The organism is Enterobacter cloacae complex sp. SYL003 (genome assembly GCF_049236925.1).
GTDB classification, from domain to species: Bacteria; Pseudomonadota; Gammaproteobacteria; order Enterobacterales; family Enterobacteriaceae; genus Enterobacter; species Enterobacter intestinihominis.
Genome location: NZ_JBMKJK010000002.1, coordinates 56,726 through 114,396, shown reverse-complemented (window position 1 = coordinate 114,396; position 57,671 = coordinate 56,726). Strand labels below are relative to the sequence as shown.

The window sequence follows — 57,671 nt, the reverse complement described above, 5'->3', positions numbered from 1 at the left end:
ACACCCGCCAGTTCCAGGCCGATGACGGCAACGATTGCCCCCATTGCCGCAGGCGGGAACATCACGTCCAGCCAGCCGGTACCCGCTTTCTTCACGATGAAGGAGACCAGGCAGAACAGCACGCCGCACATGATAAAGCCGCCCAGCGCGACCTCGTAACCCAGCGGCAGCAACAGCAGTACCGGGGAGATAAACGCGAAGCTCGACCCGAGATAGGCCGGGATTTTGCCTTTACAGATGAAGAGGTAAAGCAGCGTACCGATGCCGTTAAACAGCAGCACGGTAGCCGGGTTAATGTGAAACAGGATTGGCACCAGCACGGTTGCGCCAAACATGGCGAACAGGTGCTGCAAACTAAGCGGGATTGTCTGTAAAAGCGGCGGTCTTTCACTCACCCCGATAGCACGGCGCGTCATAGTGTTTTCCTCTGAGTATCATTGTTGGTTTTTATTCAAAAAAAAGCCGACTATCAAAGTCGGCTTCTTTATCGTTATTCGATTATTTAGTCCCAAAAATCTTATCGCCGGCATCGCCGAGCCCCGGGATGATGTACCCGTGCTCGTTCAGTCCCTGGTCGACAGACGCGGTATAGAGTTCAACGTCCGGGTGCGCTTTTTCCAGCGCCGCGATACCTTCCGGCGCCGCGACCAGCACCAGCACTTTGATGCTGCTGCAGCCTGCTTGTTTCAGCAGGTCAATGGTGGCGATCATCGAACCACCGGTCGCCAGCATCGGGTCAACTACCAGCGCCATACGCTCATCAATGTTAGAGACCAGCTTCTGGAAGTATGGGACCGGCTCAAGCGTCTCTTCGTTACGGTAGATACCTACCACGCTGATACGCGCGCTTGGGACGTGCTCCAGCACGCCTTCCATCATGCCCAGACCCGCACGCAGGATTGGCACCACGGTAATTTTTTTACCTTTGATCTGCTCAACCTGTACCGGGCCGTTCCAGCCTTCGATGGTCACTTTTTCCGTTTCCAGATCAGAGGTCGCTTCGTAGGTCAGCAGGCTACCCACTTCAGAAGCCAGTTCGCGAAAACGCTTCGTGCTGATGTCATGCTCACGCATCAGGCCCAACTTGTGTTTAACGAGTGGGTGTTTCACTTCCACAATCTTCATTCTCTTTCTCCTCTGAGGTGGCATCCGCAAAAAAATCGCGGGATTATACCGCTTTTTTCGGATTGCGCCATACCCATGTTGCTTGATGTACATCAATCAAAAACAAAAAAGCCGGAGGCTGGGCTCCGGTTTGGGTGCGGGGTCTTGCCCGGTGGCGCTGCGCTTACGCGGGCCTACGTGTAGTGTAGGTCGGGTAAGTATAAGCGCCACCCGACAATTACAGGTTATCGCCGTTGCTCGCAATCACCTGCTTATACCAGTCGAACGATTTCTTCTTGCTGCGGTTCAGCGTGCCGTTACCTTCGTTATCTTTATCGACAAAGATAAAGCCGTAGCGTTTCTTCATCTCGCCAGTGCCGGCAGAGACCAGGTCGATACAGCCCCACGGGGTATAGCCCATCAGATCCACGCCGTCTTCCACCACCGCTTTTTTCATCTCGCGGATGTGGGCGGAAAGGTAGTCGATGCGGTACTGGTCGTTCACCGTGCCGTCGCTCTCCTGCACGTCGATCGCGCCAAAGCCGTTTTCCACAATAAACAGCGGCAGCTGATAGTGATCCCAGAACCAGTTCAGAGAGTAGCGCAGCCCGACAGGATCGATCTGCCAGCCCCAGTCCGATTTCTGCACGTACGGGTTAGAAACCAGGCTCTTGCTCTCGTCATAATCCAGCGTCGGATTATCCGCCGTCGCTTTGGTGGCGAACGACATGTAGTAGCTGAACCCGATGTAATCCACGCAGCCCTGCGTCAGCGCCACTTTATCTTCTTCGGTGATATCCAGCGCGAAGCCGCGACGTTCAAAGTAGTTGAACAGATGCTGCGGATACTTGCCGCGCACGTGAACGTCGGTAAACCAGTAGCGGCGATGCATGGCGTTCATCGCCATCATCATGTCGTCCGGGGCACAGGTCAGCGGATAGATGGGGCACATGGCAATCATGCAGCCGATATGCAGTGACGGGTTGATATCACGCCCCGCTTTCACCGCCAGGGCGCTGGCCACCAGCTCATAGTGCGCCGCCTGGAACATCACCGGCTCGCGATCTTCTCCCGGCGCATATTTCAGCCCGGAGTTGGTAAACGGCGCAAAGTCTTCATGAAAGTTGGCCTGGTTATTGATCTCGTTAAAGGTCATCCAGTACTTCACTTTATGCTGATAGCGCTCAAAAACGACCTTCGCGAAGCGGACAAAGAAGTCGATCAGCTTACGGTTACGCCAGCCGCCGTATTCCGTTACGAGGTGGAAAGGCATCTCGAAGTGGGAAAGCGTGATCACCGGCTCGATGCCGTGCTTCAGGCACTCGTCGAAAAGATCGTCATAGAATTTGAGTCCCGCTTCGTTCGGCTCCAGCTCGTCGCCTTTCGGGAAGATACGCGTCCAGGCAATGGAGGTGCGGAAGCATTTGAACCCCATCTCGGCAAAGAGTTTGATGTCTTCTTTATAGCGGTGGTAAAAGTCGATGGCTTCGTGGTTTGGGTAATTTTTCCCCTCCAGCACGCCGTTGGTGATTTCACGCGGTACCCCGTGGGCGCCTGCCGTCATGACATCGGCAACGCTCACGCCCTTGCCGCCCTCTTTCCAGCCGCCTTCAAGCTGGTGCGCCGCAACGGCCCCACCCCACAGAAAACCTGCTTTAAATCCTGACATTCGCTTTCCCTCATTCTGCGTTATTTTCTGCAAAAACAGTTACAGAAACCGGTTTCATTTTGATGATGTGCAAAGGGGATAGCCGTTGCAAGCAGATCGCCGAAACCGGTTTCATTTTCGTGAACGGAATCAAGTTTGTTGCCCTGGACAGTCCGCACAGAAAAAAAGATCCCCGCGCGGAGAATAGGCTCGCAAACGTTTGCCTGGACTGTTAGAATTGCGCCGATTTTTCTTACTAGCTATGCAATCGCGTGGGGATTTAAGCCGTGACCAACAAAACTTCTCTCAGCTACAAAGATGCCGGTGTTGATATTGACGCAGGTAATGCGCTGGTTGACCGAATCAAAGGTGTGGTGAAAAAAACCCGCCGCCCGGAAGTGATGGGTGGCCTGGGTGGATTCGGCGCACTGTGCGCGCTGCCGCAAAAATATCGTGAACCTGTGCTGGTCTCGGGTACGGATGGTGTCGGTACAAAACTGCGCCTGGCGATGGATCTTAAGCGTCACGATACGATTGGTATTGATCTGGTGGCGATGTGCGTCAACGACCTGGTGGTACAGGGCGCTGAGCCGCTGTTCTTCCTGGATTACTACGCGACCGGCAAGCTGGATGTGGATACCGCAGCCAGCGTCATTAACGGTATCGCCGAAGGCTGTCTGCAATCCGGCTGTGCGCTGGTCGGCGGTGAAACCGCTGAAATGCCAGGCATGTATCACGGTGAAGATTATGACGTCGCAGGCTTCTGCGTCGGTGTGGTAGAAAAATCAGAAATTATCGACGGCAGCAAAGTGGCTGACGGCGATGTGCTGGTTGCGCTGGCCTCCAGCGGTCCGCACTCCAACGGCTACTCTCTGGTGCGTAAGATCCTCGAAGTGAGCGGTTGCGACCCGCTGACCACCGAGCTGGACGGCAAACCGCTGGCCGATCACCTGCTGGCCCCGACCCGTATCTACGTCAAAAACGTGCTGGAGCTGATTGAGAACGTTGAGGTGCACGCCATCGCTCACCTTACCGGCGGCGGCTTCTGGGAAAACATTCCGCGCGTGCTGCCGGACAATACCCAGGCGGTGATCGACGCCTCCTCATGGCAGTGGCCGCCCGTCTTCAACTGGCTGCAATCCGCAGGCAACGTGAGCGAGCATGAAATGTATCGCACCTTTAACTGCGGCGTGGGCATGGTTATCGCCCTGCCAGCCAGCGAAGCGGATAAAGCGGTTAAACTGCTGACAGAAAAAGGTGAAAACGCGTGGAAAATCGGTACGATTAAAGCTTCCGATTCCGAACAGCGTGTGGTCATTGAATGAAAAACATCGTGGTGCTCATTTCCGGCAACGGAAGCAATTTGCAGGCAATTATAGACGCCTGCAAACAGAAGAAAATCAATGGCACCATTCGGGCAGTATTCAGCAACAAGGCCGATGCGTTCGGCCTTGAGCGCGCGCGGGAAGCGAACATTCCTGCGCACGCGCTGGAAGCCAGCCAGTTCGCCGGGCGTGAAGCCTTTGACCGTGAGCTGGTGCAGGAGATTGACGCCTACGCGCCTGACGTGGTGGTGCTGGCGGGCTACATGCGTATCCTGAGCCCGGCCTTCGTCGCGCATTACAACGGACGTTTGCTGAATATCCACCCTTCTCTTCTGCCGAAATATCCTGGCCTGCATACCCATCGTCAGGTGCTGGAGAACGGCGATGAGGAGCATGGTACCTCCGTGCATTTCGTTACCGACGAGCTGGACGGCGGTCCGGTCATTTTGCAGGCAAAAGTACCGGTCTTTGACGGTGACAACGAAGACGACGTGACGGAACGTGTACAGGCTCAGGAACACGCCATTTATCCGCTGGTGGTAAGCTGGTTTGTTGACGGCCGTCTTGAGATGCGCGACGGTGCCGCCTGGCTGGACGGCGTGAAGTTGCCCCCGCAGGGTCATGCGGCTGAAGAGTAGTTTGTTCTGTCGGGTGGCGCTGCGCTTACCCGACCTACATATTGCATTACCCGATATTCCCTTCTCCAACCCCCTAAAATCCCCAACAAAAAAAATAACTGTCATACTTTTCTGGCACTGTTGGACATATCGTGGAAATGCTCGCCATAATAAGGACGAGACGGATTTACCACGTCCTGTGATTGAACTGGAGTGTGAGCTGTAATGGGTCAGGAAAAGTTATATATCGAGAAAGAGCTAAGCTGGTTAGCATTCAACGAACGTGTACTTCAGGAAGCGGCCGATAAAAGCAACCCGCTGATTGAGCGTATGCGTTTTTTAGGCATCTATTCCAACAATCTGGATGAGTTCTACAAGGTTCGCTTCGCCGAACTAAAACGCCGAATCATCATCAGCGAAGAACAGGGCTTAAACTCCCACTCGCGGCATCTGCTTGGAAAAATCCAGTCTCGCGTCATGAAAGCCGATCAGGAATTTGATGGCCTCTATAACGAGCTGCTGCTGGAAATGGCACGCAACCAAATCTTCCTGATCAACGAACGCCAGCTCTCCGCGAATCAGCAAAACTGGCTGCGCCACTATTTCAAACACTATCTGCGCCAGCATATCACCCCGATTCTGATCAACCGTGAAACCGATCTGGTGCAGTTCCTGAAAGATGATTACACCTATCTGGCGGTAGAAATCATTCGTGGTGAGACCATTAACTACGCACTGCTGGAAATACCGTCTGATAAAGTCCCGCGCTTTGTAAATCTGCCGCCGGAAACCCCGCGCCGACGTAAGCCGATGATCCTGCTGGATAACATTCTGCGCTACTGTCTGGACGATATCTTCAAAGGTTTCTTCGATTACGACGCGCTCAACGCCTACTCGATGAAGATGACCCGTGACGCCGAGTACGATCTGGTGCATGAGATGGAGGCCAGCCTGATGGAGCTGATGTCTTCCAGCCTCAAGCAGCGCCTGACGGCAGAGCCGGTGCGTTTTGTCTATCAGCGCGATATGCCGGACGCGATGGTGGAGATGCTGCGCGATAAGCTGACCATCTCCCGCTACGACTCCATAATCCCCGGTGGGCGTTACCACAACTTTAAAGATTTCATTGGCTTCCCGAACGTCGGCAAAGCCAATCTGGTAAACAAACCGCTGCCACGCCTGCGCCATATCTGGTTCGATAAATTCCGCAACGGGTTCGATGCCATCCGCGAGCGGGATGTGCTGCTCTACTATCCGTATCACACCTTTGAACACGTGCTGGAATTGCTGCGTCAGGCCTCGTTCGATCCGAACGTGCTGGCGATTAAGATCAACATTTATCGCGTGGCGAAAGATTCCCGCATCATCGATGCGATGATCCACGCAGCGCACAACGGCAAGAAAGTGACCGTGGTGGTTGAGCTCCAGGCTCGCTTCGACGAAGAGGCCAACATCCACTGGGCGCGCCGACTGACGGAAGCGGGCGTGCACGTCATCTTCTCCGCGCCGGGGCTGAAAATTCACGCCAAGTTGTTCCTGATCTCCCGTAAAGAGGGCGACGATGTGGTGCGCTACGCCCATATCGGTACCGGGAACTTTAACGAGAAAACCGCGCGTATTTACACCGACTATTCGCTGCTGACTGCCGATGCCCGCATCACCAACGAAGTGCGTCGGGTGTTCAACTTCATTGAGAACCCGTACCGCCCGGTGAGCTTCGATTATCTGCTGGTGTCACCGCAGAACTCACGGCGCCTGCTGTACGATATGATCGACAAAGAGATTGCCAATGCGCAGAACGGCTTGTCGTCCGGCATCACGCTGAAGCTCAACAATCTGGTGGACAAAGGCCTGGTGGATCGCCTGTATGCGGCCTCCAGCTCCGGCGTTCCGGTAAATCTGCTCATTCGCGGCATGTGCTCGCTCATTCCGGAACTGGAAGGCATCAGCGACAACATCCGCGTGATCAGCATTGTGGATCGCTATCTTGAACACGATCGCGTCTATATTTTCGATAACGCCGGTGATAAGCGCGTATACCTCTCGTCCGCCGACTGGATGACGCGTAACATTGATTACCGTATTGAAGTGGCGGCACCGCTGCTGGATCCTCGCCTGAAGCAGCGTATCCTGGACATTATCGAGATCCTGTTCAGCGATACGGTGAAAGCACGTTATATCGACAAAGAACTCAGTAATCGCTATGTACCGCGCGGCAATCGCCGTAAAGTGCGGTCGCAGCTGGCGATTTACGATTACATCAAATCACTTGAGCAACCCGATTAACCTATGCCAATAAACGATAATACCCCACGCCCGCAGGAGTTCGCTGCGGTCGATCTTGGCTCAAACAGTTTCCATATGGTCATCGCCCGCGAGGTGGATGGCGCGATGCAGATCATCGGTCGTCTGAAGCAGCGCGTGCATCTGGCCGATGGGCTCGACGCGCGTAACATGCTGAGCGAAGAGGCAATGGAGCGCGGGCTTAACTGCCTGTCGCTGTTCGCAGAACGTCTGCAAGGCTTTTCGCCGTCCAGCGTCTGCATCGTCGGGACGCATACGCTACGCCAGGCGCTGAACGCGCCGGAATTTCTTAAGCGCGCGGAAAAGGTTATCCCCTACCCGATTGAGATCATCTCTGGTAACGAAGAAGCGCGCCTGATTTTTATGGGCGTGGAGCATACGCAGCCGGAAAAAGGCCGCAAGCTGGTGATTGATATCGGCGGAGGCTCAACCGAACTGGTGATTGGCGAAGATTTCGAGCCGCGTCTGGTTGAAAGCCGCCGTATGGGCTGCGTCAGCTTCGCGCAAATGTATTTTCCGGGCGGCGTCATCACCCGCGAAAACTTCCAGCGCGCGCGCATGGCCGCCGTGCAAAAACTGGAAAATCTGGCCTGGCAGTATCGTATTCAGGGCTGGAACGTGGCGCTGGGCGCATCGGGGTCGATTAAAGCGGCCCATGAAGTGCTGCTGGCGATGGGTGAAAAGGACGGGTTTATTACGCCTGAGCGCCTGGTGAAACTCACCGAAGAGGTGCTTAAGCACAAGAGCTTCGACGCCCTGAGTCTGCCGGGCTTGTCCGACGAGCGTAAAGCGGTGTTCGTACCGGGGCTGGCGATCCTCTGCGGCGTGTTTGACGCGCTGGCGATCAAAGAGCTGCGCCTCTCTGACGGCGCCCTGCGCGAAGGTGTGCTGTATGAGATGGAAGGCCGTTTCCGTCATCAGGATATTCGCAGCCGCACCGCGCAGAGCCTTGCCAACCAGTACAATATCGACCGCGAACAGGCGAAACGGGTGCTGGAAACCACGGTTCAGATGTACGAGCAGTGGGAGGAGCAGAATCCAAAGCTGGCGCATCCGCAGCTGGCCGCGCTGTTAAAATGGGCCGCGATGCTGCATGAGGTGGGGCTGAACATTAACCACAGCGGAATGCATCGCCATTCAGCCTATATTCTGCAAAATAGCGATCTGCCTGGCTTCAACCAGGAGCAGCAAACCATGATGGCGACGCTGGTGCGCTATCACCGCAAAGCCATCAAGCTCGACGATCTGCCGCGCTTTACGCTATTTAAGAAAAAGCAGTTCCTGCCACTCATTCAGCTTCTGCGCCTGGGCGTGCTGCTCAATAATCAGCGGCAGGCGACCACCACACCGCCTACACTGAAGCTCAAAACGGATGACTATCACTGGACGCTGAGCTTCCCGCACGACTGGTTTAGCCAGAACGCGCTGGTGCTGCTGGATCTGGAAAAAGAGCAGCAGTACTGGGAAGCGGTCACCGGCTGGCTGTTGAAGATTGAAGAAGAGAGTTCTGAGGCGGCAGCGTAACGGCTAAGGCGTTCTCCTGAGAAGGCTGTGTTTCGAGCAACGTATCAAGCTCAACTGGCAACCCAATTAAGTAGCCCTGCACATAATCGATACCTAGCGCGTGCACCGCGCTACGTATCTCTTCTGTTTCCACACATTCCGCCACCACCAGCATTTTCTTCATCCGGGCCAGATGGCAAATGGATGCCACGATCTGGTAATCCAGGCTGTTGCTGACAATATTGCGAATAAAGCCGCCGTCGATTTTGAGAATGTCGGCGTCCACGCTTTTTAACCGCGCATAGCTGGCGTAGCCGGTGCCAAAATCATCAATGGCGATCCGTATTCCCATTTTTTGCAATTGCCTGAGGGTGGATGCCGCCAGATCCGCATGACCAAAGGCGCTACTTTCGGTCACTTCAAAGATCAGCTGCCATGCTTCAACGGCATATCTGGCTAACAGGCGGCTCACTTCAAGCGGGAACTGCGCCCGGTAGACGGTAGAAGGTGCGAGGTTGATGGCAAAGCGCTGGCCCGGCAAACGCTGGCGGTGCTGTGCCAGGAAACTCAACGTACGCTCCAGTACCCATAAATCGACACGCGACGATAAACCAAACTCCTGTGCTATGGGCAGGAACTGCTCGGGAAAGATCAGCGCCCCGTTATCATCACGCATTCGCAGCAGCACTTCATGGTAATGATCGCCGCGCAGGCCGCGAACAGGCTGAACTAACAGGCTAAAAGCATTCTGCTCCAGCGCTGTCTGCAAACGGCTCATCATCGCCACCTTATCTTTCAGGCTACGCTGCAAGTGAACAGCCCCGCGCTGCTGAAGATTTTCCGGGTGATTCGTTGAGAGGGAGAGGTCAGCCACGATGCCCAGTTCCCCCAGCACCAGATAGAGGTGATTGACGGGTGAGCGTACATAGCAGTAGCTCACGCCAACCTGAGGCTGCACCGGCATACCATCCCAGATAAAAACAAACTGCTTAATATGCTCGTCCAGCGTCTCAATGCGCTGTTGATGCGACTCCGCCTCCAGACGCACCGCCATGTCATATCCGGTGAGGTGATAGACTTGCTCTTTTGGCTGAAGGGTGCCATTTATCCATTGCGCCAGCTGCTGTTTATACTGGATCCGCAGCATCACGCCGTAATTGCGTCCCAGTACTTCCAGCTCGGGCACGCGCAGTAAACAGAGCGCCGACCACGGATGACTGGCCAGCTCTCGCGACAGCGCCCGCAGGTTGGGCATATGCACCACCGGATCGAGAAAAGCCTGACTGCGGGAGCGAATATTGATGGTCCGCTGGCGTGTCGCCAGCATCGACATGTACGTCACAACGAAGGAAAAGACCAGATAGCTGGATGAGGTGATCGCCAGCTGAATGCCATAACCCCCCTGCACCGGAATGTAGTGATAAAAAAAGTGAATCGACACCAGCAGGACCGGCGTCCAGATGATTGACATCAGCTTGTAGCCAAAGCGCATCGCCCCCCAGAGCATCACGGGCATCAGCAGTGACAAAGTGTAGTTGGTGCTGAAAATGGAACTGTTTTCATTCATGGGCAGCAGCAGCATAGCCAGCAACCCACCCAGAGCTAAAAACCACACCACAAACTCAACGGCCGTCACCTTTTTGTCTATTTGCGTGCGGAGCTGGGACATCAGTCCCTTGAAATAGCGCGGATGACGTATCAGGCGGATCAGCAGGTAGCTTAGCGGCACACCCGTCAGCCCGCTCACCAGCAGCCCCTGATAGTTAATAAGGGTCCGAATATTGAGGGGATTCAATCCTGCAAGGCTCTGGCGGCTCTCATAGACCCCGAGATAAACCGCAAACTGAAATAGCACCAGAAAAAGCGTTGCCGGGCAAAACACCTGCCAGAAGATACGTTGCCCCATCAGGCGTATGTCACCGTAAGCGGTCATATTGCGTCGGGGCGCAAACACGCGGTAACCGCCCCAGCTGAGCACCAGGGGGACGATAAAATGCAAAATGCCGGTCACGGTTTCAAACAACCCAACGGACGGGTAATAACGTAAAAACAGCGACACCACCACTCCGGGAAGGGCTTCCAGGCCAAAGAACAACATCAGCGTCAGCAGAAAGGAGAGCGGGAGATAATAGAGCGCAACGATACCGTCGCCCAGCTGCGTTAAGGTATTAGCCACACTAAGCACCGGGAGTAACACGACGGGTAATATAAGAGGAAGTGCCCACCAGCGGTCTTTATTTTGCTTCAGGATGTGGTGAATATTCATAGATGCTCGTTTACAACCCTTGCGCTCCAGAGGGTAAATGAAGACAGGCATCCAACCTGACGTACACGATGCCCGGAAAATTCCTGGCAAGCACAGTGGAGGTGGGATTTTAAATATCAACGACGAGACGCCGTTGACCTAAATCAAATTAATTTATCTGAATAAACATTTCTTACGTTTTATTTGAATATTTTTCCTGTAATTATCAATACGATAAATAAAAGCGTTGTTTTTAATAACATAAATTAATGTAAGCATTGACGGTATTTTACATTTCGCTGAATTGACCCCGACTTGCGGCTGTGCCTTAATAGCCGTATCGCCCAAAAGGGTATACTCAGGAAAAGAAAGTGAGTCAGGCTACGCGTATGCGAAAACGACATCGATTTAACACCCGGATGACCCGCATCATACTGCTCATCAGTTTCCTGTTTTTCTTTGGCCGCTTTGTTTATTCCTCCATTGGCGCCTGGTATCACCATCAGGACAAAATTCAGTCGCAGCAATCAGGTCTTGTAGTGGATTCGCCCGAGCGCTAAAGCGTGTTCGCTCCAGGCAGACAAACTGTATCGCACTGTATCCCGAGCGCTACGCTGACAAACCGGTACAAAACGCCCGCAAAAGCAAACATCCCCGATACATAAAAATGGTCTTCTGTGTCCCTCGCCATAATAAACTGATGAGGAGAGACACCGATGATTCGTCGATATTTCCTGCTTCCTGTATTTGCGCTGACGTCCTTTGCTGGCGCACTGGCCGCACCGTTGGATGGCCTGAGCGCCGCTGATGTTAATGGCCCGGCCGCCGTAGCGCCGCAGGAAAAACCCCAGCCGCCAGCAAAACTGATCGTCGACCCACCGCTGGCGGGACCGCTGAGTAAAAGTGCGGTCTTTATTCAGTACCGCGTCGAAAACCTGCGCATTGAACCTGTATTTGGACCCGACGCGCTGAAAGTCACTCCGCGTATCGGCCATATTCACGTAGTGGTGGATGACGCGCCCTGGCACTGGGCTGATACCAGCGGCGAGCCGGTGATCCTGGTCGGGCTGCCCGCCGGGAAACACAAGGTAACCATCATCGTTGCCGACCCGACGCATAAGCCCATCGACCATAAAACCGTTGAATTCACCGTACCGCCCCACGCGGCGGTTCATCACTTTTAAGGAGCCTGTTATGAAAGCATTGTCTGTATTAACAGCGGCGCTGCTGGCGGTTTCCACCAGCGCGCTGGCAGAGACGAAAGCCAGCGTGGTGCTGGTGCACGGGGCGTTTGCCGACGGGAGCAGCTGGAATAAGGTGATCACCCGGCTGCAAAAACACCATACCGAGGTCATTGCGGTACAACTTCCGCTCACGTCTCTGAAAGATGATGTCGCCGCCACGCAGCGTGCTATTGCCCGGGCTCATGGGGATGTGGTGCTGGTCGGTCACTCCTGGGGCGGGACGGTAATCAGCGAGGCGGGAAACAATGCCCGCTGAAGTCACTGGTTTACGTTGCCGCTTTTGCGCCGGATTCCGGCCAGTCGACGGCAGAACTGGCAAATAGCTTCCCTGATCCGCCAGGGAGCGCCAGCCTCCTTAAAACGGCAGAGGGGTATTTATATCTGCCGACAAAAGCGGTCAGCGAGAATTTTGCCCCTGACGTGAAGGACGTTGAGCGCAGCGTGATTGCCGCGACGCAGAGCCCCATTAAGGCCAATGCGTTTGGGGAGAAAGTCGCGCATGCCGCCTGGCATGACAAACCGAGCTGGTATGTGGTCAGCAAACATGACCGGATGATCAATCCTGAGCTTGAGCGCGCAATGGCGAAGAAAATCAACGCCAACACCACGGAGGTTGCGGCAAGCCATGTATCGATGGTCAGCCAGCCGGACGTTGTTACCCGTACGATTGAACAGGCGTTATCGGGTCAACAGTGATAAAAAAAGCCCGCATGATGAACGGTCCGACTTCGGGCCACGCCATCCTACGGGCTTTATGTACTTCCGGCTCCTGTAACGGGGTTATGTGCGGTTTTGTCACAAACGCGCCTTCGCCCTCACTGAACCATCAGAAGCTATACGTCACCTTCAAACTTCCCACAGGAGACGTTTTTCGCTGAACAATGGGGCTATCGCCCGCCTCTCCCGTCAGCTGCGTAACGCCAGCTGCGGCAAGCAGGCTCCAGCGGGAGGTGAGCTTATGGGTCCAGTCCAGGTTCAGCGAATAGGCGTATATGCCCGATCCGGCATCATGTCGGGCAAATCCCGATGCGGCCGACTGGGCGGCGCTGACCCCGTAGTACGTTTGCATGTACTTGCTGGATCCCCAACTGCCGGTCAGCGCCAGCGTCACCGAGTTTTCAGGAGAGGTGTAGAGCGGGCTGGCAATGCCAAAGTGCACAGCCTCACCGTTGTCTCTTTCCGAAACCGGGACCTCAGCCTGCAGCTGCACGTTAAGCCAGTCAGTTATCCTGTACCCCAGCCCCGGCACAACGACGGCCGAGCCTTTGATGTCACCCATCCCCCGCAGGTAGTCGCTGCCGGAGGCGATTGAATCGCTGCTTACGTCGCGCTCCTTACGTCCTGCGCGATAGCTCAGCGCAGCGCTGTAATCCAGGTTGCCAACGCGGTTGCCGTAGCCGAGCCCGCGGGTGGTACTGATAAAGAGTCCATTTGCCATCGCGTAATCAACCACCTGAGCCGCAGTAACGCGGCTCTTATCCGAACCGGAATAGCGTGGCGCAACATCCACGCCGCCCCCCAGGGTTAAAACGTTGCCCTGGCGCTGCCCGGCCGCCAGCGCCGGGGTAGCCAGTAACGCCAGGACGGCCCCCGACAGGATGCTTTTCACGCTGCGACCGATGAGTGAACGGGGGAACCTGTGACGCAGTTTGCAGTTTCTCATTAAAGAAGCCCTTTTGGATTCAGATGGTTACGATTCAGGCGGTGTTAAACGCCAGCGCGCTCATTCTGAATACCCTCCCTAAGGTTCTTATGAGCCGAAAATGAAGAAACGCTGAAGCACGTGCTGGTTCTGTAAAGCTGAATGATTTCCTGATACCGTTTTTTTCTTAAGCTGTTCTTCATCCACTGCTGATACCGTTACCTTTGTGAAAATTCTACTAATTGAAGACGACCTGGATCTCGGCAACGGCGTACGTTTCGCCCTTGCAGATCAAGGATTTGATGTCATATGGGTACGCCGGAAAGAGGATGCGCTGCATCAGCTTGAGCTCTGCGTGCCGGAGCTTATCCTGCTCGACCTGGGGCTGCCCGATGGCGATGGCATGAGCCTGATGACGCGCCTGCGTCAGCAGCTCCGGGGGATCCCCGTCATTATCCTGACGGCGCGAGGCACGCTGCAGGACCGCCTGTGCGGGCTGGACGCGGGCGCGGACGACTATCTGGTCAAACCTTTTGTTCTCGCCGAGCTGCTGGCACGCGTGAGAGCCCTTGCGCGACGCAGTTACGGTTTTGAAAATGAGGCAATAGAAATTCGCGGTTTGTCGCTTCATATTCCGACGCGTCGCGTAACGGTGAGCGCACGCCACGTTGAGCTGACGGCAAGCGAATATGCGCTGCTTGAAACGTTAATGCTGCGCGCCGATCGCGTGCTTACGCGGCGGTATCTGGAAGAGAGGATATTCGGCACGAAAGAAAATCTCAGCAACGCGCTCGACGTGCATATGGGTAACCTGCGGCGAAAAATTGGCGATGGCTTTGTGCGAACGGTGCGGGGCGTAGGGTACGTCATTGATACCGTACCGGTTCAGAAGGCGGCAGGTTGATGCATAATTTTTGGTACCGCCTCAGGCTCCCTACGCTGGTCAGGCGAATGCTGGTCGCCCAGATGCTGCTGCTTACGTTGCTCTGGTGTTTCTTTTTAACCTTCATTTTGCTGGAGGACCTGCGCAGCCCTCCAATACTCACGGGCAGTGAGACTTACGAAACCCTCTTTTCCCTGGTTGAGAGCATGGAGGATAGGCCGCAGGCGCGTAATGAGGTGCTGGCCGCGTTCAGCAAGGCGCTGCGGGAGGGGTATGGCGGCGGTGAAGATCCGGAACTCGCTATCAACCTGATCGTTCGCAAGCATAATGAGATTATTTTTTCTTCGCGTGGCGCGCCAACGGAGGTGAAAAATAGCCGCCTGGGGGAAATGCAGCGCGTCCGGACTGGAGACCACACCTGGACGAGCCGCACGCTCAAATCCGCGCGCTCCGACGTTGAAGTCACCCTTTTCACCCCGGCTGGCAGCTGGAATTTCTTTATCTACCTGAACTCGCGCGGCTATTACGTCATGCCGCTGCTGGTATGCATCCCTTTTCTTCTGTTTCCCGCGTGGCTGTCAATCCGCATCGCGATGCGCCCCTGGAACAGGGTAGTGAATGAAATTTCATTGCGCACGCCAGACGATCTCTCTCCCTTAAAAGCCGTTCCCAGGCACAGGGAGATGCGCCAGACGGTGGACGCGATTAATGACTTTCTCGCCAGGGTGCGGGAAAGCGCCGAAAGGGAAAGGGTGTTTATTGCCGATGCCGCGCACGAGCTGCGTACGCCGCTGGCCGCGATGCGAATCAACGTCGAGGCGCTGCAGTCCTGGGTCATCAGCGAAAGCCAGCAGGAGCTGCTTGCAGGCATTGTTCGCAGCAATAGCCGTGCTGCTCGTCTCGTCAATCAGCTTCTGCTGATGAAGCACAGCGAAGCGCACATCGACACGGTAATGGAGCCTGTGCCGCTGACAACGCTTATTCAGGAGCGAATGGCCGCACTGGAGCCGCTGGCATCGGCACGCGGGATTGAGTTTGAATTCTTCGCCGACGATGAAATCCATGTCGCAGGCATTCGGGAACGTCTGGTGTCGCTGATCGACAATTTAATTGAGAATGCCGTGAAGTATAGCCCTGAGGGTGGACGCATTGAGGTACAACTGCAATCGCGTGATAAGTCCGCTCAGCTGCGCGTCTCAGACGCGGGCCCCGGTATCCCGGTTGAACTGCGGGAGCGCGTGTTCGACAGATTTTTCCGCGATCCTAATCAGACCCAAAGCGGGAGTGGACTGGGGCTTGCCATCGTCAAAGCCGTTACGCAGCAACACAACGGCAGGGTCAATCTGAATACGTCAGCCGAAGGTGGTCTTATGGTGACCGTTGATTTCCCGAATCCGGCGTTCGCATGAACGTAAACCCGGCGCTACACGTCCTGACATGTGTCAGCGCAGCGTTACTTCACGTATGCCGCAGATTGCTTCAATAAAATTACCGTATTTGTTATATTGTTACTTACTGATTATTCACCTCTGCGGTGCCAAAAAGAACAAGATTCACCGCAACCCAGGACAGAAAAATGTTAGATTACCGCTTCCCGACAGCTTTGCAGATGGTTCTCAGCGTAGCGATGGCGGAGCAATCGGGTGAACGTTCGACGAGTGCAATCCTGGCTTACGGCCTGGAAGCGAATCCGAGCTTTATCCGCAAATTAATGGTTCCTCTCGCCCGCGACGGCATTATCGTCTCCACGCTTGGCCGCAACGGCTCTATTCACCTTGGCCGCCCGGCTGAAGAGATCACCCTGCGTGATATCTACCTTTCCGTCACTGAAGATAAAAAGCTGTGGGCGTCCCGTCCTGACGTCCCGGCCCGCTGTGTGGTCAGCGCCAACGCCTGTTGGTACTTCAAATCAATCGCTGATGAAGCGGAGCAGGCTTCGTTAGCGGTTTTAGCGCGCCATACCGTCGCCAGCGCGCTGGAAGAGGTGAAAAAAGCCGATACCAGCGGGTGCGATCCGGTGCCGGAACTCTGTACGCAGCATAAAAAAGCGCCTTAATCCTGACGGATTGCGAAAAAAAAGCCGCCTTCACAATGAAGGCGGCTTTTTGTTATCTGCTACGTCCTACGCAGGCAACACCTCTCTTTCCGCTTTGCCGCGCGTCACGAATTTACGCAGCGTCACGTAAAAGACCGGCGTCAGGAACAGACCAAACAGCGTCACGCCCAGCATCCCGGAGAAGACGGTGATCCCGGTGACGCCGCGGACTTCTGCCCCTGCCTCGTGACCTAGGATCAGTGGAATGGTCCCGGCAATAAAGGCGATAGAGGTCATTACAATCGGGCGTAAACGCAGGCGGCACGCCTCCAGCGCAGCCTCCATGATGCCTTTGCCCTGAATTTCCAGCTCGCGGGCAAACTCCACGATAAGTATCGCGTTTTTACAGGCCAGCCCCATCAGCACGACCAGCCCCACCTGCACGAAGACGTTGTTATCGCCCCCGGTCAGCCAGACGCCGAACAGCGCGGAGAGCATCGTCATCGGCACGATAAGGATCACCGCCAGCGGCAGCGTCCAGCTTTCATACAGCGCCGCCAGCACCAGGAACGCCAGCAGCACCGCGACCGGGAAGACGATCAGCGCCGTATTGCCCTGGGTGGCCTGCTGGAAACTCAGGTCCGTCCATTCAATATTCATCCCGTTCGGCAGGATCTGCTTAGACATGGCGTCCAGCTGCGTCATCGCCTGCGCGGAAGAGAGCACGCGCGGGTCAGCATCACCAATAAGATCCGCCGCCGGGTAACCATTGTAGCGGATCACCGGGTCCGGCCCGTAGGTGGTCGTGATTTTCACCATACTGCCAATCGGCACCATTTCGCCCTGGTTATTGCGTGTGCGTAAATTCGCGATATCTTCCACGCTGTCGCGGAACTGCCCGTCGGCCTGTGCCATTACGCGCCAGGTCCGTCCAAACTGGTTAAAGTCGTTTACATATGACGAGCCCAGATAGGTTTGCAGCGTGCCGAAAAGATCGGTAAGCGATACGCCCTGCGCTTTCGCTTTATCACGGTCAACCTGCACATCCAGCTGCGGAACGTTAGCCTGGTAGGTTGAGATGGGGAAATGCATCCCCGGCGTCTGCATAATCGCCCCGGACATGGTGTTCACCGCGTTTTGCAGCGCGCCATAGCCCAGACCAGCACGATCCTGAATGTACAGCGAATAACCCGACCCTTGACCCAGCCCTAAAATCGGCGGCGGCAGAATCGAGAAGCCAAAGCCCTGCTGGATTTGAGCGATTTTCGCATTGATCTCCGCGTTAATTTCCGTCGCAGTATGTTTACGCTGGTCGAACGGCTTCAGGCCAAAGAAGACCGTCCCGGTGTTCGGCGTATTGGTGAACTGGAGCGCGTTCAGGCCAGGAAACGCGACCGCATAATCCACACCTTCGGTATTCATCCCGATTTCGCTCATTTTGCGGATCACCGCATCGGTGCGCGCCAGCGACGAGCCTTCCGGCATTTTCACGCCGCCGATCAGGTACAGCTTATCCTGCGTCGGAATAAACCCGCCGGGTACGACTTTAAACATCACACCCGCGGCACAAAGCAGCAGCAAATAAACCGCAAACACTGCACCGCGTCGGCCAAGCGTTTTCCCTACCAGTCCCTGATAGCCGGTCGAGCTGCGATGGAAAAAGCGGTTAAACGGACGGAAAATCCAGCCGAACAGACGATCGATAATCCGGGTCGGGAAATCTTTCGGGGCACCATGCGGCTTCAACAGCAGCGCGGCCAGCGCCGGAGAAAGCGTCAGCGAGTTGATCGCGGAGATCACCGTGGAAATAGCTATCGTTACCGCAAACTGTTTGTAGAACTGGCCGGTCACGCCAGAGAGGAACGCCATCGGCACAAACACTGCACACAGCACCAGCGCAATGGCGATAATCGGCCCGGACACTTCACGCATCGCCTGATGCGCCGCCGCAAGCGGGGCGAGCCCCTCTTCGATATTTCGCTCGACGTTCTCCACCACCACGATGGCATCATCCACCACGATACCGATGGCCAGCACCAGCCCGAACAGGCTCAGGGTATTCAGCGAGAAGCCCAGCAGGTAAAGAATGCTGAAGGTACCCACCACCGATACCGGCACCGCGATCAGCGGGATGATCGACGCGCGCCAGGTTTGCAGGAACAGGATCACCACCAGCACGACCAGCACCACCGCTTCCAGCAGCGTTTGTACAACCGCACGGATCGAGTCGCGCACAAATACCGTTGGGTCGTAAGGTGCCGCCCACTTCATATCGTCCGGGAATCGCGTGGACAGTTCGTCCATTTTGGCGCGCACCGCGTTAGACAGATCGATGGCGTTTGCCCCCGGCGACTGGAAGATACCAATCCCGACCGCGTCTTTATTGTTCAGCTGGGAGCGCAGCGCATAGCTGCCGGAACCCATCTCGATACGCGCCACGTCGCGCAGGCGGACGACCGTACCGTCCTGCGTTGTTTTCAGGACAATATTGCCAAACTCTTCTTCGGTATGCAGACGGCCCTGGGCGTTAATGGAGATCAGGAAATCGCTCTCTTTCGGCAGCGGCTCGGCGCCAAGCTGCCCGGCGGAGACCTGTACGTTTTGCTCCTGCATCGCCGTCACCACGTCCGAGGCCGTCAGTCCGCGCGCCGCCACCTTGTTTGGATCCAGCCAGACGCGCATCGCGTATTCACCCGAGCCGAAAATCTGGATCTGACCCACGCCGGGCAGACGCGCCAGCTCGTCCTTCACCTTCAGCGTGGCGTAGTTACGCATATACAGTGAATCGTACTTACCGCCAGGCGAAAAGAGATGCACCACCAGCGTCAGCGTTGGCGACTGTTTCTGAGTCGTGATGCCCAGACGCCGAACGTCTTCCGGCAGACGCGCCTCGGCCTGTGCAACGCGGTTTTGCACCTGTACCTGCGCCTGATCCGGGTCGGTACCCGGACGGAAGGTGACGGTAGTCACCAGCACGCCGTCGGAGCCCGCGACGGATTTCATGTACATCATGTTTTCAACGCCGTTGATCGCCTCTTCCAGCGGCGTCGCCACGGTTTCGGCAATCACTTTCGGGTTGGCGCCCGGGTACTCGGCGCGCACCTGCACGCTTGGCGGCACGACATCAGGATATTCGCTCACCGGCAGCAGCGGGATGGCGATTAATCCTGTGATAAAAATCAGAATCGACAGTACGGCGGCAAAAATCGGCCTGTCGATGAAAAAACGGGAAAAGTCCATGGATTGGATTCTCAGGTAAGGGATCAGTTGAGGGCGGCGCTGGCGGTCATGGCAACGGTTTTCGCGTTAACCGGCATACCCGGCATAAACACTTTTTGTAAACCATCGACGATGACTTTATCCCCGGGTTTCAGCCCCTGCTGTACGATACGTAAACCGTCGGCCAGACGCCCCGGCGTAATATCGCGGCGCTGCGCTTTCCCGTCTTTATCTACGACATAAACATACTTACGATCCTGATCGGTCAGCACCGCCTTATCGTCAACAAGCGTGGCTTTAAATTCCGCACTGCCCGGCAGGCGCACGCGTGCGAAGAGTCCCGGCGTGAACTGACGCTGTGAGTTATCCAGCAGCGCACGCATGCGGATTGTACCGGTACTCGGCGTGAGCTGGTTATCCAGGAAATCCACTTTGCCCTGATGGGGATAGCCCTCCTCACCCGTCAGACCAATCTCCACCGGCAGCGCCGTGTGGTGACTGGACGCCCCCTGCCCGCTGCGGGCCAGGTTCTGATAGTGAAGATAGGTGGACTCGTCCACGTCGAAGTAGACGTAAACCGTCTTCTGTGAGACCAGGGTGGTGAGCACGCTGGCGCTGTCACCCGCAGTCACCAGGTTACCGCTGGTGATCAGCGCCCGGCTGGCGCGACCGTCGATAGGCGCGGTCACTTTGGTGAAGTCGAGGTTGAGCTGCGCGGCATCAACCGCCGCCTGCGCCGCGCGAATATCGGCCTGTGCCTGGGTAGCAGCGGAACGGCGCTGCTCCCACTCTTCACGGGATACCACGTTGGTATTGACTAATTTATCGGTACGGTTAGCCTCGCTTCGCGCCAGGCTGGCCTGCGTTTTGGCTCTCGCCAGGTTCGCCTGCGCCTGTTCCAGCGCCGCGCGATAGGTTCGGTCATCAATCGTGAACAGCACCTCGCCCTTTTTCACCTCCTGGCCGTCGGTGTAATTCACTTTATCAATGTAGCCGGAGACGCGTGGGCGCAGCTGAACGCTTTCCACCGCTTCAATGCGACCGTTAAAGCTGTCCCACTGGCTAATGGATTTCACCACCACGTCAGCTGCGCTGACGACGGGCGCTTGCGGTGCGGCATTTTGCGCGACGCTGTCATCGCACCCGACGAGAAGCGCGGAGAGTAAAACCACCCCCGTCGCGCTCAGATGAAAGTAACCCCAGGTTTTTTGCAGGCTCATTATTTTTATTCCGGTTATTGTAGCCGCCGGGCAAGACGCAGCGGGAGGCGCCGCGCCACTTCCTTTGTCCGGTCTGGCTTAAGGCCATTTGTGTCGTTCATCGCCACAAAACTGTAACAGTTGCGAATACACTATCGCGGCGATTGTAGGAAGGCGCTTAATTAAGTGCAAGAATAATTGTTGCACTTTATGTGCTATTTGCGGCGAAGGTAAATCACGGGTTTTGAGAAGGGATTTAAATGTAACAATAAAACTTGCAATTAATATCAAAACGGGCCACCTTTAAGTGCAACAAACAAAGATGCTTTTAATGCGTGGCGTAGGGGGAAGCAAGATGAACACGAGTGCATTCATTCACGATTTGCTCGACTGGATCGACAACAACCTTGATAGCCGCCTGGACATTGAAACCGTCTCCAGGCGAGCCGGCTATTCGAAATGGCATCTCCAGCGGATCTTCAAAGAACATACCGGCTCCCCTCTCGCTGAATATATTCGCGCGCAAAAGCTGCAAAAATCAGTTGAGCGCTTAGCCCAAAGCGATGAACCGATTCTGAACGTGGCGATCGCGCTGGGCTTTGACTCTCAGCAGTCCTTCAACCGCAGCTTTAAGCGTCAGTATGGTCAGGCGCCAGGGGCATGGCGACGCAGTATCGGCTGCCGTGGATCCCGACAGATGAGCCAATAATTCACGTCCCGTTCGGATATCAGTTACAAAAGAAAAACCCTCTGTAAAAGGGGGGTTATCAGTCTTAACTGCTTATGACGTGCAGAAAGGTTTACGGGCTTATTCCCACTCAATCATATCAGCTCAGTCCTTGCATTTTGGCTTTACGCTATTCTCGATAATCGGCTTTCTTATATATTGTCCTTAATCTCGTTGCGTCGAGGTTCCGAGCACAACTGTAGGGATGATTTTTGTCGGGATTATCTGTGGAACTTCACTTTATATTTTTATGAACACATCCCTTAAAACGATCTACTATCGGGTGTAGCTGTAAAATTGATATAGATCTACTTTCCAAAGGCAAGCCAACCTTTTTTAGAGTAAAATAATTAAATGCGCACTTTATGTATAGTTTATTTTAAAAACACACGCACTATATGCAGATAATTTTCATAAGCATCTATAAAGAAAAGAGAGATACATGACTTTGCATGGAAAGTTTATTATAAATGATGCTGATTACTCACCACTTGAATTTGATGGTGTTGGAGTCTTTATGGCTTTTTCTGGTAACGGTGCATACAGAAACAAAGGAGCATGTGGCATCATTCCTAACGTTGGACCGCTACCAAAAGGTAAATATTATATAGTAGACAGGCCTAAAGGAAGTATGGCTAACAGATTTAGAGCCTGGGGAGTCGATACATATAAAAGCACTTTTAGTTATCATGTTGATCATTCTGAATGGTTTGCTTTATTTCGCGACGATGGGAATATAGATGATTCTACATTTTACAAAAGCGTAGCCAGAGGTGGATTTAGGCTACATCCCGGTCAGGTATCAGAAGGGTGTATAACTTTACCAAGCCAATCAGATTACAATAGATTAAGAAACGCACTATTAAGAACAAAGAAAGCAAAGGTTAAAGGTCTTGATTTAGAATCCTATGGAACAATTGAGGTCATTATTGGTGGTTATCAGAAAACTTGTCCTTAGTTCTGTTAGAATGGTTCTTTTCATCGGCATATTCGCTATTGTTTCATGGTTAGATGTTTGCTACTTAACTGAACATCCATTAATAAGTCACGAAACAGCTATTAGAATTTCCTATTTAATTAGCAACAACCCAACACCCGAAGATATCTATTATAGTTATGATTATGTATTAATTTCATTCAACACTCTTACCTCTATCTTTTTCTACATCATAACAATGAAGTTAATTAAACTAATAAGGAGTAAATAAAATGCCTATCCCTCCCTATCTTTGGCTAAAAGATGATGGTGGTGCAGATATCAAAGGCTCTGTAGATGTTCAGGATCGTGAGGGCTCTATCGAGGTAATCAGTATGGGTCATGGTGTTAACCTTCCCGTCGATACTGCCAATGGAAAGATCACCGGAACACGCCAACATTCATCATTTAATTTTGAAAAAGAAGTCGACAGTTCCAGTCCCTATCTCTACAAAGCAGCAGCTACAGGGCAAACATTAAAAAGTGCAGAAGTAAAATTTTATCATATCAATGATGCGGGCCAGGAGGTGTGTTATTACACCGTATTAATGGAAAATGTAAAAATAACGGGTGTTAATTGTGGTGTGCCCAATGTTAAATTATCAGGCAATGATAAGTTAAATCATATGGAATCCGTCTCTATGCAATATGAAAAAATCACATGGCGTATTGTAGATGGGAATATCCAATTCTCTGATTCATGGTACGAGAGGCCAACAGCATAAATTTCTGTTACTTTCTGCGCCACAGTGCGTTCTGAAATTATGCTCTTCGTTGCTAACGCTGCCAGAAAGTGCCAGACATAAAAAACAAAAAAGCCCGCAGTTACGCGGGCTTAGAGATACTTTACTGCATTTAACTACAGGCTGTAGCCAGACGCGAAATCATTCCCACTCGATCGTCGCCGGTGGCTTGCCGCTGATGTCATACACCACGCGGGAAATGCCGTTCACTTCGTTGATGATGCGGTTAGACACGCGGCCTAAGAAGTCATACGGCAGGTGCGCCCAGTGCGCGGTCATGAAGTCGATGGTTTCAACCGCACGCAGGGAAACAACCCAGTCGTACTTGCGGCCATCGCCCATCACGCCGACGGAGCGAACCGGCAGGAACACGGTGAACGCCTGGCTAACCTTGTTGTACAGGTCAGCCTTGTGCAGCTCTTCAATGAAGATCGCGTCCGCGCGACGCAGCAGGTCGCAGTACTCTTTCTTCACTTCGCCCAGCACGCGTACGCCGAGGCCCGGGCCCGGGAACGGGTGACGGTAGAGCATGTCGTACGGCAGACCCAGTTCCAGACCAATCTTGCGCACTTCGTCTTTGAACAGCTCGCGCAGCGGCTCAACCAGGCCCATCTTCATCTCTTTCGGCAGGCCGCCCACGTTGTGGTGAGATTTGATGACGTGTGCTTTACCGGTTGCGGAGGCGGCGGATTCGATCACGTCAGGGTAGATAGTGCCCTGCGCCAGCCATTTCACGTCTTCCAGCTTCAGCGCTTCTTCGTCGAACACTTCCACGAATACGCGGCCGATGATTTTACGTTTCGCTTCCGGATCGTTCTCGCCTTTCAGCGCGTCCAGGAAGCGCTGTTCGCCTTCCACGTGAACGATGTTCAGACCGAAGTGGTCGCCGAACATGTCCATGACCTGCTGGGCTTCGTTCAGACGCAGCAGGCCGTTGTCCACGAAGACGCAGGTCAGGTTTTTGCCGATGGCGCGGTGCAGCAGCATCGCGGTCACGGAGGAATCCACGCCGCCGGAGAGGCCGAGGATCACTTTGTCATCACCAACCTGCTGGCGGATACGCTCCACGGCGTCGTCGATGATTTTTGCCGGGGTCCACAGGGCTTCACACTGGCAGATATCACGCACGAAGCGCTCCAGCATGCGCATACCCTGACGGGTGTGAGTCACTTCCGGGTGGAACTGCACGCCGTAGAAGCGTTTTTCTTCGTTCGCCATAATCGCGAACGGGCAGCTTTCGGTGCTGGCTACGGTCACGAAGTCCGACGGGATAGCGGTGACTTTGTCGCCGTGGCTCATCCATACGTCCAGCAGCGGTTTGCCGTCTGCGGTCAGGGAGTCTTCGATACCGCGCACCAGCGCGCTGTCGGTGACGACTTCTACCTGCGCGTAGCCGAACTCACGCTCGTTAGAGCCTTCTACGTGGCCGCCCAGCTGCATCGCCATAGTCTGCATGCCGTAGCACACGCCGAACACCGGTACGCCCGCTTCGAATACGTACTGTGGCGCGCGCGGGCTGTTCTCTTCGGTGGTGCTCTCCGGGCCGCCGGACAGGATGATGCCGCTTGGATTGAACTCGCGAATCTGTGCTTCCGTAACATCCCACGCCCACAGTTCACAGTAAACGCCCAGCTCACGCACGCGACGCGCCACCAGTTGAGTGTACTGAGAACCAAAATCGAGGATGAGGATGCGATGTTTATGAATGTTTTCCGTCATTGACGCTAATTCCGAGGCAAGTGAAACAGATTAAATAAATCGCCCGACACGAGGTCGGGCGAAGAAAATCATGATCCCAGACGGTAGTTCGGGGACTCTTTGGTGATCGTCACGTCGTGCACGTGGCTCTCCTGGATACCCGCACCGCTGATGCGTACGAATTCCGCTTTGGTACGCAGCAGGTCAATGGTACCACAGCCGGTCAGTCCCATACAGGAACGCAGGCCGCCCATCTGCTGGTGGATGATCTCTTTCAGACGGCCTTTATAGGCCACGCGGCCTTCGATGCCTTCCGGTACCAGTTTGTCAGCGGCGTTATCGGTCTGGAAGTAACGGTCGGAGGAACCTTTGGACATCGCGCCCAGGGAGCCCATACCGCGGTAGGATTTGTAAGAACGGCCCTGGTAGAGTTCGATTTCGCCCGGGGATTCTTCGGTACCGGCCAGCATGGAGCCCACCATCACGGCTGCGGCACCTGCGGCGATCGCTTTGGCGATGTCGCCAGAGAAGCGGATACCGCCGTCCGCGATAACCGGAATACCGGTGCCTTCCAGCGCTTCAACCGCGTCAGACACCGCGGTGATCTGCGGAACGCCCACGCCGGTGACGATACGGGTAGTACAGATAGAGCCAGGGCCGATACCCACTTTCACCGCGCTGCAACCGGCTTCCGCCAGCGCGCGAGCACCTGCGCCCGTAGCCACGTTACCGCCGATGATCTGGAGATCCGGGTATTTAGCACGGGTTTCACGAATACGTTGTAGAACGCCTTCGGAGTGGCCATGTGAGGAGTCAATCAGCAGCACGTCAACGCCCGCGGCAACCAGCGCGTCAACGCGCTCTTCGTTACCTGCGCCCGCGCCAACCGCAGCGCCGACGCGCAGACGGCCATGCTCGTCTTTACAGGCGTTCGGTTTACGTTCTGCTTTCTGGAAATCTTTAACGGTGATCATGCCACGCAGGTGGAAGTTCGCATCCACAACCAGCGCTTTCTCAACACGTTTTTCGTGCATTTTCGCCAGCACCACGTCGCGGGTTTCGCCTTCGCGAACGGTCACCAGGCGCTCTTTTGGCGTCATATAGACGCTGACAGGCTGGTTCAGGTCAGTCACGAAACGCACATCACGACCGGTGATGATGCCCACCAGCTCGTTGTCTTCGGTCACAACCGGGTAACCTGCAAAGCCGTTACGCTCGGTTAGCGCTTTCACTTCGTGCAGGGTGGTGGTTGGCAGAACGGTCTGAGGATCGGACACGATACCGGATTCATGTTTCTTCACGCGGCGAACTTCTTCCGCCTGACGCTCTATAGACATGTTTTTGTGGATAAAGCCAATGCCGCCTTCCTGTGCCAAAGCGATAGCCAGACGCGCTTCAGTCACGGTGTCCATTGCTGCGGAGAGCATAGGAATGTTCAGACGAATGGTTTTCGTCAACTGCGTGCTGAGGTCGGCAGTATTCGGCAGAACGGTGGAATGAGCGGGAACGAGGAGGACGTCGTCAAACGTCAGTGCTTCTTTAGCGATACGTAGCATGGGCAATATCTCTGACCTGGGTGGTTAAATATTGCCGTGGCATTATACAGAGCGTAACCGATTGCATCTACACTTTTTTGAAAAAAATGCTTGCGATCGCCTCTCAGCAGGTTACTATCGACTGAATAACTTGCTGATTTAGAATTTGATCCCGCTCACATGTTATCCTCTCAATCCCCCTCAATTTATACTGTCAGCCGCCTTAATCAGACGGTGCGTTTGCTGCTTGAGCAGGAAATGGGACAGGTCTGGATCAGCGGTGAAATCTCTAACTTCACGCAGCCTGCTTCCGGTCACTGGTACTTTACGCTAAAAGACGACACCGCTCAGGTGCGCTGCGCGATGTTCCGCAACAGCAATCGTCGCGTGACGTTCCGCCCTCAGCATGGCCAGCAGGTTCTGGTTCGCGCCAACATTACCCTGTATGAGCCGCGCGGCGATTATCAGATTATCGTCGAGAGCATGCAGCCCGCTGGTGAAGGCTTGTTGCAGCAGAAGTACGAGCAGTTAAAAGCCATGCTTTCGGCTGAGGGATTGTTTGACCAGCAGTTTAAAAAGCCCCTGCCCTCACCTGCCCACTGTGTTGGAGTTATCACCTCGAAAACCGGCGCGGCGCTGCACGATATTTTGCACGTCCTGAAGCGCCGTGACCCTTCCCTGCCCGTCATTATCTACCCGACCGCCGTTCAGGGTGACGATGCGCCAGGGCAGATCGTGCGCGCGATTGAGCTGGCGAATGCGCGTCAGGAGTGCGATGTCCTGATCGTCGGGCGCGGCGGCGGCTCGCTGGAAGACCTGTGGAGCTTTAACGACGAGCGCGTGGCGCGGGCAATCTTTGCCAGCCTTATCCCTGTGGTGAGCGCCGTCGGCCATGAAACGGATGTGACGATAGCCGATTTTGTCGCGGATTTACGCGCGCCCACGCCGTCCGCGGCGGCAGAGGTGGTCAGCCGTAATCAGCAGGAGCTGCTGCGCCAGATCCAGAACGGGCAGCAGCGCCTGGAGATGGCGATGGACTACTTCCTCGCCAACCGTACCCGCCGCTTTACCCAGCTTCATCATCGTCTGCAACAGCAGCATCCGCAATTGCGTCTGGCGCGTCAGCAAACCGTACTGGAGCGTCTGCGTCAGCGGATGAACTTCGCGCTGGATAACCAGCTTAAGAGAGCGATATCGCGCCAGCAGCGCACGACTCAGCGTCTGAACCAGCAGAATCCGCAGCCAAAGATTTATCGCGCACAAACGCGTATCCAGCAGCTTGAGTTCCGCCTCGCGGAAAATATCCGCTCACGCCTGAGCGCCACCCGCGAGCGTTTTGGCAATGCGGTCACCCATCTGGAAGCCGTCAGCCCACTCTCCACGCTGGCCCGCGGCTATAGCGTGACCACCGCGACGGACGGCAAAGTGCTGAAGCAGACGAAGCAGGTTAAAGCAGGGGATGTGCTCACCACCCGGCTTTCTGACGGCTGGGTCGAGAGTGAAGTGAAAGAGATCAAACCGGTGAAAAAAACGCGTCAGCGTAAAAGCGGATAAATCTTCGCCGGTTACAAACTATACTGCTGCTATTGCCTTTTTTAATAAGGAGAGCAGCATGCCCCATCTACATAGCGTCATCCCTCCGTATATTCTTCGCCGTATTATCGAAAGCGGTTCTGAGCCGCAGCAGCGCTGCGCCCGTCAGACCTTAACCCACGTCCAGACGCTGATGGCCCATATGCCGGGCAAACCCGCCGCGCCGCATGTGAATAAAGCCGGTCAGCTTGAGCGTGACATCTACGATGCGAAACAGACCCAGGAGCTGCCGGGTACCCAGGTACGCTATGAAGGCCAGCCCTCCAACGGAGATGTGGCGGTGGATGAAGCGTACGATTATCTGGGTATTACCCATGATTTCTTCTGGAAGGAATATCAGCGCGATTCGCTCGATAACAAAGGGCTGATCCTCACCGGCACCGTGCACTATGGCCGTGAGTATCAAAACGCCTTCTGGAACGGCCAGCAGATGGTCTTTGGCGATGGCGACGGGGAAATCTTCAACCGCTTTACCATTGCCATCGACGTGGTAGCGCATGAGCTTAGCCACGGTGTGACGGAGACCGAAGCCGGACTCATCTACTTTGAACAATCGGGCGCGCTGAACGAGTCGTTATCCGACGTGTTCGGTTCGCTGGTGAAGCAATACCATCTTAAGCAAACCGCCGATAAAGCAGACTGGCTGATTGGTGAAGGGCTGCTGGCGGAGGGCATCAACGGGAAAGGGCTTCGCTCCATGTCTGAACCCGGCACGGCCTATAACGATCCGCTGCTCGGTAAAGATCCGCAGCCCGGGCATATGAAAGATTTCATCAAAACGCGCGAGGATAACGGCGGCGTACACCTTAACTCCGGTATCCCCAACCGCGCGTTTTACCTGGCCGCAACGGCGATCGGTGGCTACGCCTGGGAAAAAGCGGGTTATGCCTGGTACGACACGGTTTGCGATCGCAACCTGGCGCAGGATGCGGATTTTGATGCCTTTGCAAAACTGACGATAGCGCACGGCGAGAAACGCTCTGGTAGCGACGTTGGGGCGGCTATAAAACAAGCCTGGGAACAGGTAGGAGTGCTGTAAATGCAGGTTCCGGAACTGACGGATGACGCCGTGGTTGAGCTGGCCCGGGAAGGCGGCGTCGCTTTTATCCCTAAGCTGAGCGGCCAGCGCACCATTGCGCTCTCCTCGCTTAATGAGGCCCAGCGCCAGCGCCTGGTGAGCATTCTGGAGCAGGCTTTCCCGCGCGGCCAGCCGCCCGGGCAAGCCTCTTCCCCCGGCAGAGGTGACCAGCGCTATTTCCGCATCCAGATTATCTGGACCGGCCAAAATCAGGCGCACTACGCCGATATCATCGTGCTGGTACCCGAGCAGGAAGCTCCCGAGTCGCTGGTGGAACTGTGGCAGAAAGGTGAAGGCTGCGTGTGCGATTAACCTTCAGCCCGAACAAACTCCACGCGTTTTTTAGAGATAAGACCGTGGCCGTTCTGGCAAAAGTAATCCACCGCACCGCAGGCCTTGAGTACCTGAAGCGGTTGATGGCAATCAGGGCAGCGCGCTTCGAGGGGAATATCGTTATTGCAGCTGTCGCAGTGCGCGATACCGTTTTGCGGCTCGAGCGCTGCGTGGCAATCCGGACAGGTTATCGACATGCTCTCTCCTGTTGAGGTGGGCCGGGGCTGGATAACTGCCCCGGCAGGCTGAATAGTATCAGGCTTCGGTAGCCGGTTTTGTCTGCACATTTTCCAGCATGCGACGCACCGGAACAATGAGGACGATCAGCACCGCAGCACAAATCAACAGCGCGATGGAGCAACGGGCAAAGAGGTCCGGCAGCATATCCAGCTGGTCGGCCTTCACGTGACCACCAATCAGGCCCGCAGCCAGGTTACCCAGCGCACTGGCGCAGAACCACAGGCCCATCATCTGACCGCGCATTCTTTCCGGCGCCAGCAGGGTCATGGTTGCCAGACCAATCGGACTCAGGCACAGTTCCCCGAGCGTCAGCATCAGGATACTGCCTACCAGCCAGAACGGAGAAACCCCTGCTCCACCGTTGCTCAGCACGTTCTGTGCCGCCAGCATCATCAGGCCGAAGCCCGCCGCCGCGCACAAAATACCGATCACGAACTTGGTGATACTGCTCGGGCGAATATTATTGCTCGCCAGCTTCGGCCATGCCCAGCTAAATACCGGTGCCAGCAGAATGATGAACAGGGCATTAATCGACTGGAACCACACCGCCGGGATCTCAAAATCACCGATCATGCGGTTAGTGTAGTCGTTGGCGAACAGGTTGAAAGAGGTTGGCTTCTGCTCGAACGCGGACCAGAAGAACGCGGCGGAGACCAGCAGAATAAAGCATACCAGCAGCCTTGCGCGCTCTTTGCGATTCAGCCCGGCGAAGATGAACAGGTAGATGAAGTAGAGCGCGACGGAGGCGGCAATCACATATACCAGCACGCTGGCCACCGCGACCGGATTAATCACAATCACGCCCTGGGCAATCAACGTGACGATGATTGCAACACCCACAGCCAGCGCCAGCAGCCAGGCACCCACGCCGTTACGTTTCACTACTGGACTGTTCCAGGTGGAGTCCAGACCGACTTCGCTGTCGTAGCGCTTCATGGCCGGAACGGCAAACACGCGGAAGATAATCAGGGCGACCAGCATCCCGATACCGCCGATACCAAAGCCCCAGTGCCAGCCGTGGGTTTTAATCAGCCAGCCGGAAATCAGAGGAGCAATGAACGAGCCCATGTTGATGCCCATATAGAACAGCGAGAAACCGCCGTCACGACGCGCATCGCCCTTTTTGTAGAGGGTACCGACCATGACCGAGATACAGGTCTTGAACAGGCCGGAGCCGAGCACGATGAACATCAGGCCGATGAAGAACAGGTTGTCGCCCATAATGGCCGACAGGGCAATCGACAGGTGCCCAAGCGCAATCAAAATCGAACCGTACCAGACGGCCCGCTGCTGGCCGAGCCAGTTATCCGCCAGCCAGCCGCCCGGCAGTGCGGCGAGGTACATGGTGCCCGCGAAGATGCCGACAATCGCCGAGGCGTTTTCACGCGCCAGGCCCATCCCCCCGTCGTACACGGTGGCGGCCATAAACAGGATCAATAGCGGGCGAATACCGTAAAACGAGAAACGCTCCCACATCTCGGTGAAGAACAGCGAACCGAGCGGATAAGGATGGCCGAAGAAGGTTCGGCTCTCTTTTTGATTAACAGAGGATTGCATAATTCTCCCGAAAAGGTATGTGTCGTGCTTGTAAACACCAGCATGTACGCCGAACGGTTACGTATCCGATCGATTTTTTACATGCGGCGAAATATTGGTTAACCATTTGATAACCAGGCGCTAGTTTTGTCTAGTACCGAACCCTGGACTTTAAGATGAAAATTCGACGATTGTCTACTTTCTTAGATATAAACATGGTTAAAAGCGAATAGTGATTGACATCACAAAGGGAAGGCAGGCCTTTTGAATGAGCGAAAAAAACCCGCGACAGGCGCGGGTTTTAGTGAGTTCGGTAAGAATTATTTGCTTTTCTTAATGTGCTTAATCAAACGCTTACGCTTACGCATCTGGTTCGGCGTCAGGGTATTACGTTTATTCGCAAACGGGTTTTCCCCTTCCTTGAACTGAATACGGATAGGCGTACCCATCACGTCCAGCGACTTACGGAAGTAGTTCATCAGGTAGCGTTTGTAGGAGTCCGGCAGGTCTTTCACCTGGTTACCGTGGATCACCACGATAGGCGGGTTATACCCCCCGGCGTGGGCATATTTCAGCTTCACGCGACGACCGCGCACCAGCGGCGGCTGGTGATCTTCTGCTGCCATGTTCATGATACGGGTCAGCATCGCCGTGCTCTGGCGGCGGGTAGAGCTGTCATAGGCTTCACGAACGGATTCGAACAGGTTGCCTACGCCGCTGCCGTGCAGGGCAGAGATGAAGTGAACGCGGGCAAAGTCGATAAAGCCCAGACGGAAGTCCAGCGTCTCTTTCACCTGTTCGCGTACTTCATTGCTCAGGCCATCCCACTTGTTGACGACGATAACCAGTGAGCGCCCGCTATTAAGAATAAAGCCGAGCAGAGAGAGATCCTGATCGGAGATACCTTCACGTGCGTCAATAACCAGCAGCACCACGTTGGCGTCTTCAATCGCCTGAAGTGTTTTGATCACCGAGAATTTTTCCACTACATCGGTGATTTTCCCGCGCTTACGCACCCCTGCAGTGTCGATAAGTACGTACTCACGTTCATCGCGCTGCATTGGAATGTAAATGCTGTCACGCGTTGTGCCTGGCATGTCGTAAACCACCACGCGCTCTTCGCCTAGAATACGGTTAGTAAGCGTAGACTTACCTACGTTTGGGCGACCAACGATAGCCAGCTTAATCGGCAGATCCTGCGGGTTGAAGTCATCTTCCGGCTCTTCCTCGCCTTCCTCTCCGGCTTCAAACTGTGCCCAGTATTCGGCGTCTTCGTCCACCTCTTCCGGCGGGTTTACTTCATCAACCCACGGCAGCAGAACGGTTTCCAGCAGGCTGGTGACGCCACGGCCATGCGAGGCCGCGATAGGATAAATATCACCCAGACCTAAAGACCAGAAATCCGCAACGGCCTGATCGGCATCGATACCGTCAGTTTTGTTCGCCACCAGGAAGGTTGGCTTTTCGCGTGAACGCAGATGTTTAGCGATAGCGGAGTCCGCGGGCATCAGGCCAGCGCGCGCATCCACCATAAACAGAACCACATCCGCTTCTTCGATAGCCAGCAGAGATTGCTCTGCCATGCGGGTTTCTACGCCGTCTTCCGTACCGTCAATACCCCCGGTATCGATACAGATGAACTCGCGTCCTTCCACCTCTGCACGACCGTACTTACGGTCACGCGTCAGCCCCGGGAAATCCGCAACCAGCGCATCACGGGTGCGTGTTAAACGGTTAAAAAGAGTGGATTTTCCAACGTTAGGGCGCCCGACAAGCGCGACCACAGGTACCATGTTTGAAGCCTCATAAAATTCAAAATAACGTCGCTTTCGCAGCGTTTTTAAAAATGTCAAAACGGCTCCTGAGTGAACAGGAGCCGTTTAGTATACTACAACCGCCGTGTAATTAACGCGTGATCGCGTACAGCGTGCCGTCTTTTGCCTGAATCAGCAGTTTGCCGTCAGCCACAACCGGGTCGGTCAGGAAGCCTGAGCCGTCCACTTTCTGCTGCGCCACGAAGCGGCCATTCTCTGGATCGATCCAGTGCATATAGCCTTCGCTGTCGCCCACCACCAGGCTGCCGTTATACAGTGCCGGTGCGGTCAGCAGACGGTGCAGCAGATCGCTCTGCGTCCACAGCGTCACGCCACCTTCGGTGCTCAGCGCCAGCAGACGGTCGTTCTGATCCACCATATAAATACGGTTGCCGTCGACAATGAAATCGTTCACGGAACCCAGCTCACGTTTCCACATGATCTGGCCGCTACGCAGGTCCAGCGCCGTCAGGTTGCCGTTATACGCCAGCGCGTAAACCACACCGTCAACGATGACCGGCGTGGTGTCCACGTCACTCAGACGGTCGATTTCAGTTGAACCGGTCGCCTGGGAAATACGCTGCTGCCAGATCATCTGACCCTGCTGCATCAGTACTGCGCTGACACGACCGTTGTCACCACCCACAATGGCGGCGCCAAATGCAGTCGCCGGAGCAGATTCACCACGCAGAGACAGCGCTGGCATATCCAGGTTAACCGTCCATTTTACCAGACCATCTGCTTCGTTCAGCGCCTGCAACTGGCCGTTGCTGGTATGGATCAACACCAGGCCGTCGCTGACAACCGGACGTGACAAGGATTCACCGGCAACGCTGGTCTGCCATGCAACCGAACCGTCGCTGGCATTCAGCGCGTAAACCTGCGCTTTTTCGCTGCCCACATACACGTGACCGCCGGCAACGGTCAGGCCGCCAGAAAGCAGCGCAGGTTTACGGGAGAACCAGCCGTCTTTTTCCGCCAGGTTAATGGACCACACTTCTTTTCCGTCATCAGCGTTCAGCGCTTTAACGGTGCCTTTGCGATCGGCCGCATAGACCACGCCGTCAGCAAATGCCGGGTGCAGGTTGGAATAAAAATCGCCAATACCATCACCCACGGAGGTGTCCCAGGCGGTGGACGGAGTGAACTGGTTTTCAACCGTCGGCAGCGGGGACATTTTGACAACGTCTTCTTCGCCACTGAACAGTGAACAACCACTCAATAACGTAACAGAAAGCAGTCCTGGCAGAAGTAATTTACGCAATTGCATTGGGTCCCTCTCAGACGGACAAATTATTTATTTTCATCTGCATCATTTCGCTCAGCGCAGGTGAAGCTTTACTATCCACGCCAGCTTGCCACGCTTTACGCGCGCCCGCTTTATCACCCTTACTCAGCAGTGCTTCACCGCGAAGATCGGCGACAATAGCGGCAAAGCCATCACCTTTGATGGTATCAAGCGTTTTCAGCGCGTCGTCGGCTTTTTTCTGCTGAACCTGAATACGTGCCAGGCGCAGATTGATCACCGCTTTCAGATTTTCGTCACTGGCAGCAGCAAGCCCCTGAGACAGTTGCGCAGCGGCTTTGTCCAGTTCGTTTTTATCAACATACTGCTGAGCCACTTCCAGCGCAGCCAGCGCACCGTAGGTGTTTTTGTTGTCAGCGGCAAATTTCTCCGCAGCCGTCAGCGTTTGCGGCTGATCGGCACGGATTGCGCTAACGGTGTTTTCGTAGTTCAGGGATGAACCGCGAGCAGAGTCAGCCTGATGATTGTTCCAGTAACGCCAGCCAACCAGCGCACCAACACCTAAAATAACCCCTACAACCAGTGCCTTGCCGTTTTCAGCAAAGAAGCGTTTAACCGCATCAACCTGGTCGTGTTCGTTCTCGTACATTTCCACGCAGTCCTTCTCCTTAGCCCAATAGAGTGCGCAAGTGCGCCGCAACGCCATCCTGCGTTACCGTAGTTTGCTCACCAGAGCGCAGGTCTTTAACCACCACTTCGCCGTTGGCCACTTCGGACTCACCCAGCACCAGTGCAATACTTGCGCCCCACTTATCGGCACGAGCAAACTGTTTTTTAAAGTTGCCGCCGCCGTGGTTGGTCATCAGCTTTACGTCCGGCAGCGCATCGCGCACGCGTTCGGCAAGCTGCATCGCCGCAGACTGCGTATCCGCACCTGAGGCCACCAGGTATATATCGACAACAGGATCGGCTTTAAATTCCGGATTAACTGCCTGAACCAGCAAAACAAGTCGCTCAAGGCCCATCGCGAAGCCTACAGCCGGTGCTGCGCGACCACCCAGTTGCTCGACCAGTCCGTCATAACGACCGCCAGCACAGACGGTGCCCTGCGAACCGAGGCTGGTGGTGACCCACTCAAATACGGTGCGGTTGTAGTAGTCCAGACCGCGCACCAGACGCTGGTTAACGGTATAAGCAATGCCCGCCGCTTCAAGCAGCTTGCATAGGCCAGCAAAGTGTTCGCGGGAATCCTCATCCAGGTAGTCACCCAGCGCTGGCGCATCGTTCAGCAGCGCCTGTACGTCAGGATTTTTGGAATCGAGTACGCGCAGCGGGTTGCTGTACATACGACGTTTACAGTCTTCGTCGAGCTTCTCTTTGTGTTGTTCCAGGAACGCCACCAGCGCATCGCGATAGTTCGCACGCGCTTCCAGAGAACCGATAGAGTTCAGCTCCAGGGAAACGTGCTCAGAAATACCGAGCGCACGCCACCAGCGGGCAGTCAGCATAATCAGTTCGGCATCGATATCTGGTCCTTGCAGACCAAACACTTCCACGCCAAGCTGGTTGAACTGACGGTAGCGGCCTTTTTGCGGACGTTCGTGGCGGAACATCGGGCCGATATACCACAGGCGCTGCTCCTGATTGTACAGGAGACCATGTTCGATGCCGGCGCGTACGCAACCCGCCGTCCCCTCAGGACGCAGGGTCAGGCTGTCGCCGTTGCGGTCCTCAAAGGTATACATCTCTTTTTCAACCACGTCGGTTACTTCGCCGATCGCGCGTTTGAATAACGGGGTCTGCTCTACAATCGGCAAACGAATTTCGCTGTAACCGTAGCTGCCGAGCACCTGCTTCAGTGTGCCTTCAATGCGCTGCCAGATGGCGGTTTCGCCAGGCAGATAATCGTTCATGCCGCGGATGGCTTGAATGTTTTTTGCCACGTTTATTCTCTTTCTATATACAAAAAAGAACCCAAAGAATGGGTTCAATCATACATGGGAAGCAGCCTGCTTCCCATCACGTTATTTTTCAACCTGCTGAACGCTGATGCGCTGCGCTTCGTCCATCATCGTCGCTTTTGCGCGAATGCGGGCTTCAAGCTGGTCGATCATATCACTATTATCCAGACGATCTTTACGAACGCCATCTTCATAGAGACCACTTTTCTTGTTACCGCCGGTAACGCCCAGCGTGGACACCAGCGCTTCACCCGGACCGTTCACCACGCAGCCGATGATGGAAACGTCCATCGGGGTGATGATGTCTTCCAGACGCTGCTCCAGGGCATTCACGGTGCCGATCACGTCAAACTCCTGACGTGAACAGGTTGGGCAGGCAATGAAGTTGATCCCCCGCGCGCGGATACGCAGTGATTTCAGGATGTCGAAACCGACTTTGATCTCTTCCACCGGATCGGCGGCCAGGGAGACGCGTAACGTGTCACCGATGCCTTCAGAGAGCAGCAGGCCGAGACCAATTGCCGATTTTACTGAGCCGCTGCGCAGACCGCCCGCCTCGGTGATGCCAAGGTGCAGCGGCTGATCGATCTGTTTTGCCAGCAGACGATACGATTCAACGGCCAGGAAAACGTCAGACGCTTTCACGCTCACTTTGAACTGATCGAAGTTAAGGCGATCCAGATGATCGACGTGACGCATGGCGGATTCGAGCAGCGCCTGCGGCGTCGGCTCACCGTACTTTTCCTGGAGATCTTTTTCCAGAGAGCCAGCGTTTACGCCGATACGGATTGGAATGTTTTTGTCGCGGGCGCAGTCAACCACCATGCGAATGCGCTCTTCGTTGCCGATGTTGCCTGGGTTAATACGCAGACAATCGACACCGTATTCAGCGACTTTCAGCGCGATACGGTAATCGAAGTGAATATCGGCAACCAGCGGAACGCTCACCTGCTGCTTGATCAGTTTGAACGCCTCAGCGGCGTCCATGGTCGGCACTGAGACGCGAACAATGTCCGCGCCGACGCGTTCTAATGCTTTGATTTGATTAACCGTCGCTTCTACATCCGTAGTACGCGTATTGGTCATCGACTGGACGGCGATAGGCGCCCCATCGCCGATTGGCACGTTCCCAACGTAAATCCGTTTCGATTTTCTACGTTGAATAGGAGCCTGGTTATGCATGTAAAATCTCCCGCATTGCCCGTCTGTTACTGTGCTGCTGATTGTTCGGCATTAACGGTAAGACGCGCAACCTGGTTAGTTCTGATAAAGCGGCTCAGATCGACAGGTTTTCCTTGATACTGGATCTGTACCGCTGCCGGTGCGCCGATTTTAAGCTTGTATGGTGCCTGGCCCGTTAGATTTAACGTGCCATCTTTACGTTGCAGGCCGCTGAACAGCTTTTTACCTGTCGCGTCAGTCACTTCCAGCCAGCAATCAGCCGTGAAATTCATCACCAGCGCATTCGGGTCAACGGCAGGTGCCGCCGTACCCGCCGGGTCAGTTGGCAGTGACGCCGCGGTGTTATCTGCCGGTGCCGTTGCCGCAGGGGCGGTATCAACATTGGCCTGAGAAGGTGATACGACCGCGTTCTGATCCTGGGCCTGGGTGGCTGGTGCGGTATTCGCCGTCGCTTCTGGCGTCGCCGCTGGCTCGGTTGCAGGCGTGCTGGTTGCTGCCGCCTGAGGTTCGCTGGAGGTCGCAGCCCCTTCGGTGCTCAACGGCACGCTTTGCGCGCCGTTAGTACCAGACTGATTAAGCTCAGCGGAGGACTGATCGGCCATGGTGGTGATCTCTTCCTGTTGCGCTTTGTGGTTTTGCCACCACCATGCGCCCGTCAGCCCGACAACCACGAACAGGACCAGCCAGGTAAAGCTCATCAGCCAGCCATCGCGTTTTTTACGACGTTTACCCAAAGAGAAGCTTTGCATCGGCGCAACTTTTGCCGCACGCACAGGCGCCTGCTTCTCCATCATCGGCAGTAATTCGTCTTCAGGAATATGAACCAGTTTGGCGTAAGAACGGATATAACCGCGCAGAAACGTTGAAGCCAGATCGGCGGGTGCCTTATCTTCTTCAATGTCGCGAACGGTGGAAACCTTCAGGCACAGGCGTTCTGCAACGGCTTGCTGGCTGAGTCCGAGTTGTTCACGGGCGTTGCGAAGACGAACGCCAGTGGAGAGTGCTGCATTTTGATCGTGAGTGGCTTCAGTATTCATTCGCTACAACTACTGGTACGTGAAAATAAGGGTTCAGGTGCCGGTGAGTCACAATGCCACCCGCACCGCGAAACTTTAGGTCAGTTAACCTGGAACAAACAGTATAAGACTGTCGGGCCGCAGATGACAGCGCTGGCAGGCCTTCACGCTAAACTGTTGTTACGTCGTTACATACTGCCCGAAAGTCGTATGAAACGCACCGTAATTATTAATCAGTCGTGATGATTGTGGCTGGTTATTCAGTAAATTAATGCTTCACGGCGCAAAAAATGCGCCGTGTCTGCATAATAATCAAACGGTTTTAACCGCGATTGACTCACCCTGCATACGCTTACGCAGCGTACGTTTGGTACGGTCAATAACGTCACCCGCCAGCTGACCACAGGCTGCGTCGATATCGTCGCCACGCGTTTTACGTACGATGGTGGTGAAACCATACTCCATCAGCACTTTTGAGAAGCGATCGATACGGCTGTTCGAGCTACGGCCATACGGCGCGCCCGGGAACGGGTTCCATGGGATCAGGTTGATCTTACATGGCGTATCTTTCAGCAGTTCAGCCAGCTCATGTGCATGCTCGGTACCGTCGTTAACATGATCCAGCATCACGTATTCAATGGTCACGCGGCCCTGGTTAGCATTGGATTTCTCCAGGTAACGGCGCACGCCAGCCAGGAAAGTTTCGATATTGTACTTTTTGTTGATCGGCACAATTTCGTCACGGATGGCGTCGTTTGGCGCGTGAAGGGAGATGGCCAGCGCAACGTCAATCATGTCACCCAGTTTGTCCAGCGCAGGCACAACGCCGGAAGTAGAGAGCGTAACGCGGCGCTTGGACAGACCAAAACCGAAATCGTCGAGCATGATTTCCATCGCCGGAACGACGTTGGTCAGGTTGAGCAGAGGTTCACCCATCCCCATCATCACCACGTTGGTGATTGGACGTGTACCGGTGACTTTCGCTGCACCCACGATTTTCGCGGCACGCCAGACCTGGCCGATAATTTCCGATACGCGCAGGTTACGGTTAAAGCCCTGCTGCGCCGTAGAGCAGAATTTGCACTCCAGCGCACAGCCCACCTGAGAAGAGACGCACAGCGTGGCGCGATCGTCTTCCGGGATATACACGGTTTCAACACGCTGATCGCCAACGGCAATGGCCCACTTGATAGTGCCATCTGAAGAGCGCTGCTCTTCCACCACTTCCGGTGCGCGGATTTCCGCCACTTCTTTAAGCTTATTGCGCAGCACTTTGTTGATGTCCGTCATGTCATCAAAGTTGTCGCTGCAATAGTGGTACATCCATTTCATGACCTGATCGGCACGAAACGGCTTCTCGCCCATCTCTTTAAAGAACTCGCGCATCTGCTGACGGTTCAGGTCCAGCAGGTTAATTTTTCCATTTTTATTGGGAACCGCAGGAATGGCGACTTCGGAGGTATTCACTAATTCAGACATAATTTTTTCCGGCCTCGTTGTTACACGTTGTGGCCCTTGGTGGGTTGAAAAGAAACGCCCCGGTAAGCAGTCTGCTCGTCCGGGGCGTTGCATTGTACAAAGTCTGGCGCAGGGATGCCACGTTTGCACGCGGCATTTACGAAATTATTAGCGAGTGCGCGGGCACACTTCGCCTTCTGCAAAGAAGAACGCGATTTCGCGAGCAGCAGATTCAACAGAGTCGGAACCGTGGGTGCCGTTCTCGGTGAAGCTGTCTGCGTAGTCAGCGCGCAGAGTACCTGCCAGCGCGTTGTCCGGGTTGGTTGCACCCAGCAGATCGCGGTGACGCTGTACCGCGTTTTCGCCTTCCAGTACGGATACCACGATTGGGCCAGAAGTCATGAACTCGACCAGACCGTCAAAGAATGGGCGACCTTCGTGCTCAGCGTAGAAACCGCGAGCCTGTTCAACGGTCAGGTGCAGCATTTTGGTGCCAACGATCTTAAACCCTGCTGATTCAAAGCGAGCGAAGATGCTGCCAATAACGTTTTTTGCCACCGCGTTTGGTTTGATGATGGAAAAAGTACGTTCAATAGCCATTGATAACCTCTGTAAAATGTTCTGTTGTTTTTGCATACCTGAGTATGGTGTGGCGCGGATTATAAAGAGCAATAGCGCCATTGCCTATGGTTATGCATAACATTTTTTTAAAATGAGACGAAGATTAGCAACAGCTCGTATTTCGCATGCCGTACTGATGGTGAAAACAGAGCGGACACTGCTTTTCATCAGAACTAAATGACCAGAAATGGCGGTGGCACGTCAAACAAACGGCTTCATATGCCGGTATGGTCACGCTTTTCGCTGTCCCGTCTGTTTGCGTCACGTTTATCGCCGCATGCTGGCATACCGCTTCGCAGCCGCCACACCCCGTACAGCGTCCGGTTTCCACGACCAGTTCAGCGTTCTCAAACCGAATCGCGTTTTCCGTACAACTCCGCCAGCACGCGCCGCAGAGTACGCAGGATTCGGTATCGAGAGTTATCTCTGCCTCGCTAAACGCAGAAAACGCCCTGCGCAGCTCACGCTGACCGGGCACGACGCAACAGACCCGGACATCCTCACGGGGAACGTGCATCAGCGCACGCCGGGCGGTATTTACCTCGTTGACGGGTATATGTTTAAACGCCCACGCTGCTTCACCACGTCGACGAAGCGCCAGATTCAGCCGGGCAATCGCCAGCAACCAGTCAGGATTCTGCTCCGCGTCGATACTGATAAAACGAACGTGGTGCTGCGCGTGCCACAGCAGAAGCTCATTCACCCCTGGCGCACGGTCAGTAAAAGGCCCAACAAGCGTATCGCCACACAGAAAACGTTTTCGCGGCGTGATGCCGGTGATGGCTTCAGCGGGGCAGACAAACAGGCAGTCACCGCATTCAATACAGCGGCTGTCATCAACCGAGACGCCGGTGTCGTTAAAAGAAAAAGCCTGCACGGGACAGACGTCCGCGCAGGCGCAGCAGGAAGAGTGGCGAAAACGGCGACGGACGCACGCATGCGTCACGTCCATCGCCGGGGCAAAGGTTAATCCGCCCATCAGCCAATACTGAAGAAAACAAAGCGCAGCATTAGCTCACCCACAATCAGCAAGGCGCTGCCCAACAGCATTGTGCCTCGCGCCGCTTTTAAGCCGCCCGCAGCAAAGCACAGCATACCCGCAACGGAAACGCACCAGCTCAGCAGATGCACGGTTCGCAGTTGCTCCAGCATTTGTAACGGTGCGTGTGGGAACGTCACAACGGTGTTGTCCATAGCCGTAATATCTGCCAGCCAGACGGGCTGCATCACCAGACGTGCAATCACCAGCAGCGTGATAATGACAATCGCCGTTCGCACGCGAGTCTGGGAACGTGCCCCAACGGCCATGCAGGCTGAACCGATAATTCCCACCGAACCAATAAACAGCAACAGGGTATTAATGTGATGCCACGTCACCACGGATGCATGCATGTAGATCTGCGCCATGCAGAACACATCCACCAGCCCGACAAGACCTGCCACAACCAACAGCGGCTTCCAGCCTGGTTTTTTGACAAACATCAGCAGCGTTGCGAGGCCAAGTGCCGCAAGATAAAGACTGGCAAAGATAATCTCACGGCTCAGCCAGGAGCTGGATACGTGACGCAGCGCGTTGAACGCATTAAGTGGATAGCCCATGTGCAACGCGGAGGCGAGCAGACCGAGGCTGGCCAACACAAACGCTCCGGCAGCCGGCAGCAGCACGCTGCGTTGCGTGCTTCCGAAGGCCAGCCACAGCGTAACGCCAACCGATCCTTGCAGGAACAGCGTAAAAATCAGCAGCGGTAACTCATGCATGACGTTTCCCCTCTTTCTCTGCGCCCTGATGCGCTTTGATCACCAGGTTCGGTTTGGTGATGGAGGAATCAGGCAAGCCTTTCACATCACAGACCGCACCATACTTCGCCCGCAGTTCATCAATCGGCCCGAATTTAATCGCTTCGAGAGGACAGGTTGCCACACAGACAGGCTGTTCCCCCTTCGCCTGTAGATCCACGCAGAAATCACATTTGGACATCTGCCCGGTCTGCTCGTTGAGCTGTGGCGCGCCGTAAGGGCATGACCACGCGCAGTAGCCGCAGCCGACGCACTTATCAGTATCTACGCGCACAATACCGTCCCCCGGACGCTTATGCATCGCAGTGGTCGGACAGTTTTTGGTGCAGATTGGGTCGGCACAGTGGTTACAGGAGATAGAGAGCGTGTAGGCAAAAACGTTATTGCTGACGCCACCCTGCCCGGTCGGGATAAAGCTCCCGCCATTAACTTCGTACACGCGACGGAAACGACGTCCGACCTCAAGGTTGTTTTTATCTTTGCACGCTACCTGACATGCTTTGCAGCCCGAGCAGCGAGAAGAGTCGATATAAAAACCCAGCTGTTTGTCGCTTACCGGTGCGTAATGTTTAAACTGACTCATGCTTTAGCTACCTCCACCAGCATGGTTTGATGGGAATTCCCTTTCGCAAGCGCGGTAATACGTGCGGAACTGAGCACGTTCGCGCAGCCGCCCTTATCAATACCCTGCTCGTCCGGCTGCCACCAGGCACCTGCCTGCATGGCCACAACGCCTGGAATGATGCGCGGCGTGACCTCCGCCGGGATCTCGCAAATGCCGCGCGCGTTATGAATACGCACGGTATCTCCCTGCGCAATGCCGCGATTTTGCGCATCCTGCGGGTTGATCCACAGCTTTTGCTGCTGCGCCTCAATTAACCACGGGTTGGCGTACTGGGTGGAGTTAGCGCGGTTTTTTCCTTTCCAGGTAATCAGCTGGAGCGGGAAGCGTTTCGCCAGCGCGTCTTCCGGCCCTTCATGGGCAGGCACGTAGTGCGACAGCGCCGGAATTTCCGGGTGATGCATGTCGTACAGACGCTTCGAGAAGATCTCAATTTTTCCGGACGGCGTCGGGAACGGATGATTCAGCGGATCGCGAATGTTGTCTTCAAAGGCGACGAACGGCGCGCTTTTGAAAAGGTGCTGACGCGTCTTCTGTAGCGTCGCGAAGTCCGGCAGGTTTTCGTCAGGCATGGAAAGACGCGTCTGCTCCCAGATGTGCTCAATCCACGCTTTTTCGTCACGCCCTTCACTGAACGCGGGTTCGACGCCAAGCTTAGCGGCGACCTCCCGCAGCCAGTCGTAGTCTGAACGGCGTTCAAATTCAGGTTCAATGAGCTTTTCTGACAGGATCAGATAGCTTGCCGTGCCCCAGGTTTCGCCGATATTCCAGCGTTCCATAAAGCTGGTTTCCGGCAAAAGAAGGTCGGCGTATCGGGCGCTCGGCGTCATAAACAGATCGCTTGCGACGATAAACTCAATTTTCGACTCGTCTTCCAGGACACGGGTTGCCTGATGAAGATCCGGGTTCTGGTTAGCCAGATAATTTCCCGCCAGCGAGAACAGGATGCGGATATTGCTGTCCAGCTTTTCGGCATCCTTCAGGCCGACGTCCGCGGTGACCTGAGAGGCATCGTCGGCGGCCTGCACCCAGTTCATCACCGATATTTTGGCTTTGACCGGGTTGTCCGGCATTTCTGGTCCGGCGGCAAATTTCCGGTTTGCGCAGCCGCCATAGCCCGCTGCCCAACCGCCTTTCACCCCGACGTTACCCGTGAGCGTAGCCAGCAACGTCGAGCCGCGCGCGGTGCGCTCGCCGCAGTTATGACGCTGCGGTCCCCAGCCCTGGATCAGCGCAGCGGGTTTGGTGGTTGCGTAGTCGCGCGCCAGTTGCCGAATTGTTTGTGCAGGCACGTGGGTGATTTTCTCTGCCCACTCGGGCGTTTTCGCCACGCCATCTTTTGCGCCGCTAAGGTAAGCCATCAGGGATTCATTGGCCGGAACGCCTTCTGGCATAGTGTCTTCGTCAAAGCCCAGGGTGTAGCGCTGAATAAAGTCGCGATCGTGCAGGTTCTCCGTGACGATCACATACATCATAGCGTCCATCAGGGCGTTGTCCGTGGTGGGAAGCAGCGGGATCCACTGATCGGCCAGGGAGGAAACCGTATCGGAATAGCGAGGGTCGACAACAATAAAGCGAGTGCCGTTTTGCTTCATCTTCTGGTAGAAGTGGTTGCTGTGACCAAAGATCGTTTCCGTCGGGTTATGTCCCCAGAGGATGACCAGTTTGGTGTCCAGCAGCGTGTCCAGAGAACTGCCGCTGGCAGCGGTGCCATAGGTATACGGCGTTGCTGCCGCCGTGTTACCCATACTGACAGAGTGATAGCTTTCGAGATAGCCGCCGGTTAAGTTGAGCAGACGACGAACCATTTTATCGCCGGAAAAAGTCCCGCCGGACACAGCGGTGCCCACATGAACATAGCGTGAAGCCGCACCGTATTTTTGCGTAATAGTTTTTAATTGATTCGCAATAAGGGTGGTGGCTTCATCCCAGGTAATACGCTCGAATTTTCCTTCGCCACGTTTCCCTACACGTTTCATTGGGTATTTCAGTCGATCGGGATGGTAAACAAATTTCCGATAAGCCCGGCCACGCACGCAGGCGCGCATTACGGGCATTTGCGGATCCAACGCGTTATCCGGACGCGTAGAAATTCGGGTCACAACGCCCTCACTGACGTGAGCACGAATATCACACTTGCCGCCGCAGTCAAACGTACTACAGGTTTGCACCACTTTTTCTTCAGGCGTAGTGTCTGAAACCGCCGCGCCCTGTGCCTGTACTTTGCCGGTTTTGACGACAAAAGGCAGAGCGGCGAGCGCCGATCCTGCCTGAATAAACTGACGCCGGGATATGGCGGGAATAGTCCCCTCTCCCTGATGTTTATTTTTTTCCATTGCTCGTTCCTTAAAATAAAAACGCATTCTCGTTTTTTTTCAGGAACGGATATTGATAATTATCAAGCTAACTCTTGAGGAGTAACACTTAGCGATCTAACTCAAAATTGACCGTCGCCGTTTGTCCTGTTTCATCTAATACAACTAACTGATATTTACCCGGTAAATATAATTGCAGTGAATAATTCTTCTGATGTCCGTCCAGCGGTTCTCCATTCAAAAACCACCATCGTTGCCCCTCCCCGCCGCTGGTTGAAACGAACAGGGTCATGTTTTTCTCACCCGGAAGACGTTTAATTACCGCCCCTTCTCTGACGCCTGACAACATCAGCGGCGCCGCATTATGATTATCCAGCGGAGGGCAAACCGCTGAACGGGCGGGGAGACGAGCGGCCCGTTTTTCGGCAGCAGGCAGCCAGGGCTCCAGCGGCAGCGGCCAGACATCCAGCACTTTTTCTGTCGCATCAGGACAATCCGCTGCGACGCGTTTGCCTTCTTTATCCAGCCAGACCGGGAAACGGATCCCGCGAATACCTTCCTGTTCCGGCAGCAGCAGCGTAGGCGGTTCACTGCCTTCCAGCAGCCAGGTTGACAGCCGACGCCGACAGTTTTCGTTCCCTTCAGGCAGGGACTGGCCCCCCGGCCAGCAAATCACGCCCCGTCCTACGCTTGCAGGACGCGGATCGCGCGGCAGACGGGCTTCATCCACCATCGAGCGGGACTGAAGCATGTTATTGACCTGATTCAGGAGCGGAACTGCGCTGGCGAAACCAAACTGCCCGGCAACGGGCGTGCCGTCCGGACGTCCGGTCCAGATTCCAATGACATACCGGGCGTTCAGCCCGATGGCCCAGGCATCCCGGTAGCCGTAACTGGTGCCCGTTTTCCACGCCAGCGGCGCAACCTGGGGCAGCGCACTGTCCGGCAGGGGCTGTGCTTCACTGGCGAGAATGCGACGAATGATCCACGCCGCCCCCTGCGACAGCAGCGGACGTTCGATCAGCGGATCGCCCGGCTGTAAACGCAACCGGCCCGCCTGCCCCTGCCGCGCAAAGGCACTGTAGGCGGCAGCGATATCAGCCAGGCGTGCCCCAGCGCCACCCAGGATCAGGGAGAGGTTGGGCTGCGCACCCGCGGGGAGTATGAGCGGTAATCCCGCGTTGCTCAGCATGCCTGCAAAACGTTTTGGGCCGTACGCTTCCAGTACCTGCACCGCAGGCAGGTTGAGGGAACGCACCAGGGCTTCGCTCATGCTGACCGGCCCATGGAAACCGCTGTCAAAGTTGCCGGGGCGATAATCCCCCGTTTTTCTTGGAACATCCTGTAATAACGAAGCGGGATGGATCAGGCCATCGTCCAGCGCCATGCCATAGATGAATGGCTTGAGGACCGATCCCGGCGATCGGATCGCATTGACCATATCCACGTGACTAAAGCGACTGTCATCATTGATATCTACCGAGCCTACCCAGCCACGCACTTTCATGGATGTATGATCCACGACGATCATCGCCAGTGAACTGCGGGCAGGCAGGCGCGATTTCCAGTTCATTGCCAGCTCTTCAAGCTGTCGTTGCAAAGCTGCATCCAGCGTGGTGACTATTTTTGTGTCGCGGCTTTTACTCAACATCATGCGGGAAAAGAGCGGCGCCAGCTGCGGCATCTGCCGGGGGGCCAGCCAGACCGGCTCTTCACGGGACTCTTTCACCTGCTTCTCAGACCAGACGCCCTGAGTCAGCATGCGGTCGAGCACTTTGTTCCGCGCCGCTTCGGCACGTTCCGGCCAGCGGTCGGGGCGCAGACGGCTGGGTGCCTGTGGCAGTACAGCCAGCAGCGCCGCGTCGGAATAGCTCAGCTGAGACGGCGGTTTGCCAAGATAAGTCCAGCTTGCCGCGCCCACGCCTTGCAACGTGCCGCCAAACGGGGCACGGTTGAGATACAGCGTCAGGATTTCACGCTTGGAGAGATGCCACTCCAGCTGCATCGCCCGCCACAGCTGACGAATTTTACCGCCAAAGGTACGCGGATGCGGATCCAGAAGACGTGCCACCTGCATGGTAAGCGTGCTCCCGCCAGAAACCACTCTCCCGGCGGTGAGATCCTGCCAGGCGGCACGCAGTACAGAAAGCGGATTGACGCCAGGGTGATCCCAGAACCAGCGATCTTCATACTGGATCAGCGCCTCAAGATAGCGTGGGGAAACCTCTTCAATGGTAACCGGATAGCGCCAGATGCCTTCGCTGTCGGCAAAACGCCACAACGGAACACCCTGCTCATCCACCACCACTCGCGCAGGGTTGACCTCTTTCAGGGGCAACGGCCACACGCGGTCAGCGGCGACAATCAGCCCCCCTAAAAAGAGAAGCGCTCCCGCAAGCCACAGCCAGCGGGAGCGAATCAGGCGTGCTATCTGCATCTTACGGAACAACGATCAGCGGGCCACTGGCCGCCCCCGTTGCCCGCCACTGCGGAACATACATGGACTCGACCATAGGAACAGGCACCTGGTAGGTTCCCGGCGTAACGGCACGGGCCAGGTAAACCAGCGTGACCGGCTGACCTTCATTGACCGGCACGGCGGCCACAAAGCGATCGTCGCGGAATTCCATGTGCTGAATATCAGACTGTTGCATCTGATTCAGCAGGTTTTGCACTTCACTGCCGCTGTCCTGCAAGCTGGCGCTGCTGCTCGCCAGATTCTGGTTTTCCAGCTCCAGACCTGCCGGGAGCAGATCCACCACCAGCGCATCCGGTACGTTCTGGCTTGCCTTCACTTCCAGCCACACCAGAACCAGCTCACCGCTCTTAAGTGAAGAGAGCGACTTGCTGCTGCCGTCTGTCGACAGGATATGACGTTCAATCTGCAAGACGTGAGAAGATGGCTGGGGCGCATACTCCGGATAGCCAGTAGTGTCCAGTCGTACCCACAGCGGCGTCGTGCCGGTATTCGTCACCTGCAAGGCACCAGGCTGGTCGCCGTTCAGGTTTTCTACCTGCGCTTTATCACTGCTCTGGGTCTGTTCAGAGAGGGTGGTCGTTGCCTGCCACGCGCCTGACAAGGTTTGCAGTGAACGTCCAGCCAGGAACAGCGCATTGCTCTCCTGGGTTGACAGCCAGCGCTGGCTGAACGCGTCTTCAGATAACGCGTTCAACAGCCTGTTTTGCGCATCCGGCAGCAGCTTGTACTCTTCCAGCAGGGAGAGCATCAGGGCATTATCACGCAGCTGGCTGCCGTAATCCGCCATCCAGTTTCGGCTGTCGTTACGGGGTGTTTTGAGAGCCAGATCCAGCGCCTGCTGGCTGCGCGGTGTATCCCCCATCAGTTTGAGTGCCATGCCCAGCTGCATCAACGGAAGCCCGGAAGCGGCCTGAGCGTGACGCTCCCAGATTTCACGCAGTGCACCGAGCGGCGCTTTTTGCTGACGAGCCAGCACCAGCGAAGCATACGCCTGGACAGCAAATTTGCTGGCCTGGGTGTCGTCGCTGTAGCGGATGGACATCATCCCCGGATCCTGTAAATAGCGCAGCAGTCGGCTGTTGGCGTTATTCACCGCCTCGGCAGGCACGCTGTAACCCTGCTCCCCTGCCCGCACCAGGAAATCCGTAACATAGGCGGTCAGCCAGTACTCTTCCGGGCCGTTTTTATCCCACAAGGCAAAACCGCCATCGTCACGCTGCATTTGCAGCAGACGGGAGATGCCGATATCAATGGCCGCACGGCGTTTATCGTCGGTGTCGCCTTTAATGCCCAACGCCGTAAGCTGTGCCGCGTTGGTGTAGAGGGACGGGAACAGGCCGCTGGTGGTCTGCTCAAGACATCCGTATGGATAGGCCTGAAGTTCACGAATGTAGCGCGCCAGGTTCAAAGGTGGTTTACCGCTGAGCAATAGCTGTCCCTGTAGCGTGGCAGGCGAGAAACCGTCGATATGCTGTGCTGGCGCGCTCCAGGATTCGCCAGGGTTCAGCATCGTGCCCGTATTCACCGTTTGCGCCGGGAATGCGGGGCGTACACCAATTTTCCAGCTCTTCTGCTGCGGCGCAAACGTCTCACCAGGGAGCTGAAGCCCCGTCACCTGAGCAGTTACTTCACCATCGCCATAGCCTTCCAGCGCGCGCACCGGAATAAACAGAGTGCTACGAGCGCCAGGCGGCAGCTTAACCGGCTCTGGCTGAGCACCTTCGAGCGACACCTTACCGGTTGCGGTTAACGCAATGTTCAGCGTTTGCGGCTGGTCAGTAAGGTTGGTCAGGTCCAGCGTCAGGCGAGAGGTATCGCCACTTGCGAGGAATCGCGGCGTGTTAAGCTCGGTGATAATCGGAGCCGCCACAATGATTTTGCTTTCGCTGCTGCCGAAATCGTCTTCCGTCCAGGCCTGCGCCATCAGGCGCAGTTCGCCGTTGAAATCACCGATCGGCAGCGTGATGGTGCCTTCACCGTTGGCATCAAGCGTAACCGGCTGCGCCTGCTGAGCAATAATGGTGACATGGTTCACCGGTGGCTTACCGCCGCGTTTCAGTTCATCGCCGTCTCCGCCAAAGCGCAGTGCGGCAAGACGTCCCTGACCTTCAATCACCTGGCCGTAAACATCATAGATGTCCGCGCCATAGCGCTTCTGACCGAAGAAAGCTTCCCACGGATCCGGCGTGACGTAGTCGGTAATGTTCAGCACGCCGCTATCAACAGCCGAGACCAGCACGTTCACCTTCTGTGGCACAGCCCCCTCTTTTACGCTGGCTTTCACTTTCACAGAAAGCGTCTGGTTCGGACGCATTTTTTGTGGGTTATCAAGTGCGATGCTCAGGCGACGATTTTCGTCCCCCATTGGCAGATGCAGCAGACCAACCGCGCGTTTTGGCGTGGCGGATTTAGATTTATCGCCAGGACGAACCACCAGCGTGCTGAGGTAGAGATCGTGACGTTTCCAGGCCTTATCCACCGGAATGGCGAGATCCAGACCGTTAACCGGTACGTCGATCTCTTTCCACCACAGTGGCCCTTCGCTGGATTCGATCATTGCATAGCCCTTGCCTGCGGCCGGCGCTGCAATATGCAGGTTGATGGTATCGCCTGGCTGATAGGATGGCTTGTCCAGTTTCAGCGTCACACGATCCGGGCGTGCAGCACCCGTGCCATCGCTGTTATCCTGCCAGCTGTACCCCGCCCAGAAGCGCACGCTGCTGACCATGCTATCAGGGGCTTTCACTTCCAGACGGTATGAGCCCCACTCCACCGGGAAGGTGACTTTACCGGTTTCATCGGCCTTGAGGTTAAGTTCCTGCTCGCCCTCAACCAGATCTTTTTGATCAAACTGAGACTGCCAGCCCTCGCTCTCGGACCAGTTCCAGAAGTAGTCGCGACGCTCACGGACCAGACGCACCTGCAGACCAGATACCGCTTTTTTCGCACCGCTGGCATCGGCATAGACGATGTCAAAGCTGGCGTTGCCGTTCTCATCAACAATCGGCTGGTTGACGGTGGTATCGGTGCGGTAGTCGTACACGGCCTTGCTGGCGAACTGTGGGCGGATCCCCGGAAGTTCAGCCGCAGGCCAGATAGCCTGCTCGGCGCGTCGCGTTACCGGACGCCCGCCTGATTCCAGCAGGCTGGCCTGCAAAATCAGTTGCAGCGGCGAGTGCACCTCTTTCCACTGGCTTTCGGTGGTAACCTGTCCGCGCCCCTGTTCGTCCAGCGTAAGCTGCACTTCATCCAGGCTGCGGCTCAGGTTCTCCTCGGCAATATCACCGAACTGGAAGCCAGGCAGTGCAGGCACCGCGTCACGCAGCGGACGCAGGAAAAGCAGGCCTTGCAGAGAATTACCGTTAGCCGGCGCGCCATACAGGTAATAGCCCACAACGTTAAAGTCCACATCCTCCTGCGGGGAAACCGGCGTTTTTTGCCCGGTCAGATTCAGCGCCATACGCTCAGGCATAAAATCTTCGACGTGGAAATCCCACATGCGCTGCTGGTTATCCCCCGTATTCGCGCGAATATGCCACATGCCGGTCTGGGCGCTGCTATCAAGCGGATAGTTGAAGCGATAGAGACCGTTCTCAGGTTGCACAACGACCGTACGCGCTACCTGGCCGTCCGGACGCAGCACGTCAAGTTTTACAGGCTGCTCGGGAAGCGGTTTGCCATCGCTGTCGCGAAGCAGGCCGTTAAGGATCACCGTTTCACCCGGACGATAGAGATCGCGCGGGCCAAACATAAAGAACTGTTTGCTGTAACCCGGGTTACCGGCGATATCAAACTCCGCCAGATCCAGCGCCGGAAGTTTGAGGTCAAGAAGCGTGGTCTGGCCATCTTTACTGGCCAGGATCAGCGCGGCTTCTTTATCGGTTTCCAGTTTCGCATGACCATCGGCGTCGCTGTTCGCCTCGGCCAGGGTCTGTCCTTTATCGTTCAGAAGGGTAATGGTCACGCCTGACTGCGCCGCACCGTTTTCAAGACTCTGGGTGAAGATGTCCAGGCGGTTATGATAACGGTGAGCGGACAGCCCAATATCACTTAAGGTAAAGAGCGTCGCGGCGTTACTGTAGTTATAGTGACCAGCCTGATTCATCACGGCGATATAGACGCCAGACTGCTGGAGCGGCTTAATATCTTTGAGCGGCAGGAGCAGTTTTTCACGCGTGTTGCGCGCCGGGTTGAGGTCGAAACGGCCGGTGTAGACCAGTTCCGCCATCTTCAGCAGGTTGTCAGATTCCCAGTTGGTCAGCGAGTTACGGTACTCCCACTGGCTGACAAACGAGGCCAGCGACTCCGGCTTAACGCGGTAGAAGTTCACGTCCACATTGTTGACGTTGAGCGCCATCACCGGCAACCCTTCCACCACTTTACCCGGCAGCAGCGATCCGCGGCTGGCGAATCCGACCGTCGGTTCAACATCCCGGGTGGTGATCGCTTTTTCATAGTCAATGCCGAATGTCGCTTTGTTCAGCGCCAGCAAATTACGCTCGACGGTGACGACCAGATTACGATTCGGCTCCAGATGGCGCAGGCGCAGCTCTTTCAGATTGGGGGCCAGTTCCCAGGCGCCGTCCACTTTGCCACTTTTTTTATCCACCACATGCACCGTTTTCGCAAAATCCTGGCTGGGATCCAGCGGTACAGAGAAGGTCAGAACCAGTGTCGCAGCGCCGTCGAGTTGCACTTCAGAGGCATCCAGCAGCGTCAACGCCTTACCCTGACTCTGCGCGGCCAGCTTAGCCAGCTTTTCAGGATCCGGTTTTGCCGGGGTTTTCTGTTCTGATGTAGTAGACGCTGCGGGGGCAGCGGCCTGAGGTTTGTCATCGCTGTTATCACAGCCGACAAGCGTAAAGGTGGTGAGCAGCGCGAGAGAGATCGCAGCTAAGCGAAACGGTTTCATCCTATGTCCCTGGCCTGAGGGGCCTGTTGGTCGTCGTCCGGATAAGTATTATCCGCAAGTTTCGTTAATACAAAAAGTCCAATTTTATAATCTGGAAAGCGCCTCGCAGAATGGCATCGCGCTCGCATGCGAGGGTGGAACCGCGATCACACAGCGTAACGTAACATGTTACCTTTCGCGTCATTTGTTTTTAAAACAAGAAGATAGCTGGATAAGCTCGCATCATGCCTGCTAGTTTTATGACCATGACGCACCCCGAGTGCGCGGTTCAATAAGAGAGAAAGCCATGAAACGAGCCGTGAACGCCCTACAAAATTTCGGAAAATCACTTTACGGACCTGTACTTATCTTACCTATCGTCGGTCTGTTTATCGCCTTTGGGAATGTGCTGGGTAACGGCAATCTGGCCGAGTACCTGCCGTTTCTCGGCCATCCGCTGATCCAGAGTATCGGCCAGCTGATCGCCAAATCTGCCGTGTCGGTGCTGGTCAACCTGGCGCTGGTGTTTGCCGTCGGGATCCCCATTGGCCTGGCAACCCGAGACAAAGGCTACGCGGCGCTGATTGGGCTGGTGACTTTTATCGTGTTTATCAATGCCATGAACGTGACGTTACAGCTTCAGGGAGAACTGGCCCCTGCAGAGCAGATGAAAGCCGCCGGACAAAGCATGGTTCTGGGCGTCCAGGTGCTGGAGATGGGCGTATTCGCCGGGATCCTGACCGGGGCGCTCTCCGGTTATCTGTACAACAAATATTCCGGTGTCCAGTTTAACGGCGCGATGGCGATATACTCCGGCCACTGCTTTGTCGCGATTGTGATGTTGCCAGTCTCTATGCTGCTCGGCGTGGTCATGAGCGAACTCTGGCCGTACGCACAGCATGGAATAAGCGCCCTGGCGCTGGCGATCAAAGGGTCCGGTCCGTTTGGGGTGGCGATCTACGGTTTCCTTGAACGCATTCTGGTGCCGACGGGCCTGCATCATCTGGTCTATACGCCGTTCCTGTATACCGAACTGGGCGGTACGCAGGAGGTGTGCGGTACGGCTTACCAGGGCGCGCGCAATATCTATTTCGCCGAGATGGCCTGCCCGGACGTGAAGCAGCTCAGCAGCACCGTGGTGTGGGATGCTCGCGGCATCAGCAAGATGTTCGGCCTTCCCGCCGCCGCGCTGGCGATGTACATGACCGCGAAGCCAGAGCGTAAAGCGATTGCGAAAGCCATTCTGATCCCGGCGGCGCTGACCTCGCTGCTGGTCGGCGTAACCGAGCCGATCGAGTTCTCTTTCCTGTTTGTCGCCCCGCTGTTGTTCGTGGTGCATGCGGTGCTGACCGGCATTGGCATGATGCTGTTCACCCTGTTTGGCGTTCACGCCATCGGCGCCAACGGAATTATCGATTTTATTCTCTACAACCTGCCGCTCGGCACGGAAAAGTCCAACTGGCCCATGTACATCGTGGTCGGGCTGATCATGTTCGCCCTTTATTTCGTGGTGTTCCGCTTCCTGATTCTGCGTTTCAACATGAAAACGCCCGGTCGTGAAGATGACGATCGGGAGACGCGCCTCTACAGCAAACAGGAATACCAGGCGAAGGGAAATAACGACGGGCTGGGCGAATCGATCGTCGTCGGTCTGGGCGGTCGGGAAAACATTCAGGTGGTTGATAACTGCTACACCCGCTTACGCGTCACGGTGAAGGACGTCGCCATCATCGACGAACCGCGCCTGAAAGCGACCGGCGCGAAAGGGATTATCAAACAAGGTAACAACGTTCAGGTGGTCTACGGGCTGCATGTCAAAAAAATGCGAGAAGCCGTTGAGACGTTTCTCTGAAAGGAGCTAAAGATGTTAACACCCCCATTCATTCTGTCGATTGCCGGCGGCGGCAGCACCTACACGCCAGGTATAGTAAAAAGCCTGATGGTACGCCTGCACGATTTCCCCCTGGCAGAGATTCGCCTGTATGACATCGACGAGGCGCGCCAGAACACCATTGCGCCCGTGGTGGAAAAGGTCATTCGCGACCACAGCCAGAGCATCAAATTTACGGTCACCAGCGATCCGGAGGTGGCCTTCAGCGGCGCGCATTTTGTTTTTGCTCAGATGCGCGTCGGACAGTACAAAATGCGCGAGCAGGATGAAAAAATTCCGCTGCGCCACGGAGTGGTCGGCCAGGAAACCTGCGGACCCGGCGGGCTGGCATATGGCCTGCGTACGATCCTGCCGATGGTAGAGCTGATCGATAGGGTGGAACGCTACGCGCACGAGAAAGCGTGGATCGTGAACTACTCCAACCCGGCGGCGATCGTCGCTGAGGGCGTGCGTCGCCTGCGCCCCAACGCACGCGTGCTGAACATCTGCGATATGCCTGTCGCCGCGATGCGCAATATGGGCGCCATTCTGGGCGTGGACCGTCATAAACTGGAGGTGGACTATTTTGGCCTCAACCACTTCGGCTGGTTTACCCGCGTGCTGGTGGACGGCGAGGACAAGCTGCCGGAGCTGCGTAAACATATCGCGAAGTTTGGCCTGCTGACGGAAGACGCGGCCAAAACCGACCCGCAGCACTCGGATCCGTCATGGGTGAAAACCTGGCGCAACATCAAGCCGATTATGGATAACTTCCCGGAGTACCTGCCGAACCCGTATCTACAGTACTACCTGATGCCGAACCAGATTGTGGAGCATCAGAACCCGGACTATACCCGTGCCAACGAAGTGATGAACGGACGTGAGAAAAAGCTGTTTGCCGCCGCCGAAGAGTACCAGCGCAGCGGGATCTTACCGGACGCCTTCCACGTAGGTGTTCACGGCGAATTTATCGTCGATGTCGCCTGCTCGCTGGCATTCAACCTGCGCCAACGTCATCTGGTGATGGTGGAAAACCGCGGGGCGATTACCAATCTGCCGTACGATGCGGTGGTGGAAGTACCTGCCTATATCACCTCCGAAGGGCCGGAGCCTGTCCGCGTGGGTCAGGTGCCGTTGTTCCACCAGACGCTCCTGCAACAGCAGCTCGCTTCTGAACAGCTGCTGGTGGAGGCAACCATCGAAGGCAGCTACGAGAAAGCGTTGCAGGCGTTTACCCTGAACCGCACCGTGCCGACCATGGAGCACGCGAAAGCGATTCTGGATGAGATGATCGAAGCCAACCGCGACTACTGGCCAGCGCTGCAAAAGGCATGGCAGGACGGTGAAGCGGTGAAAAAATAGGGGCTTGCTCGCGAGTTGAACGTGGTTAACTTGTCGGTGTCAGAAAAAACACCGACAATCCTTTTTTACGGAAAAGAATGGAGGCAACCATGTCCACCTCATATTTTGTCGCCGCCGACTGGCTGATTGAGCACGGCGACGACCCGGAAGTTCAGATTATCGACGCGCGCATGGCCCCTCCGGGCCAGGAGCATCGTGACGTTCCCGCTGAATATCGCGCAGGGCACCTGCCTGGCGCGGTTTTTTTCGATATCGAAGCCCTCTCCGATCACACCTCTCCCCTGCCGCACATGCTGCCTCGTCCGGAAGCGTTTTCCGTGGCGATGCGCGAGCTCGGCATCAGCAAAGACAAACATCTTGTTGTTTATGATGAAGGTAATCTGTTTTCCGCCCCGCGGGCGTGGTGGATGCTGAAAAACTTCGGCGTGGAAAAAGTGTCGATTCTGGCGGGCGGGCTTGCGGGCTGGAAGCGCGACGAGCTGCCGCTTCAGCAGGGCGACGTGACGCTGCCGGAAGGCGAATTCGATGCCACGTTCGACGCATACGTGGTGAAACGCCTGACCGACGTGCTGGTCGTGAGCCACGAAAACACGGCCCAAATCGTCGATGCGCGTCCCGCTCCACGCTTCAACGCTGAAGCGGATGAGCCGCGTCCGGGACTGAAACGCGGACATATCCCGGGGGCGCTGAACGTGCCGTGGGGCGATCTGGTGTTTGAAGGCGAGCTGAAAACCACCGATGAATTGCGTGCCATTTTTGAACGTCAGGGCGTGGATTTGCATCGTCCGGTTATTGCCAGCTGCGGCTCCGGCGTGACGGCCTGCGTGGTGATCCTGGCGCTGGCAACCCTTGGCGCGAATGACGTGACGCTGTATGACGGCGCCTGGAGTGAATGGGGTGCACGGGACGATCTACCGGTTGAACCGGCGAAATAATGGATAACCGCCTGGCAACGCTGTTAACACGCGGGTCGTCACTGACCCGCGCTGAGTATCGCGTCCTCGCCCACCTCACTGAGCATCCGCTGCTGGTGGGCAATATCACGGTGCGCGAGCTGGCGCTGGCGACATTTGTCTCCACCGCGACGATTATGCGGCTGTGCCAGAAGCTGGGCTTCAGCGGCTTTAGCGAGTTTATCTGGCACTGCAAGCAGCTGCTTTCTGACACGCCGCGGATCACCGTACAGTCTGCGCAACATGCAGAAATGCCCGCGCTTTTTGCCCGGTTTATTGCCAACTATCAGCAGACCTTCCAGTGGGTTACCCAGGACAAACGCCAGCAGTTTGCCAGCCTGCTGCGCCAGAAAGAGAGCTTCTTTCTCTACGGCGCCGGGTTTTCATATCTTTTTGCCGAGTACCTGACCAAGAAGTTGCAGGTGCTGGGAAAAACCGCGTTCATCTCCGGACCGGGGGACAGCCGGAATATTTTTCTCAGCAACGCCGCACGCTATCAGGTATTTATTGCCGTTTCGCGCAGCGGCGAAACGGAGCAGGTGCTGGATAAAGCGCGGATCGCCAAAAACGTCGGCATGACGATCGTCGCGTTTACCCGCGCGTCGGCCAATACGCTGGCAGGTATGGCCGACGTGCATTTTGCCCTCTATGACGAAG

44 protein-coding genes and 1 pseudogene (2 of these 45 running past the window's edge) are annotated in these 57,671 nt (G+C 55.6%); 20 read left to right on the top strand and 25 right to left on the bottom strand.

The genetic code is table 11. From position 1 onward, the window contains the following. The 3 genes from uraA to ACOT1A_RS03090 all read right to left on the bottom strand — a co-directional run. A protein-coding gene (gene uraA / locus ACOT1A_RS03100) for a uracil permease (RefSeq protein WP_022648978.1) crosses the window boundary here: on the bottom strand, positions 1-416 show its 5' end (the start). It extends 874 nt beyond the left edge of the window; 416 of the gene's 1,290 nt are visible here — the first part of the coding sequence; its start codon is at positions 414-416; its stop codon lies beyond the left edge, outside the window. An 82-nt stretch (positions 417-498) separates the two neighbouring features. Next, on the bottom strand, positions 499-1,125 hold the full coding sequence (upp, locus tag ACOT1A_RS03095; protein ID WP_022648979.1) for a uracil phosphoribosyltransferase: 627 nt from the start codon (positions 1,123-1,125) through the stop codon (positions 499-501). A 217-nt stretch (positions 1,126-1,342) separates the two neighbouring features. Continuing rightward, positions 1,343-2,773 (bottom strand): 6-phospho-beta-glucosidase, encoded by a 1,431-nt coding sequence (locus ACOT1A_RS03090; RefSeq protein WP_276170119.1) that lies wholly within the window; start codon positions 2,771-2,773, stop codon positions 1,343-1,345. Between the two features lie 266 nt (positions 2,774-3,039). Between ACOT1A_RS03090 and purM the strand changes: the two genes are divergently transcribed. The 4 genes from purM to ppx all read left to right on the top strand — a co-directional run bounded on the left by purM (position 3,040) and on the right by ppx (position 8,522). Next, on the top strand, positions 3,040-4,077 hold the full coding sequence (gene purM / locus ACOT1A_RS03085; RefSeq protein WP_022648981.1) for a phosphoribosylformylglycinamidine cyclo-ligase: 1,038 nt from the start codon (positions 3,040-3,042) through the stop codon (positions 4,075-4,077). Further along, a complete protein-coding gene (purN, locus tag ACOT1A_RS03080; RefSeq protein WP_023300681.1) occupies positions 4,074-4,715 on the top strand; it encodes a phosphoribosylglycinamide formyltransferase in 642 nt (213 codons plus the stop codon). The genes purM and purN overlap by 4 nt, the downstream gene beginning before the upstream one ends. A gap of 204 nt (positions 4,716-4,919) precedes the next feature. Next, entirely contained in the window at positions 4,920-6,980 is a 2,061-nt protein-coding gene (gene ppk1 / locus ACOT1A_RS03075) for a polyphosphate kinase 1 (RefSeq protein ID WP_006811494.1), read from the top strand. A gap of 3 nt (positions 6,981-6,983) precedes the next feature. Beyond that, complete coding sequence (gene ppx, locus ACOT1A_RS03070; protein WP_003860570.1) at positions 6,984-8,522, top strand: exopolyphosphatase; 1,539 nt, start codon at positions 6,984-6,986, stop codon at positions 8,520-8,522. On the opposite strand, the gene ACOT1A_RS03065 is transcribed toward ppx, so the two are convergent. Then, positions 8,470-10,767, bottom strand: coding sequence for an EAL domain-containing protein (locus ACOT1A_RS03065; RefSeq protein WP_023300683.1), 2,298 nt, complete (start codon positions 10,765-10,767; stop codon positions 8,470-8,472). The two genes, ppx and ACOT1A_RS03065, sit on opposite strands and share 53 nt — an antisense overlap. Positions 10,768-11,135: 368 nt before the next feature. Here ACOT1A_RS03065 and ACOT1A_RS03060 point away from each other — a divergent pair, with 368 nt between their 5' ends. The 3 genes and pseudogenes from ACOT1A_RS03060 (at position 11,136) to ACOT1A_RS03050 (ending at position 12,686) form a co-directional block, all read left to right on the top strand. Continuing rightward, positions 11,136-11,306 (top strand): YfgG family protein, encoded by a 171-nt coding sequence (locus ACOT1A_RS03060; protein ID WP_017383512.1) that lies wholly within the window; start codon positions 11,136-11,138, stop codon positions 11,304-11,306. 156 nt (positions 11,307-11,462) lie between these two features. After that, positions 11,463-11,930, top strand: coding sequence for a DUF6130 family protein (locus ACOT1A_RS03055; protein ID WP_276170120.1), 468 nt, complete (start codon positions 11,463-11,465; stop codon positions 11,928-11,930). A 10-nt stretch (positions 11,931-11,940) separates the two neighbouring features. Further along, positions 11,941-12,686 (top strand): annotated as a pseudogene (locus ACOT1A_RS03050) (alpha/beta fold hydrolase). 130 nt (positions 12,687-12,816) lie between these two features. Here the strand turns inward: ACOT1A_RS03050 and ACOT1A_RS03045 are convergent. Next, complete coding sequence (locus ACOT1A_RS03045; protein WP_276170121.1) at positions 12,817-13,653, bottom strand: MipA/OmpV family protein; 837 nt, start codon at positions 13,651-13,653, stop codon at positions 12,817-12,819. A 205-nt stretch (positions 13,654-13,858) separates the two neighbouring features. On the opposite strand from ACOT1A_RS03045, the gene ACOT1A_RS03040 reads away from it, so the two are divergent. From ACOT1A_RS03040 to ACOT1A_RS03030, 3 genes are all read left to right on the top strand, one after another. Continuing rightward, entirely contained in the window at positions 13,859-14,536 is a 678-nt protein-coding gene (locus ACOT1A_RS03040; RefSeq protein ID WP_038416495.1) for a response regulator, read from the top strand. Beyond that, positions 14,536-15,924 carry a sensor histidine kinase gene (locus ACOT1A_RS03035; RefSeq protein WP_250116276.1) on the top strand — a complete coding sequence of 463 codons (1,389 nt, stop codon included), beginning with the start codon at positions 14,536-14,538 and terminating at the stop codon, positions 15,922-15,924. The genes ACOT1A_RS03040 and ACOT1A_RS03035 overlap by 1 nt, the downstream gene beginning before the upstream one ends. Before the next feature lie 167 nt (positions 15,925-16,091). Continuing rightward, on the top strand, positions 16,092-16,571 hold the full coding sequence (locus ACOT1A_RS03030; RefSeq protein WP_003860591.1) for an RrF2 family transcriptional regulator: 480 nt from the start codon (positions 16,092-16,094) through the stop codon (positions 16,569-16,571). A 66-nt stretch (positions 16,572-16,637) separates the two neighbouring features. Here ACOT1A_RS03030 and oqxB read toward each other — a convergent pair whose 3' ends face one another. After that, on the bottom strand, positions 16,638-19,790 hold the full coding sequence (gene oqxB / locus ACOT1A_RS03025; RefSeq protein WP_276170122.1) for a multidrug efflux RND transporter permease subunit OqxB: 3,153 nt from the start codon (positions 19,788-19,790) through the stop codon (positions 16,638-16,640). Between the two features lie 23 nt (positions 19,791-19,813). Further along, positions 19,814-20,989, bottom strand: a complete 1,176-nt coding sequence (locus ACOT1A_RS03020) for an efflux RND transporter periplasmic adaptor subunit (RefSeq protein ID WP_045308556.1) — start codon at positions 20,987-20,989, stop codon at positions 19,814-19,816. Between the two features lie 334 nt (positions 20,990-21,323). On the opposite strand from ACOT1A_RS03020, the gene ACOT1A_RS03015 reads away from it, so the two are divergent. The 3 genes from ACOT1A_RS03015 to ACOT1A_RS03005 all read left to right on the top strand — a co-directional run bounded on the left by ACOT1A_RS03015 (position 21,324) and on the right by ACOT1A_RS03005 (position 23,396). Next, positions 21,324-21,677, top strand: coding sequence for a helix-turn-helix domain-containing protein (locus ACOT1A_RS03015; RefSeq protein WP_063146749.1), 354 nt, complete (start codon positions 21,324-21,326; stop codon positions 21,675-21,677). 460 nt (positions 21,678-22,137) lie between these two features. After that, the gene (locus ACOT1A_RS03010) at positions 22,138-22,653 is read left to right on the top strand and encodes a DUF2778 domain-containing protein (RefSeq protein ID WP_074143131.1); all 516 of its coding nucleotides are present in this window, start codon (positions 22,138-22,140) and stop codon (positions 22,651-22,653) included. Between the two features lie 251 nt (positions 22,654-22,904). Beyond that, complete coding sequence (locus tag ACOT1A_RS03005) at positions 22,905-23,396, top strand: Hcp family type VI secretion system effector (RefSeq protein WP_023300702.1); 492 nt, start codon at positions 22,905-22,907, stop codon at positions 23,394-23,396. A 159-nt stretch (positions 23,397-23,555) separates the two neighbouring features. On the opposite strand, the gene guaA is transcribed toward ACOT1A_RS03005, so the two are convergent. Beyond that, positions 23,556-25,133 (bottom strand): glutamine-hydrolyzing GMP synthase, encoded by a 1,578-nt coding sequence (gene guaA, locus ACOT1A_RS03000; protein WP_006811514.1) that lies wholly within the window; start codon positions 25,131-25,133, stop codon positions 23,556-23,558. Positions 25,134-25,201: 68 nt separating this feature from the next. Next, complete coding sequence (guaB, locus tag ACOT1A_RS02995; RefSeq protein ID WP_003860601.1) at positions 25,202-26,668, bottom strand: IMP dehydrogenase; 1,467 nt, start codon at positions 26,666-26,668, stop codon at positions 25,202-25,204. A gap of 159 nt (positions 26,669-26,827) precedes the next feature. On the opposite strand from guaB, the gene xseA reads away from it, so the two are divergent. From xseA to ACOT1A_RS02980, 3 genes are read left to right on the top strand one after another with little or no spacing between them, the layout of a single operon-like run. Further along, the gene (xseA, locus tag ACOT1A_RS02990; protein WP_058676987.1) at positions 26,828-28,201 is read left to right on the top strand and encodes an exodeoxyribonuclease VII large subunit; all 1,374 of its coding nucleotides are present in this window, start codon (positions 26,828-26,830) and stop codon (positions 28,199-28,201) included. Between the two features lie 58 nt (positions 28,202-28,259). Then, complete coding sequence (locus tag ACOT1A_RS02985) at positions 28,260-29,279, top strand: M4 family metallopeptidase (protein WP_023306696.1); 1,020 nt, start codon at positions 28,260-28,262, stop codon at positions 29,277-29,279. Next, positions 29,280-29,630, top strand: coding sequence for a protealysin inhibitor emfourin (locus tag ACOT1A_RS02980; RefSeq protein ID WP_023300706.1), 351 nt, complete (start codon positions 29,280-29,282; stop codon positions 29,628-29,630). On the opposite strand, the gene ACOT1A_RS02975 is transcribed toward ACOT1A_RS02980, so the two are convergent. The 16 genes from ACOT1A_RS02975 to ACOT1A_RS02900 all read right to left on the bottom strand — a co-directional run bounded on the left by ACOT1A_RS02975 (position 29,627) and on the right by ACOT1A_RS02900 (position 52,850). Then, positions 29,627-29,848: a zinc ribbon domain-containing protein gene (locus ACOT1A_RS02975; protein WP_023300707.1), complete on the bottom strand. Its 222-nt coding sequence runs from the start codon at positions 29,846-29,848 to the stop codon at positions 29,627-29,629. The genes ACOT1A_RS02980 and ACOT1A_RS02975 overlap by 4 nt on opposite strands. A 58-nt stretch (positions 29,849-29,906) precedes the next feature. Further along, positions 29,907-31,448 carry a peptide MFS transporter gene (locus ACOT1A_RS02970; RefSeq protein ID WP_023306697.1) on the bottom strand — a complete coding sequence of 514 codons (1,542 nt, stop codon included), beginning with the start codon at positions 31,446-31,448 and terminating at the stop codon, positions 29,907-29,909. Between the two features lie 299 nt (positions 31,449-31,747). Then, complete coding sequence (gene der / locus ACOT1A_RS02965) at positions 31,748-33,220, bottom strand: ribosome biogenesis GTPase Der (protein WP_022648998.1); 1,473 nt, start codon at positions 33,218-33,220, stop codon at positions 31,748-31,750. Positions 33,221-33,332: 112 nt separating this feature from the next. Further along, positions 33,333-34,511 (bottom strand): outer membrane protein assembly factor BamB, encoded by a 1,179-nt coding sequence (gene bamB / locus ACOT1A_RS02960; RefSeq protein ID WP_022648999.1) that lies wholly within the window; start codon positions 34,509-34,511, stop codon positions 33,333-33,335. 10 nt (positions 34,512-34,521) lie between these two features. Continuing rightward, complete coding sequence (locus ACOT1A_RS02955; RefSeq protein ID WP_032622338.1) at positions 34,522-35,142, bottom strand: YfgM family protein; 621 nt, start codon at positions 35,140-35,142, stop codon at positions 34,522-34,524. Between the two features lie 13 nt (positions 35,143-35,155). Then, on the bottom strand, positions 35,156-36,430 hold the full coding sequence (hisS, locus tag ACOT1A_RS02950) for a histidine--tRNA ligase (protein ID WP_022649001.1): 1,275 nt from the start codon (positions 36,428-36,430) through the stop codon (positions 35,156-35,158). An 81-nt stretch (positions 36,431-36,511) separates the two neighbouring features. Further along, positions 36,512-37,630, bottom strand: a complete 1,119-nt coding sequence (ispG, locus tag ACOT1A_RS02945) for a flavodoxin-dependent (E)-4-hydroxy-3-methylbut-2-enyl-diphosphate synthase (protein WP_003860619.1) — start codon at positions 37,628-37,630, stop codon at positions 36,512-36,514. Positions 37,631-37,656: 26 nt separating this feature from the next. After that, a complete protein-coding gene (rodZ, locus tag ACOT1A_RS02940; RefSeq protein ID WP_045621487.1) occupies positions 37,657-38,667 on the bottom strand; it encodes a cytoskeleton protein RodZ in 1,011 nt (336 codons plus the stop codon). A gap of 291 nt (positions 38,668-38,958) precedes the next feature. Continuing rightward, positions 38,959-40,125, bottom strand: coding sequence for a bifunctional tRNA (adenosine(37)-C2)-methyltransferase TrmG/ribosomal RNA large subunit methyltransferase RlmN (locus ACOT1A_RS02935; protein ID WP_003860623.1), 1,167 nt, complete (start codon positions 40,123-40,125; stop codon positions 38,959-38,961). Between the two features lie 147 nt (positions 40,126-40,272). After that, the gene (gene ndk / locus ACOT1A_RS02930; protein WP_003860625.1) at positions 40,273-40,704 is read right to left on the bottom strand and encodes a nucleoside-diphosphate kinase; all 432 of its coding nucleotides are present in this window, start codon (positions 40,702-40,704) and stop codon (positions 40,273-40,275) included. A gap of 124 nt (positions 40,705-40,828) precedes the next feature. Continuing rightward, on the bottom strand, positions 40,829-41,704 hold the full coding sequence (locus tag ACOT1A_RS02925; protein ID WP_063163663.1) for a 4Fe-4S binding protein: 876 nt from the start codon (positions 41,702-41,704) through the stop codon (positions 40,829-40,831). Next, entirely contained in the window at positions 41,704-42,483 is a 780-nt protein-coding gene (locus ACOT1A_RS02920) for a dimethyl sulfoxide reductase anchor subunit family protein (RefSeq protein ID WP_063163664.1), read from the bottom strand. The genes ACOT1A_RS02925 and ACOT1A_RS02920 overlap by 1 nt, the downstream gene beginning before the upstream one ends. Next, positions 42,476-43,105 (bottom strand): DMSO/selenate family reductase complex B subunit, encoded by a 630-nt coding sequence (locus ACOT1A_RS02915; protein ID WP_022649006.1) that lies wholly within the window; start codon positions 43,103-43,105, stop codon positions 42,476-42,478. The genes ACOT1A_RS02920 and ACOT1A_RS02915 overlap by 8 nt, the downstream gene beginning before the upstream one ends. Next, positions 43,102-45,480, bottom strand: coding sequence for a DMSO/selenate family reductase complex A subunit (locus tag ACOT1A_RS02910; protein WP_341484502.1), 2,379 nt, complete (start codon positions 45,478-45,480; stop codon positions 43,102-43,104). Before ACOT1A_RS02910 ends, ACOT1A_RS02915 begins: the two co-directional genes overlap by 4 nt. Before the next feature lie 88 nt (positions 45,481-45,568). Beyond that, positions 45,569-47,896, bottom strand: a complete 2,328-nt coding sequence (gene pbpC / locus ACOT1A_RS02905; protein ID WP_171935821.1) for a peptidoglycan glycosyltransferase PbpC — start codon at positions 47,894-47,896, stop codon at positions 45,569-45,571. A 1-nt stretch (position 47,897) separates the two neighbouring features. Continuing rightward, positions 47,898-52,850 (bottom strand): alpha-2-macroglobulin family protein, encoded by a 4,953-nt coding sequence (locus ACOT1A_RS02900; protein WP_045308551.1) that lies wholly within the window; start codon positions 52,848-52,850, stop codon positions 47,898-47,900. A 286-nt stretch (positions 52,851-53,136) separates the two neighbouring features. Between ACOT1A_RS02900 and ACOT1A_RS02895 the strand changes: the two genes are divergently transcribed. From ACOT1A_RS02895 to ACOT1A_RS02880, 4 genes are all read left to right on the top strand, one after another. After that, the gene (locus tag ACOT1A_RS02895; RefSeq protein ID WP_045308550.1) at positions 53,137-54,681 is read left to right on the top strand and encodes a PTS transporter subunit EIIC; all 1,545 of its coding nucleotides are present in this window, start codon (positions 53,137-53,139) and stop codon (positions 54,679-54,681) included. A 12-nt stretch (positions 54,682-54,693) separates the two neighbouring features. Beyond that, positions 54,694-56,061, top strand: a complete 1,368-nt coding sequence (locus ACOT1A_RS02890) for a 6-phospho-alpha-glucosidase (protein WP_022649011.1) — start codon at positions 54,694-54,696, stop codon at positions 56,059-56,061. An 89-nt stretch (positions 56,062-56,150) separates the two neighbouring features. Beyond that, positions 56,151-56,996: a 3-mercaptopyruvate sulfurtransferase gene (sseA, locus tag ACOT1A_RS02885; RefSeq protein WP_039272090.1), complete on the top strand. Its 846-nt coding sequence runs from the start codon at positions 56,151-56,153 to the stop codon at positions 56,994-56,996. Further along, positions 56,996-57,671, top strand: partial view of a MurR/RpiR family transcriptional regulator gene (locus ACOT1A_RS02880; protein WP_023300717.1) — the 5' portion only. Its footprint extends 95 nt past the window's final position; only the first 676 of its 771 coding nucleotides appear in the window; its start codon is at positions 56,996-56,998; its stop codon lies beyond the right edge, outside the window. The genes sseA and ACOT1A_RS02880 overlap by 1 nt, the downstream gene beginning before the upstream one ends.

Coding starts and splice junctions, on each gene's coding strand:
- upp (WP_022648979.1), bottom strand. CDS start 1,125: ATGAAGATTGTGGAAGTGAAACACCCACTCGTTAAACACAAGTTGGGC.
- ACOT1A_RS03090 (WP_276170119.1), bottom strand. CDS start 2,773: ATGTCAGGATTTAAAGCAGGTTTTCTGTGGGGTGGGGCCGTTGCGGCG.
- purN (WP_023300681.1), top strand. CDS start 4,074: ATGAAAAACATCGTGGTGCTCATTTCCGGCAACGGAAGCAATTTGCAG.
- ppk1 (WP_006811494.1), top strand. CDS start 4,920: ATGGGTCAGGAAAAGTTATATATCGAGAAAGAGCTAAGCTGGTTAGCA.
- ppx (WP_003860570.1), top strand. CDS start 6,984: ATGCCAATAAACGATAATACCCCACGCCCGCAGGAGTTCGCTGCGGTC.
- ACOT1A_RS03065 (WP_023300683.1), bottom strand. CDS start 10,767: ATGAATATTCACCACATCCTGAAGCAAAATAAAGACCGCTGGTGGGCA.
- ACOT1A_RS03060 (WP_017383512.1), top strand. CDS start 11,136: ATGCGAAAACGACATCGATTTAACACCCGGATGACCCGCATCATACTG.
- ACOT1A_RS03055 (WP_276170120.1), top strand. CDS start 11,463: ATGATTCGTCGATATTTCCTGCTTCCTGTATTTGCGCTGACGTCCTTT.
- ACOT1A_RS03045 (WP_276170121.1), bottom strand. CDS start 13,653: ATGAGAAACTGCAAACTGCGTCACAGGTTCCCCCGTTCACTCATCGGT.
- ACOT1A_RS03035 (WP_250116276.1), top strand. CDS start 14,536: ATGCATAATTTTTGGTACCGCCTCAGGCTCCCTACGCTGGTCAGGCGA.
- ACOT1A_RS03030 (WP_003860591.1), top strand. CDS start 16,092: ATGTTAGATTACCGCTTCCCGACAGCTTTGCAGATGGTTCTCAGCGTA.
- oqxB (WP_276170122.1), bottom strand. CDS start 19,790: ATGGACTTTTCCCGTTTTTTCATCGACAGGCCGATTTTTGCCGCCGTA.
- ACOT1A_RS03020 (WP_045308556.1), bottom strand. CDS start 20,989: ATGAGCCTGCAAAAAACCTGGGGTTACTTTCATCTGAGCGCGACGGGG.
- ACOT1A_RS03015 (WP_063146749.1), top strand. CDS start 21,324: ATGAACACGAGTGCATTCATTCACGATTTGCTCGACTGGATCGACAAC.
- ACOT1A_RS03010 (WP_074143131.1), top strand. CDS start 22,138: ATGACTTTGCATGGAAAGTTTATTATAAATGATGCTGATTACTCACCA.
- ACOT1A_RS03005 (WP_023300702.1), top strand. CDS start 22,905: ATGCCTATCCCTCCCTATCTTTGGCTAAAAGATGATGGTGGTGCAGAT.
- guaA (WP_006811514.1), bottom strand. CDS start 25,133: ATGACGGAAAACATTCATAAACATCGCATCCTCATCCTCGATTTTGGT.
- guaB (WP_003860601.1), bottom strand. CDS start 26,668: ATGCTACGTATCGCTAAAGAAGCACTGACGTTTGACGACGTCCTCCTC.
- xseA (WP_058676987.1), top strand. CDS start 26,828: ATGTTATCCTCTCAATCCCCCTCAATTTATACTGTCAGCCGCCTTAAT.
- ACOT1A_RS02985 (WP_023306696.1), top strand. CDS start 28,260: ATGCCCCATCTACATAGCGTCATCCCTCCGTATATTCTTCGCCGTATT.
- ACOT1A_RS02980 (WP_023300706.1), top strand. CDS start 29,280: ATGCAGGTTCCGGAACTGACGGATGACGCCGTGGTTGAGCTGGCCCGG.
- ACOT1A_RS02975 (WP_023300707.1), bottom strand. CDS start 29,848: ATGTCGATAACCTGTCCGGATTGCCACGCAGCGCTCGAGCCGCAAAAC.
- ACOT1A_RS02970 (WP_023306697.1), bottom strand. CDS start 31,448: ATGCAATCCTCTGTTAATCAAAAAGAGAGCCGAACCTTCTTCGGCCAT.
- der (WP_022648998.1), bottom strand. CDS start 33,220: ATGGTACCTGTGGTCGCGCTTGTCGGGCGCCCTAACGTTGGAAAATCC.
- bamB (WP_022648999.1), bottom strand. CDS start 34,511: ATGCAATTGCGTAAATTACTTCTGCCAGGACTGCTTTCTGTTACGTTA.
- ispG (WP_003860619.1), bottom strand. CDS start 37,630: ATGCATAACCAGGCTCCTATTCAACGTAGAAAATCGAAACGGATTTAC.
- rodZ (WP_045621487.1), bottom strand. CDS start 38,667: ATGAATACTGAAGCCACTCACGATCAAAATGCAGCACTCTCCACTGGC.
- ACOT1A_RS02935 (WP_003860623.1), bottom strand. CDS start 40,125: ATGTCTGAATTAGTGAATACCTCCGAAGTCGCCATTCCTGCGGTTCCC.
- ndk (WP_003860625.1), bottom strand. CDS start 40,704: ATGGCTATTGAACGTACTTTTTCCATCATCAAACCAAACGCGGTGGCA.
- ACOT1A_RS02925 (WP_063163663.1), bottom strand. CDS start 41,704: ATGGGCGGATTAACCTTTGCCCCGGCGATGGACGTGACGCATGCGTGC.
- ACOT1A_RS02920 (WP_063163664.1), bottom strand. CDS start 42,483: ATGCATGAGTTACCGCTGCTGATTTTTACGCTGTTCCTGCAAGGATCG.
- ACOT1A_RS02915 (WP_022649006.1), bottom strand. CDS start 43,105: ATGAGTCAGTTTAAACATTACGCACCGGTAAGCGACAAACAGCTGGGT.
- ACOT1A_RS02910 (WP_341484502.1), bottom strand. CDS start 45,480: ATGGAAAAAAATAAACATCAGGGAGAGGGGACTATTCCCGCCATATCC.
- pbpC (WP_171935821.1), bottom strand. CDS start 47,896: ATGCAGATAGCACGCCTGATTCGCTCCCGCTGGCTGTGGCTTGCGGGA.
- ACOT1A_RS02900 (WP_045308551.1), bottom strand. CDS start 52,850: ATGAAACCGTTTCGCTTAGCTGCGATCTCTCTCGCGCTGCTCACCACC.
- ACOT1A_RS02895 (WP_045308550.1), top strand. CDS start 53,137: ATGAAACGAGCCGTGAACGCCCTACAAAATTTCGGAAAATCACTTTAC.
- ACOT1A_RS02890 (WP_022649011.1), top strand. CDS start 54,694: ATGTTAACACCCCCATTCATTCTGTCGATTGCCGGCGGCGGCAGCACC.
- sseA (WP_039272090.1), top strand. CDS start 56,151: ATGTCCACCTCATATTTTGTCGCCGCCGACTGGCTGATTGAGCACGGC.